The sequence below is a fragment of the Klebsiella sp. CB_Kp196 genome (assembly GCF_040061575.1).
Taxonomy (GTDB): domain Bacteria; phylum Pseudomonadota; class Gammaproteobacteria; order Enterobacterales; family Enterobacteriaceae; genus Klebsiella; species Klebsiella michiganensis.
In genome coordinates this window covers 57,672-115,342 of the sequence record NZ_JBEAFH010000057.1, presented here as the reverse complement: position 1 = coordinate 115,342, position 57,671 = coordinate 57,672, and the positions used below count along the sequence as shown (strand labels likewise).

Below are 57,671 nucleotides of genomic sequence, written 5' to 3'. Positions count from 1 at the left end.
CTGACGCGCGTCGTTCAGCAGTTTTGCCAGACCGTCGCTCAGGTATGGGCGCAGCGCGGTTAAATCGCTGTTGCGGTGCTGTACCTGATAGTCATAAAACTTCTGCGCTACGTCATCCGGGCCGCCTTCGATGCAGGGGCCGCTGCGGGTGCCGTTATCTTTGTACGCAGGCGTGACGGTAGTACAGGCGCTGAGCGCCAGCGCGCAGGGGAGGACTAATGCAAGAACTTTGTAGCGCATGATGATTTCCTTATGAGCTCACTACGTTAGAATATCTTTTCAAGCATAGTGTATCAGATAGGGATTGTGCTTGACCCTTAGAGCTAACGCATTGAACGCTAAAGAAGGAGTTTCATCATGCAATTTTCCACCACTCCGACCCTCGAAGGTCAGCCCATCATTGAATACTGCGGCGTCGTCACGGGGGAAGCGATTCTCGGCGCCAACGTATTCCGCGATTTTTTCGCCAGCATCCGCGATATCGTCGGCGGTCGTTCCGGCGCCTATGAAAAGGAGCTGCGTAAGGCCCGTGAAATTGCGTTTGAAGAGCTGAGCGAGCAGGCGAAGGCGCTGGGCGCCAATGCGGTGGTCGGCATTGATATTGACTACGAAACCGTAGGTAAAGATAGCAGCATGCTGATGGTCAGCGTTAGCGGCACCGCGGTGAAGACCCGCCGATGAGAGCTTGCCGGGCAGGCGTACTGCTGGCGCTGCTGCTGGCGGGCTGCGCCAGCGAAAAAGGTATTATCGATCGCGATGGCTATCAGCTGGATACGCGCCATCCGGCGCAGGCGGCTTATCCGCGCATCAAAGTGCTGGTGATTCACTACACCGCCGATGATTTCGACGTTTCGCTGGCGACGCTGACGGATAACCAGGTGAGCTCTCACTACCTGATCCCGGAGAAACCGCCGCTGCACGGAGGTAAACCGCGGATCTGGCAGCTGGTGCCGGAAGAGGAACTTGCCTGGCATGCGGGCGTCAGCTTCTGGCGCGGCAGCACGCGCATTAACGACACTTCGATTGGCATCGAGCTGGAGAACCGCGGCTGGCAAAAAACGGCGGGGGTGAAAAGCTTTACGCCGTTTAATCCGGCGCAGATTGACGCCCTGATCCCGCTGGCGAAAGATATTATCGCCCGCTACCACATCGCGCCGCAGAACGTGGTCGCCCATGCGGATATCGCGCCGCAGCGTAAAGACGATCCGGGGCCGCTGTTCCCGTGGCGCAGGCTGGCCGAGCAGGGGATTGGCGCATGGCCTGATGCCCGGCGCGTGGCATTTTATCTGCAGGGCCGTCCGTCATACGAGCCGGTAGACGCCGCAGCGCTGCTGGACGTCCTGGCGCGCTACGGCTATCAGGTGACGCCGGAAATGACGCCAGCGCAGCAGAAGCGGGTCATTATGGCTTTCCAGATGCACTTCCGTCCCGCGCGCTGGGACGGGGTTGCCGATGCGCAAACCCTGGCGATAGCCGAAGCGCTGCTGGAAAAGTACGGGCGTGGTTAATAGTACAGCTTGCCGTGGTCCTTCAACCACGCGGCGGTGCGGAGAATCCCTTCATCCATCGTGATGACCGGCTGATAGCCTAGCTCCTGCTGGGCGCGGGAGATATCAAGAGTAAAATCAAAGTTCAGCTTAGAGACGCCGTAGTGGGTAAATGCGGGCTCTTTCGCTGACTTATTGCCAAAGCGCTCCATGCTGCGGGCGATGATATCCAGCATGGGATAGGGAACCGAACGGATGCGGCACTTAATCCCCAGCTCGTCTATGAGTTTCTGCACAATGCTGTGCAGGGTTTGCGGTTCGCCGTTAGTAATGTTGTACGCGCGGGCCGAGGGCAGAAGGTCACTCTGCGGCTGGCTGGCGAGCCACATCGCGTGTACCGCGTTTTCATAGTAGGTCATATCCACCAGCGCGCTGCCGCCGCGCGGCAACAGGACGCTGCCGTAGTGCTGCATCATCTGCGCCAGGCGCGGGATAAACACTTTATCATGCGGGCCAAACAGGCTTTGCGGACGCAGGATTGTAAAACGGGTATTTGGGTTGGCCTGCGCCAGCAGATTGATCACATCTTCGCTTGCCGCCTTGCTGCGGGCGAATTCGTTGGCGAAACGCTGCGGGCGGAAATCCTCCGCAACATCGCGATGATGGTGATAATCAAAATAGAGCGACGGCGAAGAGATATGCACGAAGTTGCGCACGCCCCAGGCAACCGCCCACTCGCCGAGACGCCGGGTCGCGCGCACGTTAGCTAAATCGAAGGCCTGCTGGGTGCCCCACGGCGAGGTAAAGCTGGAACAGTGCCACAGGGTATCGATACCGGCGAGCATCACTTTGGCCTGCGAAGAGACCAGCTCGGTTAAGTCCGCAGGGACGAACTCTGCGCCCATTTTGCTCAGAAGCTTGCCCATCGCTTCGTTGCGCCCGGTCGCTCTGACGCTAATGCCCCTGTTACGCAGATATTCCACCGCGTTGCGGCCCAATCCGCTGGTCGCACCGGTAACCAGTACCTTCATATCGATCCACTGTTTAACAAAAGAATTTCGTGCGCATTTTTCCGTGATTCTGACTACGATGCAATGAGAATCATGAAAGAATTCTGCACCTATACTCTATTTGATGGTGATTTGCTCCGCCAGGTGGGCGATGCGTCGCGCCATACCGCGAAAAATAAACAGATGCGCCGGGATCATCAGCAGCCAGTAGAAAAGCCCCGGCATACCGTGCGGGTGCCACCAGGCGCGCACGTCCAGTTCGCGATGATCGCCTTTATCGCGCAGGGTAAAGCTCAGGCGGCCAAGGCCGGGCGCTTTCATGCCGAATAACAGCGTCAACTGCTTTTCCGGCTCGACGATAATCACCTTCCAGCTGTCCACCGCATCGCCGGTCTGCAGATATTCATTTTCCGGGCGACCTTTTGCCAGCCGGTGACCGACCAGCAGATCCATCACCCCGCGTGTTTTCCACAGAGCGTTGCCGAAGAAATAGCCCTCTTTGCCGCCAATTTGGTTGACTACCTTCCACAGCGCAGCAAGGCTGGCGGAAGTGTTAACGGTACAGCCTGCCTGTTTCGGATAGTAGCCGTACTCGGGCCGCCAGCGGGCGAAGGCCTGCGCATCGTAGCCCCAGTCGCTGGAGTTCACCAGCTGCTCCTCTTCTTTAAGCGTAAGGCGCACCGCTTCATCAAACGCGATAAGCGGTTGAGGAATTAAGGCCCGCAGGGCCCGATCGTCGGCAATCAGATCGTGCTTTAGCCCCTGGATCAGCGCTTTGGCCGTGGTTGGCGGCACTGAGGTAATGACGTTGAGAAACCACACCGAAATCCAGCGGGTCGGGAAAGGGATGGGGATCAGCGGGCGGCGTTTGCCGCTGACCGCCATAAAGCGGATGAACTGCTGCTGATAGCTCAAAATTTCCGGTCCGGCGGCTTCAAACACCCGATGCTCGCGGGCCGGATGGTTTAGCAGCTGCAGCAGATAGTAGAGTAAATTTTCCAGCGCAATCGGCGTGGTGCGCGAGCGCACCCAGCGCGGCGGCGTCAGCACCGGCAGGTTGTAGACCATATCGCGCATCACTTCGAAGGCGGCGGAACCGGCGCCGACGATAATGCCGGCGCGAACTTCCGCTACCGGAACGCCTGATTCGCGCAGCAGATCGCCGGTGATCTGGCGGGCGCGCAGATGATCGGATTGCTCCTGCTTCTCCACCTGTAAGGAACTGAGAAAGATGACTTCGTTCACCGGCGACTTGCGCAGCGCGTCGCGAACGTTGAGGGCGACCCGCCGTTCGTGGCGGATAAAGTCGCCGCCTTCGCCCATCCCGTGCACCAGATAGTAAACGGTATCAGCCTGCGCCAGCAGGGCGGGTAGCGCGTCCGGCTGGTTTAAATCGAGCGAATAGCACTCGACGCCGGGGAGCTGCTGTTTTTTAAGCCTGTCGATCTGGCGTGCCGCCGCCAGCACGGTGAAGCCCTGCTCGCTGAGCCTTTTCACCAGATGCTGGCCGATATAACCGCTGGCGCCAAGCACCAGAATTCGCTGCGACACGCCGGACTCCTTAACGGTTTAAAAATGCCTGCCAGTGGCTAACCACCTCGGTGAGCTGCTGGCGGTTAACGTCAATATGCGTCACCAGGCGCACGATGGGCGAGGCGTTGATCAGCACCCCGCGTTCGCGCAGATACTCGCCCAGCGCGGCGGCGCGCGCTTCACCGACGCGAACAAACAGCATATTGGTATCATGACGCGTCACCTCGGCGCCGGCGGCGCGCAGCTGCTCCGCCATCCACGCGGCGTTGTCGTGATCCTCTTTTAAGCGCGCGACGTTGTTCTGCAGGGCATACAGGCCCGCGGCCGCCAGAATACCGGCCTGACGCATCCCGCCGCCGACCATTTTCCGCCAGCGGATAGCGCGGTGAATGTACTCTTCGCTCCCCACCAGCAGCGAGCCTACCGGCGCGCCGAGTCCTTTAGACAGGCAGATGGTGAAGGAGTCGCAGTAGCGGGCGATCTCGCGCAGCGCGCAGCCGTATTCCACGACGGCGTTAAAAATACGCGCCCCGTCAACGTGCAGTCCCAGGCCGCGCTGGCGCGTAAACTCCCAGGCTTCTTTGAGATATTCACGCGGCAGCACTTTGCCGTTATGGGTGTTTTCCAGCGACAGCAGCCGGGTAGGGGCGAAATGGATATCGTCCGGTTTGATTTTGGCCGCGACTTTATCCAGCGGCAGGGAACCGTCCGCTGCGGCATCGATTGGCTGCGGCTGGATGCTGCCAAGCACCGCCGCGCCGCCGGCTTCGTAGAGATAGTTATGCGCGCCCTGGCCGACGATATACTCTTCGCCGCGCTGGCAGTGGCTGAGCAGGGCGACCAGGTTGGCCTGGGTGCCGCTAGGCAGGAAGATAGCGGCCTCTTTGCCCGCCAGGTCGGCGGCAAAGCGCTGGAGTTCGTTAACGGTCGGGTCATCGCCATACACGTCATCCCCGACCGGGGCGGCCATCATGGCTTCCAGCATGGCGCGGCCCGGACGGGTAACGGTATCGCTGCGTAAATCTATCATGTCATATCCTTATACACTTCATCCTTCGCGCTGCCCCGGCGTGGGCTGCACCCTCAAACCCCGGTCACAGAGTTATCTCTGCGCCCGGGGATTTTCGGCCTTGCCGCCTTGAGGCAACACGAATAATTTTGCGTATGAATTGAAAAGGATATTTTTACCTTAGCCAGTTAGTTTTCGCCAGTTCGATAACTTCGTCGCCGCGGCCGCTGATAATCGCGCGCAGCATATAAAGGCTGAAACCTTTGGCCTGCTCCAGTTTAATTTGCGGCGGCATCGCCAGCTCTTCACTGGCGACGACCACATCCACCAGGACCGGGCCATCGGTAGCGAAAGCGGTTTGCAGCGCTTCATCAACCTCTGACGCGCTTTCAACACGTATGCCCTTGATGCCGCACGCTTCGGCGATGCGGGCAAAGTTGGTGGCGTGAAGTTCAGTGCCGTCTGTCAGATAGCCCCCGGCCTTCATCTCCATCGCCACGAAGCCCAGTACGCTGTTATTGAAGATAACGATCTTCACCGGCAGCTTCATCTGCGCCAGCGAGAGAAAATCCCCCATCAGCATGCTGAAGCCGCCGTCGCCGCACATTGCCACAACCTGACGGTCAGGGGCGGTGGCCTTCGCACCGATGGCCTGCGGCATGGCGTTAGCCATTGACCCATGGTTGAACGATCCGAGCAGGCGACGCTTGCCGTTCATCTGCAAATAGCGCGCGGCCCAGACGGTCGGCGTACCCACGTCGCAGGTAAAGATGGCATCGTCGTCGGCATAGTGGCTGATGCGCTGCGCCAGATACTGCGGATGAATTGTTTTGTCGCTGGGCTTCGCCAGGTCATCAAGCCCCTTGCGCGCGTCGCGATAGTGTTCCAGCGCTTTATCGAGGAACTTACGGTCGGTTTTCTCCTCAAGATGCGGCATCAGCGCGCTGAGGGTCGATTTAATATCGCCGACCAGCGCCATATCCACTTTACTGTGGGCGCCAATACTGCCGGGATTGATATCAATCTGAATGATTTTCGCGTCCGTCGGGTAGAAGGCGCGATAGGGGAACTGGGTGCCGAGCAGCACCAGGGTGTCAGCGTTCATCATGGTGTGGAAGCCGGAGGAGAAGCCAATCAGCCCGGTCATCCCCACATCATAAGGGTTGTCGTATTCTACGTGCTCTTTGCCGCGCAGCGCGTGAACGATAGGCGCTTTGAGCTTCGCGGCGAAGTCTACCAGCTCTTTATGCGCCCCGGCGCAGCCGCTGCCGCACATCAGGGCGATGTTGCTTGAATAGCGCAGCAGCTGGGCCAGCTTTTTCAGCTCTTCTTCCGCCGGCGTCACCTGCGGCAGCGGCGCGTGGTACCAGTGGCTGCTGGCGCTTTCCGGCGCGGCTTTCAGCGCAACGTCGCCGGGAAGCACCACTACCGAGACGCCGCGGTTAATCACTGCTTTGCGCATGGCGATGGCCAGCACCTGCGGGATCTGTTCCGGGGTTGAGACCAGTTCACAGTAGTGACTGCATTCCCGGAACAGCTCCTGCGGATGCGTTTCCTGAAAATAGCCGCTGCCGATTTCGCTGGAAGGAATATGGGCGGCGATGGCCAGAACCGGAACGTGATTGCGGTGGCAGTCGAAAAGGCCGTTAATCAGATGCAGGTTGCCCGGCCCGCAGGAGCCTGCGCAGACCGCCAGTTCGCCGGTAAGCTGCGCTTCCGCCCCGGCGGCGAAGGCGGCCACTTCTTCATGGCGCGTGGGCATCCAGTCGATGGTCCCCATACGGTTCAGGCTGTCGCTTAAGCCGTTGAGCGAATCCCCGGTTACGCCCCAAATACGTTTAACGCCAGCCTGTTCAAGAGTTTTGGCAATGTATGCCGCCACGGTCTGTTTCATGGTTCTCCATCTCCTTTTTGTGATAACGCTTACAAGCTTAGATGAAACTGCCAGTTACGCTCGCTTTCACCTCTCATTTTCCGCTGGTTTTTTTCAGCGAAAACTTCGCATAATCTGAGCTCACATAAAGTGGTAAACAGGAATCATTTCAAATGGTTAAATCGCTGTTAAATGCTGTTAATAAACTGCTATCCCATGACGATTTCGGCAAACTCTTGTTACGACTTGCCGTTGGCGGGCTGATGCTGTTTCACGGGTTGCATAAGCTATTTGATGGCGTAGGGGGAATCAGCAATATGCTGGTAGCAAAAGGATTGCCGGGGTTTATCGCTTATGGGGTTTTAGTGGGCGAGGTGGTAGCGCCTTGCCTGCTGATTCTGGGAGTGCTTACGCGTCCGGCGGCGCTGGTGCTGGCGTTTACGATGGTCGTGGCCTGGCTGATGGTGGGGACGGGCAAAACCTTTGCGCTGGATGCGGTAGGCGCGTGGGCGATTGAGAGCCTGGTCTATTTCTTTGTTGGCGCGCTGGCGATTGCCTTCCTCGGGGCAGGGCGCTATGCCATCGGCGGCAATTCGGCCTGGCGGTAAACATTGCCGGACGGCGTTGCGCCATCCGGCAGCTGAGGGTTAAGCCAGTACCAAATCACCCTGCGGGTGGCAGGAGCAGGCCAGCACGTAGCCTTCAGCGATTTCCGCATCGGTTAACGTCATGGTACTGCTGACGGTATATTCTCCGGAAACCACTTTGGTTTTGCAGCAGCCGCAGACGCCTGCGCGACAGGCGACGGTAACCGGCACCTTATTGCTTTCCAGCGCTTCGAGCAGCGTGGTGCCGACCGGCGCGTAGAACGCTTTCGCCGGCTGCAGTTTGGTGAACTTCAGGCCGCTGGTAGCGGCTTCGGCTACCGGCGTAAAGAACTGCTCTTTAAAGAAACGCGTCGCGCCCAGCGCTTTCACCTCCTGCTCAACCCAATCCATATACGGCGCCGGGCCGCAGGTCATCACGGTACGAGAGGTCAGATCCGGTACGCTTTTCAGCAGATCGGTCGTCAGTCGGCCAGAAACAAAACCGTGGGTGGCATTGTTTTCAGCGACTAAGGTCACCGGATATTCGCGCCATTCGTCGGCAAAAATAACATCTTGCGGTGAACGAACGTTAAAGATCACCTGCACATCGGCCTGCGGGCGGTACTTTGCCAACCAGCGACGCATTGACATGATTGGCGTAACGCCGCAGCCAGCAGCCAGCATCAGGAACTTATCTTCAGCCTTATCTTCACAGGTAAATTCACCCATGGCATCGGACAGCCAGATATAGTCGCCGCGCTTCACGTCGCGGGTCAGCCACTGTGAGCCTGCGCCATCGTCAATCCGACGGATGGTCAGCGTGATGTACTCGCTTACTCCCGGCGTCGATGAAATGGTGTAAGCACGCAGCGTCTCCGCTGAATTACGTACGCTGACCAGTGCATACTGCCCGGCACGGTACGGATAATAGTCGTGGCACAGCAACGAAATTGTCCATACATCCGGCGTTTCCTGATGGATGTGATGAACCTGCATCCGCCATGGGCACTGATGAGTTGGCATTGTCATTCTTTACTCCTTACGCGCTCAGCAGCTGCTTCATGTCTTCTTCAACGGTGGTCACGGAACGCAGACCGAATTTCTCGTTGAGAACGGCCAGCAGGTCCGGCGTGAAGAAGCCCGGCGCCGTCGGGCCGGTGACGATATTTTTCACGCCCAGCGACAGCAGGGTCAGCAGAATAACAATCGCTTTCTGTTCAAACCAGGAGAGCACCAGAGACAGCGGCAGGTCGTTCACGCCACAACCCAGTTTCTCAGCCAGGGTGACCGCCAGGATGATGGCAGAGTAAGCGTCGTTACACTGACCGGCATCGACCAGACGCGGCAGACCTTCGATATCGCCGAATTCGAGTTTGTTGAAACGGTATTTACCGCAGGCCAGGGTCAGGATCAGGCAGTCGTCCGGTACGCTGGTGGCGAAATCGGTGAAGTAGTTACGTTCGCCGCGCGCCCCGTCGCAGCCGCCCACCAGGAAGATATGGCGCAGTTTTTCACGGCTCACCAGGTCGATCAGCGTATCAGCCGCGCCCAGCAGGGTCTGACGACCGAAGCCAACGGTGATCAGGTGCGGGATCTCGCTGTACGGGAAGCCCGCCATCTGCTGCGCCTGGGCGATAACCGGGGCGAAATCTTCGCCTTCCAGATGATTGACGCCTGGCCAGCCGACGATGCTGCGGGTCCAGATACGGTCGTCATAGGCACCGACGGTTGGGTCGATGATGCAGTTAGAGGTCATCACAATCGGGCCAGGGAAGCGGGCAAACTCGACCTGCTGGTTTTGCCAGCCGCTGCCGTAGTTACCAATCAGATGCTTGAATTTACGCAGTTCCGGGTAACCGTGCGCTGGCAGCATTTCACCGTGGGTGTAGACGTTAACCCCGGTACCTTCGGTTTGCTCCAGCAGGTTGTACAGATCTTTCAGGTCATGGCCGGAAATCAGAATGCATTTGCCTTCGGTCGCTTTGACGTTGACCTGAGTCGGGGTGGGGTGACCATATTTGGTGGTCTCGCCAGCGTCCAGAATGCTCATCACTTTGAAGTTCATCTGGCCGATTTCCATCGAGCACTCCAGCAGCGCGTTCATATCGGCAGGCCAGGTACCGAGCCACGCCATGATTTTATGGTACTGGGCGTAGATGTCGTTGTCGTACTGACCCAGAACGTGCGCGTGTTCCATATAAGCCGCAGCGCCTTTCAGGCCGTACAGGCACAGCAGGCGCAGGCCGAGAATGTTCTCGCCGATGGCCGCTTTGTCTTTGTTCGGGGTGAATTCCGCCGCCTGGCGCTGCAGGTCGCCCAGATCGTCGCTCGCCAGCTGCAGATCGGCCATCGGGTTGTTAACCGTCGCGTGGGCATCAATGTTCAGGCACTGGGCTTTCAGCGCTTCACGCAGGGTGATGGCCTCGCGCGCATAGCCAACGATACGCGGGGAATCGAAGTTAACGTTGGTCAGCGTGGAGAAAAAAGCGCGCGGCGCAAAGCTATCGATGTCGTGGTCGATGATGCCGTATTCACGGGCTTTAAGCGCCCAGGCGGAGAGTCCCTGCAGAGAGGCAATCAGCAGATCCTGCAGATCGGACGTTTCGGCCGTTTTCCCGCACATACCCTGCGCGTAAGAGCAGCCGTTCCCTGCCGGGGTACGGATGGTTTGTTCACATTGCACACAAAACATGGTCACACCTTTTTTAAAGTTATATTTAATATACATGTTTAAGATTATGCCCGAGCGCGAGAAGAGAAAAGGTATTTCTGATACAACTTACGGGGAGATTGATTTAGCGCAAAATTGGCGGCAGAAGACTACCGCCAGAGAGGTATTAAGCGGAGAAGAAAGCCATCAATATGGGCACCAGCAGACTGAGAATGAAGCCATGAACGATGGCCGCCGGCACAATCTCCACCCCGCCAGAGCGTTGCAGTACCGGCAGCGTAAAGTCCATTGATGTCGCGCCGCAAAGGCCCAGCGCGGTGGAACGGCTGCGGCGCACCAGTCCGGGGATAAGCATTATCGCCAGCAGCTCGCGGGCAAGATCGTTAAAGAAGGCGGCGCTGCCAATTACCGGGCCATAGGATTCGGTCAGCAGGATCCCGGAGAGCGAATACCAGCCAAACCCGGAAGCCATGGCCAGCCCGGTTTTTAGCGGCAGGTCGAGAATAAAGGCGTTGATGATACCGCCCAGCAGTGAACTGACCATGACCACCACCGCGACAATCATTCCGCGGCGATTCAGTACGATCTGCCGCAGCGTCATGCCATTATTGCGCAGTTGAATACCGATGAGGAACAAAAGGAAGATCAGGGTATATTCGCTGGCCTCGGTGGCGTGTTGTAAAAAGGATATGCCGCTCAGACCAATCATAAAACCAATAAATACCACGCCGCATAGCTGAAGGGATTCCAGAGCCATTGCCAGACGGGAGGGTAATTTTTCCTGACGATGATGATTTTGCCAGGGCATTTTTTGCTCGAGCCACATCAGGGCGGCAATATTGCATAGCAGAATAATAACGACGCTGACCGCCGCATAATGAAGGATCGCCAGGAGGTTGCTGGCCAGATTATCCAGGAAGGCCAGGCTAATACCCATAAAAAAGAGAATAACGTAGACAATCCAGCTCAGAAGTCGCGCGATGAGTTTAAGGGCTGATGGCCGATGAAGAGGAATAAGATAGCCTATAACCAACGGCAGCAGAATGATTAAAAGTCCCGAAAACATGAACGACCTGGTCCTTGCAGAATGAAAATAGCGCCCCTGACACTACCCAAATAGCCGGACTGAGTAAAGTGGTGGAAAAAAAGAAAGGCCCGGCAGCACCGGGCCTCAAGAAAAGTGGGGGAAGTTTAGCTGCGTTTTTCCAGCAGGGTGCGGTAGAGCACGCCGCCGAGAATGCCGCCGATAATCGGCATCACCCAGAATAGCCACAGCTGCTGCAGCGCCCAGCCGCCCTGAAATATCGCTACCGCGGTGCTGCGCGCCGGGTTTACCGACGTGTTGGTGACCGGAATGCTGATCAGGTGGATAAGCGTTAGCGCCAGGCCAATAGCGATAGGAGCGAAGCCGGCAGGTGCGTTTTTATCCGTGGCGCCGTGAATGACCAGCAGGAAGCCGCAGGTCAGGACGATCTCAATCACAATAGCGGAGAGCATGGAGAAACCGCCGGGAGAATGTTCGCCATAGCCGTTCGATGCGAATCCGCTAGCGGCGGCGTCAAAGCCCGCTTTACCGCTGGCGACAACGTACAGAATAGCGGCGGCGATAATACCGCCGACAACCTGGGCGATAATATAACCAATCACGTCCCTGGCCGGGAAACGACCGCCGGCCCATAAACCTAAAGTTACCGCCGGGTTAAAGTGTCCGCCGGAAATATGACCGACGGCATAAGCCATGGTTAATACGGTTAAACCGAAAGCCAGCGCGACGCCGGCAAAACCAATTCCCAGCTCAGGGAATGCCGCAGCCAGAACGGCGCTGCCGCAACCACCAAATACCAGCCAGAATGTACCAAAGCATTCTGCTGCTAATTTTCTAAACATAACCACCTCAATAAAAACGTAAACGCGCACGAGTTTTCGTGCCGGCCTTTATTTTCGCCACAAAGAATGACGACCAGAATAAAGCGACGCTATTCTAGGGACGATCGCCACCTTGGGACCAGTTAAATAAATTGATGTAATTTGATTTAGAACAATGCGCTGGGATTCCTTTTCATGTCGGATTTTTTAAAAGTGTAGAACAAAAACGGTTAAAAAAACGACTTTCAATGATGAATGCGTTTCTCAATTAAGTGAAGTACGGCGCATCACATTCCCCCCTGCAGCCATGAGCGATTCGCAGACGCCCGGAGTGTCATGTTGATGCTCACCTCGCTATACTGCTGATAACTGAAGGAGATAGTCGCCACTGAGCGGAGGGCATATGCATCTTGAGCGCGTAGAAATAGTCGGTTTTCGCGGCATTAACCGATTATCGTTGATGCTGGAACAAAATAACGTGCTGATTGGCGAAAATGCCTGGGGTAAATCCAGCCTGCTGGATGCCCTGACGCTGCTCCTGTCGCCGGAGTTCGACCTCTATCATTTTGTTCGGGAAGATTTTTGGTTTCCGCCCGGCGATATTCAGGGGCGCGAGCATCATCTGCATATCATCCTGACCTTCCGTGAAAATGAACCCGGTCGCCATCGGGTTCGACGCTATCGTCCTCTCAGCAGCTGCTGGGTTCCCTGCGACGATGGCTATCAGCGCGTTTTCTATCGCCTGGAGGGGGAGCTTGCCGATGACGACAGCGTGATGACCCTGCGCAGCTTTATTGATGGTGAAGGGAAAGCGCTGGAGCTTGACGATATTGATGAACTCGCCCGTCACCTGGTACGGCTGATGCCGGTTCTGCGGCTACGCGACGCCCGCTTTATGCGACGGATCCACAACGGCACCGTTCCGCACTCGCCGCAGATCGAAATTACCGCTCGCCAGCTTGATTTCCTCTCTCGCGAACTGGTACATCATCCGCAAAATTTAACCGATGGGCAGATCCGCCAGGGGCTGTCGGCTATGGTGCAGTTGTTGGAGCACTATTTTGCCGAGCAGAGCAGCGCGCAGTCGCGCCATCGTCTGATGCGCCGTCATTCACATGATGAACAGCGCAGCTGGCGCTACCTGGATATTATCAACAGGATGATCGACAAGCCCGGCGGGCGCAGCCATCGGGTGATTTTATTGGGGCTGTTTTCTACTCTGCTGCAGGCGAAAGGCACGGTAAGGCTCGATCGCGATGCGCGGCCGCTATTGCTGATTGAGGATCCGGAAACCCGTCTGCATCCCATTATGCTGTCGGTGGCCTGGCATTTGCTCAATTTACTGCCGCTGCAGCGGGTGACGACAACGAACTCCGGCGAGCTGCTGTCATTAACGCCCGTCGAGCACGTCTGTCGGCTGGTGCGTGAATCTTCACGAGTGTCGGCCTGGCGGCTGGGGCCCGGCGGGATGAATGCGGAAGACAGCCGACGCATCGCGTTTCATATTCGCTTTAACCGCGCTTCATCGCTGTTTGCCCGCTGCTGGCTGCTGGTGGAGGGGGAGACGGAAACCTGGGTTATCAACGAGCTGGCCCGCCAGTGCGGCCATCACTTTGATGCGGAAGGGGTGAAGGTCATTGAGTTTGCCCAGTCGGGTTTGAAGCCGCTGATTAAATTCGCCCGGCGAATGGGTATTGAGTGGCATGTGCTGGTGGATGGCGATGAAGCCGGGAAGAAATACGCCGCCACCGTTCGCAGTTTGTTGAATGACGATAAAATGCTGGAGCGAGACCATCTCACCGCGCTACCGGCGATGGATATGGAGCATTTTATGTACCGTCAGGGCTTCGACGATGTTTATCACCGGGTCGCGCAGCTGCCGATGAATATACCCATGAATATGCGGCGGGTGATCACCAAAGCGATTCATCGCTCGTCTAAGCCCGACCTGGCGATTGAAGTGGCGATGGAGGCCGGACGGCGCGGGGTTGACGCCATTCCGACGCTGTTGAAAAAAATGTTCTCTCGCGTGCTATGGCTGGCGCGCGGACGCGCGGATTAGCGCTGGCCGCTGTTTCTCTCTTTCTGCCGGGCTATCCATCCCGGCAGGTCTTCATCTGCATACCCTCAACTTCAGTTAAACAAAAATGAAGCGCATCTAAAAATGCGCGTTATTCTATTGCCGCATTTAGATAGAATTGTCGCGGGTTCTGCGGGTTAAAACATCAGGAATTGTTATGAAATTAAATGGAAAGCGCAGGAAAGTTTGGTGGCTGCTGGCGATTGTCGTGCTGGCCCTCGCCGTCTGGGGATGGCGAATTCTGAATGCGCCGCTGCCGCAGTATCAGACGCTGGTGGTGCGTAAAGGCGACCTTCAGCAGAGCGTGCTGGCGACCGGTAAGCTCGATGCGTTGAAAAAAGTGGACGTCGGGGCGCAGGTGAGCGGGCAGCTAAAAACGCTGCGCGTCGAGATTGGCGACAAAGTGAAAAAAGACCAGCTGCTGGGGGTTATCGACCCGGAGCAGGCGGAAAACCAGATAAAGGAAGTCGAAGCGACGTTGATGGAGCTACGGGCGCAGCTGAACCAGGCGCGCGCGGAACGTAAGCTATCTGCGGCGACGCTGGCTCGTCAGCAGCAGCTGGCGCAGCGGCAGCTGGTCTCTCGCCAGGACCTCGATACCGCCGCGACCGACTTAGCGGTCAAAGAGGCGCAAATCGGCACGATTGAAGCCCAGGTCAAACGCAATCAGGCGACCCTGGATACGGCCAAAACCAACCTCGACTACACCAAAATTCTGGCGCCGATGTCCGGAGAAGTGACGCAAATCACCACCCTGCAGGGGCAGACGGTGATTGCCGCCCAGCAGGCGCCGAATATTTTGACCCTGGCCGATCTCAGCACCATGCTGGTGAAGGCGCAGGTCTCGGAAGCGGACGTCATTCATCTTAAGCCAGGGCAAAAGGCCTGGTTTACCGTACTGGGCGATCCGCTGACGCGCTATGAAGGAACGCTGAAGGATATTCTCCCGACGCCCGAAAAGGTCAACGACGCTATTTTCTACTACGCCCGTTTTGAAGTGCCGAACCCGCAGGGCATCCTGCGCCTGGAGATGACCGCCCAGGTGCATATTCAGCTCTCAGAAGTGAAAAATGTTATCACCATCCCGCTGAGCGCGCTGGGTGAGGCCATCGGCGATAACCGCTATCACGTGCGTCTGCTGCGTACCGGTGAAGTTAAAGAGCGTGAAATTGTTATCGGCGCGCGTAACGACACCGATGTGGCGGTGGTGAAAGGGCTGGACGAGGGGGATGAAGTCATTATCGGCGAAGGTGCGGCCGGAGCGGCGAAATGACGGCGTTACTGGAACTGCGTGATATTCGCCGCGGCTACCCCTCCGGCGATGGCAACGTTGAGGTGCTGAAAGGCATTACGTTGAACATTGCAGCCGGTGAGATGGTGGCAATCGTCGGCGCGTCCGGCTCCGGGAAATCCACGCTGATGAATATTCTCGGCTGTCTGGACAAACCGACCGGCGGTACCTACCGGGTCGCGGGAACGGACGTGGCTCGCCTCAACGGCGACGAGCTGGCGCGCCTGCGGCGGGAACATTTCGGTTTTATTTTCCAGCGCTATCACCTGTTATCGCATCTCACCGCGGCGCAGAACGTGGAAGTTCCTGCGGTTTATGCCGGCGCTGAGCGCAAAGCGCGCCTGGCTCGGGCCCATGAGCTGCTGGTTCGGCTGGGGCTGGGCGACAGAGCTGAATATCAGCCTTCGCAGCTCTCCGGCGGCCAGCAGCAGCGGGTGAGTATCGCCCGTGCCCTGATGAACGGCGGGGAAGTGATTCTGGCGGATGAGCCAACCGGTGCGCTGGACAGCCGCTCCGGCGAAGAGGTCATGGGGATCCTTCACCAGCTAAAAGCGCAGGGGCATACGGTGATTATCGTCACCCATGACCCGCAGGTGGCGGCCCAGGCGGAGCGGGTGATTGAGATCCACGACGGTGAAATCGTGCGTAATCCGCCCGCGCTGAGTCCGGCGCAAGGCGGCGTACTGCGCCAGCGCACGGCGGCCGAACCGTCGGCGTGGCGTCAGTTCAGCAGCGGCTTTCGCGAAGCGCTGATCATGGCCTGGCGCGCGATGGCGGCGAATAAAATGCGTACGCTGCTGACGATGCTCGGCATTATTATCGGCATCGCATCTGTGGTGTCGATTGTGGTGGTGGGCGATGCCGCGAAGCAGATGGTGCTGGCCGATATCCGCGCCATCGGCACCAATACCATTGATGTATATCCCGGCAAGGATTTCGGCGATGACGATCCCCGCTATCAGCAATCGCTCAAGTACGATGACCTGTTAGCTATTCAGAAACAGCCGTGGGTGAGCTCGGCGACCCCTGCGGTATCAAAAAGCCTGCGCCTGCGGGCGAATAACATCGACGTTGCCGCCAGCGCCGAGGGCGTGGGGGCGCAGTACTTTAACGTCTACGGCATGACCTTTAGCGAAGGCAATACCTTTAACGAGCTTCAGCTAAATAGCCGCGCGCAGGTGGTGGTGCTCGACAGCAACGCGCGCCGACAGCTATTTCCGCATAAAGCGCGGGTCGTCGGCGAAGTGATTCTGGTCGGCAATATGCCCGCGACGGTGATCGGCGTGGCGGATGAAAAACAGTCAATGTTCGGCAGCAGCAAAATTCTGCGCGTCTGGTTGCCCTATACCACGATGGCTGGCCGGGTGATGGGGCAGTCGTGGCTGAATTCCATCACCGTGCGCGTCAATGAAGGCTACGACAGCGCGGTTGCCGAGCAGCAGCTGTTGCGTCTACTGGAACTGCGTCACGGTAAGAAAGATGTTTTCACCTGGAATATGGACAGCATCTTGAAAACGGCGGAACGGACCACACATACATTACAGCTGTTTCTGACGCTGGTGGCGGTGATTGCGCTGGTGGTCGGCGGTATTGGCGTGATGAATATTATGCTGGTCTCAGTCACCGAACGCACGCGGGAGATCGGTATCCGTATGGCGGTCGGGGCGCGGGCCAGCGATGTCTTACAGCAGTTTTTGATCGAGGCGGTGCTGGTTTGCCTGGTTGGCGGGGCGCTGGGCGTCACGCTTTCGCTGCTGATTGCCTTTGTATTACAGCTGTTTTTACCCGGCTGGGAGATCGGTTTTTCACCGTTGGCGCTATTGACCGCGTTTTTATGCTCCACGCTGACCGGGGTGCTGTTTGGCTGGCTACCGGCGCGCAATGCGGCTCGTCTGGACCCCGTCGACGCCCTGGCGCGCGAGTAGCGATAAAAAAATGCCAGTCAGAAGGACTGGCATTTTGCTGGCGGGATGTACACAATGAAGCAAAAGAGTTATGCGGCTGTTTCTGTTTCTTCAGCTTCAACAGGGACAATCACGCTGGCGTGGTTACCTTTTGGCCCCTGGTGAACATCAAACCGAACCGCTTGTCCGGCTTTTAGCGTTCTGTAACCATCCATCTGGATGGTCGAGTAATGGGCGAAAATGTCTTCGCCGCCGCCCTCAGGGCAGATAAAACCGAACCCTTTGGCATTGTTGAACCACTTAACAGTACCCATTTCCATACTTCGACATCCTTCGTAAATCTTATAAGTAAGATGGAATGAACCGGTAGTGGAGTGACGAGTTGTTCATTTGCTCGCCAACTCTCGCCACTACAATTTAGAGAAATCAGGAAATGCGTCAAGCGATTGACGCCAGGGGACGGTGAAAAATGCGTCAAAATTTGAAGCAGTTAACGCTATTGCCGGGGAATGTGACAGACGTCGCGGATGGAAGTAATAGATGATAATTATCTATGATCTATTGTAGATTTGTGATGTGCATAGCCTCTGGTCATCGACAGGCCACCGCCTGTTGGCAACAGCAACCGATGATGAACACTGACGATGAGTAAGAGAGACTGGTTGGACTTCGATCAGCTAATTGAGGACGAAGTTAAAGATGCGCTTAAACCGCCATCTATGTATAAAGTGATATTAGTCAATGATGACTACACTCCAATGGAGTTTGTTATTGACGTGTTACAAAAATTCTTTTCTTATGATGTTGAACGTGCAACGCAACTGATGCTGACGGTTCACTATCAAGGTAAAGCGATTTGCGGGGTGTTTACCGCAGAAGTCGCAGAAACCAAAGTATCGATGGTGAACCAGTATGCGAGGGAGAACGAACATCCGTTGTTGTGTACGCTAGAAAAAGCCTGAATGCAGGCAATAAACTTGGGGGAGGTGCCTATGCTCAATCAAGAACTGGAACTCAGTTTAAACATGGCTTTCGCCAGAGCGCGCGAGCACCGTCATGAGTTCATGACCGTCGAGCACTTGTTGCTGGCGCTGCTTAGCAACCCTTCGGCCCGCGAAGCGCTTGAAGCGTGTTCAGTGGACCTGGTCGCGCTGCGTCAGGAGCTTGAAGCCTTCATCGAACAGACCACACCCGTACTGCCTGCAACGGAAGAAGAGCGCGACACTCAGCCGACGCTGAGCTTCCAGCGCGTGCTGCAACGTGCTGTTTTCCACGTCCAGTCTTCCGGCCGCAGCGAAGTGACCGGCGCCAACGTTCTGGTCGCGATTTTTAGCGAACAGGAATCTCAGGCGGCATACCTGCTGCGTAAACATGAAGTCAGCCGACTTGATGTGGTGAATTTCATCTCTCACGGTACGCGTAAAGACGAGCCGAGCCAGTCTTCCGATAACAGCGGAAGTCAGCCTGGCAGCAGCGAAGAGCAAGCAGGCGGGGAGGATCGTATGGAAAACTTCACCACCAACCTCAACCAGCTTGCCCGCGTAGGCGGTATCGATCCGCTGATCGGCCGCGAGAAAGAGCTGGAACGTGCTATTCAGGTTCTGTGCCGCCGCCGCAAGAACAACCCGCTGCTGGTGGGGGAATCCGGCGTTGGTAAAACCGCTATTGCTGAAGGTCTTGCCTGGCGTATCGTGCAGGGCGACGTGCCGGAAGTGATGGCCGATTGCACTATCTATTCACTGGATATTGGCTCGCTGCTGGCAGGTACCAAATACCGCGGCGACTTTGAAAAACGCTTTAAAGCGCTGCTTAAGCAGCTGGAGCAGGACACCAACAGTATTCTGTTCATCGATGAGATCCACACCATTATCGGTGCGGGGGCGGCTTCCGGCGGGCAGGTCGATGCCGCTAACCTGATTAAACCGCTGCTTTCCAGCGGTAAGATTCGGGTCATTGGCTCGACGACCTATCAGGAGTTCAGCAACATCTTTGAAAAAGATCGTGCCCTGGCGCGGCGTTTCCAGAAAATTGATATCACCGAACCTTCCGTGGAAGAGACGGTGCAGATTATTAACGGCCTGAAGCCGAAGTATGAAGCGCACCACGACGTCCGTTACACCGCGAAAGCGGTACGTGCGGCGGTAGAGCTGGCGGTGAAGTACATTAACGATCGTCATCTGCCGGATAAGGCGATTGACGTGATTGATGAAGCCGGGGCGCGTGCGCGCTTGATGCCGGTGAGCAAACGTAAGAAAACGGTTAACGTGGCGGATATTGAGTCCGTGGTGGCGCGGATTGCGCGTATACCTGAGAAGAGCGTTTCCCGCAGCGATCGCGATACGCTGAAAAACCTCGGCGATCGCCTGAAAATGCTGGTCTTCGGCCAGGATAAGGCGATTGAGGCCTTAACCGAAGCGATCAAGATGGCGCGCGCCGGGCTTGGCCATGAGCACAAACCCGTCGGCTCTTTCCTGTTCGCTGGGCCTACCGGGGTCGGTAAAACCGAGGTTACCGTACAGCTGGCGAAGTCGCTGGGCATTGAGCTGCTGCGTTTTGATATGTCCGAATATATGGAACGTCATACCGTCAGCCGCTTAATCGGTGCGCCTCCGGGCTACGTCGGTTTCGATCAGGGCGGGCTGCTGACCGATGCGGTTATTAAGCATCCGCACGCGGTGCTGCTGCTGGATGAAATTGAAAAAGCGCATCCGGATGTCTTTAACCTGCTGCTGCAGGTGATGGATAACGGGACGCTGACCGACAACAACGGCCGCAAAGCGGATTTCCGCAACGTGGTGCTGGTGATGACCACCAACGCCGGGGTGCGCGAAACCGAGCGTAAATCCATTGGCCTCATCCATCAGGACAACAGTCCGGATGCAATGGATGAGATCAAAAAGATCTTTACGCCGGAGTTCCGTAACCGTCTCGACAACATTATCTGGTTCGATCATCTGTCTACGACGGTTATCCATCAGGTGGTGGATAAATTTATCGTCGAGCTGCAGGTTCAGCTGGATCAGAAAGGCGTCTCTTTGGAAGTCAGCCAGGAAGCCCGCGATTGGCTGGCCGAGAAAGGCTACGACCGGGCCATGGGCGCGCGTCCGATGGCGCGGGTGATTCAGGACAACCTGAAAAAACCGCTGGCCAACGAGCTGCTGTTTGGCTCACTGGTTGACGGCGGACAGGTGACCGTTGAACTGGATAAAGAGAAAAATGCGCTGACCTACGACTTCCAGAGTGCGCAGAAGCACAAACCGGAAGCGGCGCATTAAGTTTCGGTACTCAGTGACAAAACCGGCCTCAGGGCCGGTTTTTTTATCTGCGCGCTTTAAGTTGTAAATGACGCAGAAATGAAAAGACCGGGAATTATCCCGGCCTTCAGCATCTGGCGCGCTAAGCGCGAAAACGATCAGCGACTACGGAAGACAATGCGGCCTTTGCTCAGGTCGTACGGGGTCAGCTCAACAGTCACTTTGTCGCCCGTCAGAATGCGGATGTAGTTTTTACGCATTTTACCGGAAATATGCGCAGTTACCACGTGACCGTTTTCCAGTTCTACGCGGAACATAGTGTTAGGCAGCGTATCAAGTACGGTGCCCTGCATTTCAATATTGTCTTCTTTGGCCATCTAGTCCTCTGGGGTATCACTACCGTAGTTTTGAACCGGCAAGATAATGCCGAAGTTCAGCAAGTATGTAAAGTTTTACGTCAAATCGCCGAAGTAGTTTTGGCGCATTACCCGTAATTCACGCGGATAAACCGGGTGACAGGCGCAAACGTAAAGGGGGAGTGACAGAACAATGGGTGTTATCTGACTCTTATTATTCCCAAACGGCGGCGGGGCAACGGGCAGAAGCTACTCTACCGCGCAATTATAACATCCCAACAAAAAATGTGCTGAAAACATTTATGCTTCTCCTGCAAATAGCACCCTTGGTACCCAGAATCGCTCCGGCAGACGATACGTCCGCAGCACGGAAAGATAGTCGAGGTAATCGCGGCGGGGAATTTCCACTGCGCCCAGCGACGCCGTATGCTTATTCAGCACCTGACAATCGATTAATTTTCCGCCATCCTGCGAAAATATCTGGCTAAAGACCAGCAGCGCGGTTTTAGAGGCGTTTTCGGCACGGCTGAACATCGACTCTCCGCAAAACAGCGCGCCCTGCGCGACGCCGTACATCCCGCCGACTAATTCCTTTCCCTGCCATACTTCAACAGAATGAGCATGTCCCAGCTCATGCAGCTGGTGGTACGCCTGAACGATCCCCGGCGTTATCCATGTTCCCTCATCGCGGTGGTCGGCGCAGCCCTCGATAACCTGACCAAAGGCGTGATTCAGCGTGACGCGATAAGGCGAGCGCTGATGGAAACGCTTCATGCTGCGGCTGAGATGAAATTTCTCTGGCCACAGTACCGCTCGCGGATCGGGGGACCACCACAAAATAGGGTCGCCGGGCGAAAACCACGGAAAAATACCGCGCTGATAGGCCATCAGTAAACGCGCCGGGCTAAGATCGCCGCCCAGCGCTAACAGGCCATTAGGTTCGCGTAAAGCGCCTTCCGGGGAGGGGAAGGCGATGGAATGATGAGAGAGCTGAACCAGCCGCATTTTTACCTCAACGCATCAGGCAATGATTCAATAGTAGCCTACAGGCGCTGCTTAAACTGGTAGTAACGCCCCTGTTCAGCCAGCAGTTCTGCGTGACTACCTTGCTCAATAATCTTCCCGTTGTCCATGACTATTATCTGATTAAAACGCGCCAGTCCGCGCAGACGATGGGTTACCATTAACACGGTTTTTTCACGCATCACTTCCGCCAGTAAATCAAGGATTTGACTTTCGGTCGTCGCATCGAGGCCTTCAGTAGGTTCATCAAGCAGCATGACCGGCGCATCGTGAAGCAGGGCGCGGGCGATAGCCAGCCTGCGCAGCTCGCCGCCGGAAAGCTGACGGCCGCCTTCACCCAGCCAGCTATTCAGACCGCTATCTTCCAGTAATTTCGCTAAGCCGACGCGTTCAAGCGTTTGGGCAAGTCGGGCATCGCTGGCTCCGGGAGAAGCCAGCAGCAGGTTGTCGCGCAGCGTAGCGCTGAACAGATGTACGCGCTGCGGCACGACGCTCATCGCCCGGCGCAGCGTCGCCTCATTAAACTGCCCCAGCAACTGATTGTTGAGTAAGATTTCCCCTTCAGCCGGATCCCAGGCGCGGGTCAGCAGCTGCAGCAGGGTCGATTTACCGCAGCCTGTTCGTCCGAGGATGGCGATATGCTCTCCGGCCTCGATCTGCAATGACACTTTCTCCAGCGCGGGGGAGGGCTGCTGCGGATAGCTGAAGGTGACCTGATGTAAGCGTAACGAGACGCGATCCAGCGTCTGGCCTTCGCCCTGAGGGAAGGCCACTTCCGGCTCTTGCTCGGTAATTTGCGTGATGCGCTTTGCGGAGGCGATCACCTGCCCTAAATGCTGAAATGCGCCGGTTACCGGCGCCAGCGCTTCAAACGCCGCCAGCGCGCAGAAGACAAACAGCGCAATCAGCGCCCCTGGCTGAGTATCGCCGCCAACGCCCGCGGAGGCGAGCCACAGCATAGCGATAACCGCAATTCCGCCAATCAGCAGCATCAGCGCCTGAGAGAGCGCGGTGAGCTCAGCCTGGCGACGCTGCGCATCCAGCCAGCGCGCTTCCGTTTTTTCCATTTGCTGCCGGTAGCGGTCGCTGGCGTTGAACAGCATGAGTTCCGCCTGTCCCTGGAGCCATGAGGTCAGATGCTGGCGATATTGCCCGCGAAGCCGGGTTATGCTTTCACCTGCGGGTTTACCTGCGCGATAGAACAGCGGCGGCATCACCAGCAGGGTGAGCAGCATAATACCACCGAGGGTCAGGGCCAGAGTGACGTCCAGCACGCTCAACCCTACGGTGACGACCAGGATCACCACCAGCGCGCCTACCAGCGGTGATATGACGCGCAAATAGAGATGATCCAGGGTATCGACATCTGCAACCACCCGGTTAAGCAGCTCGCCCTGACGAAAACGCGCCAGCCCGGCGGGGGAGAGCGGCAGCAGCTTACTGAAGGTAAAGACCCGCAGGTGCTGCAGAACGCGGAAGGTGGCGTCATGGCTGACCAGACGCTCAAAGTAGCGGCCCGCGGTGCGAATAATCGCCGCGCCGCGCACGCCCGCGGCTGGCAGCATATAGTTAAAGCTGTAGATGCCCGCCACGCCAACGACGGCTGATGCCGACAGGAACCAGCCGGATAGCGTTAATAAGCCAATGCTGGCCAGCAGCGTCACGATCGCCAGCACGATACCGAGCAGCAACAGCCATTTGTGTCGTTTGTACAGCGCCAGGTAAGGCCATAATGCGCGCATTTAAATCTCCTCCTGACGATGAGCGAGCAGGGTCGCGAAGGGGCCGCCAGCGGCCGCCAGCTGCGAATAGCTGCCTTGCTCAACAATTCGACCATCCTGCATAACCCAGATCGCATCCCAGTTCGCCAGTCCTTCCAACTGATGGGTAACCATTAACGTGGTTTGCTGCGTTGATGCATTGGTCAGCGCCTGCATCACGCGCTGTTCGCTATGCGCGTCAAGGCTGGCGGCAGGCTCATCAAGCAGCAGCAGACGACAGGGCACCAGCAGCGCTCGTGCGACGGCGACGCGCTGAGCCTGCCCGACCGACAGCCGGCCGGCCTGATCGCCAACAGGCGTATTAATACCCTGCGGCAGAAGAGAGACGAACTCGCTAACCCAGGCTTTATCCAGCGCAAGCTGCAGCTGCGCTTCGGTGGCTTCAGGGCAGGAGAGCAGGACGTTTTCGCGCAGCGTCGCCGCGGGCAGCTGTGGATTTTGCCCGACCCAGCTCAGGAGACGACGCCAGCGGTCGGCATCCAGACTCTTTAACTCGACGCCATTGACCTTGAGCGAGCCGTCATAGGGAAGAAAACCCGTTAACGTATTCAGTAGCGAGCTTTTGCCCGAGCCGCTTTGCCCAACCAGCACCACGCGTTCACCGGCGCGCAGGGAAAAATTCAGCGGCCCGGCCAGCACTTTCCCTTCGGGAGACTTAATCAGCAGGTCGCGAGCTTCAAGGCTTACCGTTTCATCATCTTTTAATGCCTTTTCCCCACGCTCTGCCTGCGCCAGCGGCGCTTCCATAAAGGTCTTCAGGCTATCGGCGGCGCCAATCGCCTGCGCTTTCGCATGATAAAAGGTGCCTAAATCGCGCAGTGGCTGGAAAAACTCAGGAGCCAGAATCAGGGCGAGGAAACCGGACATCAACGTCACCCCGGCGCCGTAATGGCCAAAGTTGAGCTCTCCCAGATAGGAAAAACCAAAGTAAACGGCGACCAGCGCAATCGATAGCGAGGTGAAAAACTCCAGGACACCGGAGGAGAGAAACGCCAGGCGCAGCACTTCCATTGTCCGCTGGCGGAAATCCTGCGAGGCCTCGCGTATGTTGTCCGTCTCCGCTTCGCCGCGATGAAAAATACGCAGCGTTTCCATACCGCGCAGGCGATCGAGAAAATGGCCGCTTAAACGCGCCAGAGCGAGAAAGTTGCGGCGGTTGGCATCAGCCGCGCCCATTCCCACCAGCGCCATAAACAGCGGAATAAGCGGTGCGGTACCCAGCAGAATCAGCGCCGCGGCCCAGTTGATGGGGAAAATCGTAATAACAATCAGCAACGGTACAGAGGCGGCCAGCGTCATCTGCGGCAAATAGCGAGCATAGTAGTCATGCATGTCGTCGATCTGCTCAAGGATCAGCGTGGCCCAGCTACCCGCAGGTTTGCCCTGTATCCACGCCGGTCCCGCCTGCTGTAAACGATCCAGAACCTGACGGCGGATCTCAAGGCGGATATGTTGACCGGCCTGAAAACCCACTCTTTCACGCAGCCAGACCACCCAGGCGCGCAGCACAAAGACCAGCACCAGTAGCGTAAAGGGCAGCAGCAGCGCCGTCGCGGGGATATTTTCCATAATCATGCGATGGAGGATCCTCGCCAGGAACCAGGCCTGGGCGACGATCAACAGGCCGCTAACGACGCCCAATACGCGGGAAATCATCAACCAGCGACGGGAGATAATGCTTTGATCTTTTAACCAACGGGTTAACTCTTGTTGACGGGTTTTATTCATTGCGCGCTTAGCAGGTGTAGTTATGAGTTTTTTGGGCACGGCAATGTTACAACGAGGCAAAAATAAAGGCGACTTTTCGTCGCCTTCTTTACCTTTGTTACTGACTTGTAAAGATTATTTGCAAGCGTCGGCTAAACCATCCAGATAGCGCTCCGCGTCCAGCGCCGCCATGCAGCCGGTACCCGCAGAAGTAATCGCCTGACGGTAGATATGATCCATCACGTCGCCGGCGGCGAAGACGCCCGGGATGCTGGTCTGGGTAGCGTTGCCGTGGATGCCGGACTGGACTTTAATGTAGCCGTTTTCCAGCTCCAGCTGACCGGCGAAAATTGCCGTGTTCGGGCTGTGGCCGATAGCCACGAACAGCCCCGCAACTTCGAGGGATTCAACGTTATCCGCATTCTGGGTATCGCGCAGACGCAAGCCGCTTACGCCCATCTGGTCGCCGGTCACTTCTTCCAGCGTACGGTGGGTGTGCAGCACGATATTGCCGCTCTCCACTTTGTCCATCAGGCGTTTGATAAGGATTTTTTCCGCGCGGAAGCCGTCACGACGGTGGATCAAATGCACTTCGGAAGCGATGTTAGACAGGTACAGCGCCTCTTCGACGGCCGTATTGCCGCCGCCGATGACGGCAACCTTCTGGTTACGATAGAAGAAACCGTCGCAGGTCGCGCAGGCAGACACGCCGCGGCCCTTAAACGCTTCTTCCGAGGGAAGACCCAGATAGCGTGCTGAAGCGCCGGTGGCAATAATCAGGGCATCGCAGGTGTATTCGCCGCTGTCGCCGACCAGACGGAACGGACGGTTTTGCAGGTCGACGCTGTTGATATGATCGAAAATAATTTCGGTTTCAAATTTGGTGGCATGTTCATGCATGCGCTCCATCAGCAGCGGTCCGGTCAGATCGTTAGGATCGCCTGGCCAGTTTTCCACTTCCGTGGTGGTGGTCAGCTGACCGCCTTTTTCCATTCCGGTAATCAGTACCGGCTGCAGATTTGCGCGCGCTGCGTAGACCGCAGCGGTGTATCCCGCAGGTCCAGAACCAAGAATAAGCAGTTTACTGTGTTTGGCCGTGCCCATGAGATCCTCATAATTTATTGGCATACATGAGCTGGATTGTAGGGAATTTGTGGACGTAAAAAAAGAGCGCGGCGGTTTTGTTAACGATATGTGCAATAGAAGCTGCCGATTAATCGGCGATTTAACGAACGAAGAATATAACTAATTCTACTGTTAGCGAGACAATTATAAGAGGAAAACATGAGAATCAACCGGGGAGGATTATGAATATCTGGCATCTTGTACTAAAAATCGATGTTTTGCTTTGACAATCCCCTGTGCTTTTGCGAAAACATTCATGGAAGAAGAAAAGCAGTGTTTCGCGTGTGGCGAATTTTCATGCACGCAAATGCCATTTTTATCCGGGTTAGCGAAATCTACGCATGGTGTGGACAGACGCCATGCGTGATGTCGGTGACTGCCGTCAGGCAACGGGCTTCTCACGTACCCCTGGGTTACCCAACGTCGTACGGGTGATAACAGGATGGACTCTGGCAGTGAAGGCTCAGAGTCGGAACAGGAGTAGGGAAGGAATACAGAGAGACAATAATAATGGTAGATAGCAAGAAGCGCCCTGGCAAAGATCTCGACCGCATTGATCGTAATATTTTGAATGAATTGCAAAAAGACGGGCGTATTTCCAACGTCGAGCTTTCTAAACGGGTGGGACTTTCTCCGACGCCTTGTCTTGAGCGCGTGCGTCGACTGGAAAGACAGGGTTTTATTCAGGGCTATACAGCGCTGCTCAACCCGCACTATCTGGATGCATCACTTCTGGTATTTGTTGAGATTACTCTGAATCGTGGCGCGCCGGATGTGTTTGAGCAATTTAACTCCGCTGTGCAAAAACTTGAAGAAATTCAAGAGTGTCATCTGGTTTCCGGGGATTTTGACTACCTGTTGAAAACCCGCGTACCGGATATGTCAGCGTATCGTAAATTACTGGGCGAGACCTTGCTGCGCCTGCCGGGCGTAAATGACACCCGTACCTATGTGGTAATGGAAGAAGTCAAGCAGAGTAATCGTCTGGTAATCAAGACGCGCTAACACGGAACAGGTGCAAAATCGATGTAGTTTGATTACACTCCTGTTAATCCATACAGCAACAGTGCCGGGGAGACCCGGCACTGTTGTCCGTTTTAGCCGAAGGCAGGAAACAGCCTGATACCTGGAGAGCCTTTCTTGAGCCAGGAATACACTGAAGACAAAGAAGTCAAATTCACAAAGCTGAGTAGCGGACGCCGGCTCCTTGAGGCGTTACTCATTCTTTGCTCCCTTTTTGCCATCTGGTTGATGGCGGCCTTACTCAGCTTTAATCCCTCGGATCCTAGCTGGTCGCAAACGGCGTGGCATGAGCCTATTCACAACATAGGCGGGACGCCGGGAGCCTGGCTTGCCGATACGCTATTTTTTATTTTTGGCGTAATGGCCTATACCATTCCGGTCATCATTATCGGCGGCTGCTGGTTTGCCTGGCGTCATCAAGAAAACGACGAGTACATCGACTATTTCGCCGTCTCGCTGCGTTTAATTGGCGCGCTGGCGCTGATCCTCACTTCCTGCGGTCTGGCGGCAATCAACGCTGATGATATCTGGTATTTCGCCTCCGGCGGCGTGATCGGCAGTCTGTTGAGCACCACCCTGCAACCGCTGCTGCACAGCAGCGGCGGCACAATCGCGCTGCTCTGCATCTGGGCGGCAGGACTGACGCTATTTACCGGCTGGTCCTGGGTTAGCATTGCTGAAAAACTCGGCGGTGCGATTCTTTCTATTCTCACGTTTGCCAGCAACCGTACCCGTCGTGACGATACCTGGGTTGATGAAGGGGAATATGAAGATGATGAAGAAGAATATGAAGATGATGAACCCGCGAAGCCGCAGGGTTCTCGACGCGCGCGAATTTTACGCAGCGCCTTAGCTCGCCGCCAGCGTCTGGCTGAGAAGTTCTCTAATCCGATGGGGCGTAAGACCGATGCGGCGCTGTTCTCGGGTAAACGGATGGATGACGCCGAAGACGAGGTTCAGTACAGCGCCGGCGGTGCGCCTGTTGCCGCTGACGATGTCCTTTTTTCTGGCTCCAGCGCAGCGCGTCCGGCAAATGCTGATGATGTTCTGTTCTCCGGCGTCAGTGCGGCACGTCCCGGCGATTTTGACCCCTACGATCCTCTGTTAAACGGTCATAGCATTGCCGATCCGGTGGCTTTGGCCGCGCAGGATACCGCTGCGCCGCAGGCATGGTCTGAACCGCTGCCAGGGTATGAGGCTCAGCCGGTCTATCATCCGGAACAGGCCCCGGTACAGCAGCCAGCGTATCAGCCTGAACCGGCTTACCAGCCGCAGCATGCTTACCAGCCGGAACAGGCCCCGGTACAGCAGCCAGCGTATCAGCCAGAACCGGCTTACCAGCCGCAGCATGCTTACCAGCCGGAACCGGCTTACCAGCCGCAGCATGCGTACCAGCCGGAACAGGCCCCGGTACAGCAGCCAGCATATCAGCCGGAACCGGCTTACCCGCCGCAGCATGCGTACCAGCCGGAACAGGCGCCGGTACAGCAGCCAGCGTATCAGCCGGAACCGGCTTACCAGCCGCAGCATGCGTACCAGCCGGAACAGGCCCCGGTACAGCAGCCTGAGCCTTACGCCGCCTCCGTTGAGCCTGAGCCTCCGCAAGAGGAGGTGAAGCCTCAGCGTCCGCCGATGTACTACTTCGAAGAAGTGGAAGAGAAACGCGCGCGTGAACGCGAGCAGCTTGCCGCATGGTATCAGCCGATTCCGGAGCCGGTCAGTCCGGTTGCGACAAAACCGATCTCGCCTCCGCCTGCTCCGGCGGCTGATGTTGCCGCGGTGAGCGCGCTGGCGTCTGGCGTCCATCAGGCCACCGGGGCGGCCTCCGTCGCATCTGCCGCATCCAGCGCCGCGCCGCTGTTTAGCCCGGTGTCGGGCGGCCCGCGTGCGCAGGTAAAAGAGGGCATAGGCCCGAAATTGCCGCGTCCAAACCGCGTTCGCGTGCCCACGCGCCGTGAGCTGGCTTCCTATGGCATTAAGTTGCCTTCGCAGCGGTTGGCTGAAGAACGTGCGCGTCAGGCAGAGCATCAGCACTATGATGACGATGCGCTGACGGACGAGGAAGTTGCAGAGCTTGAGCAGGGTGAGCTGGCGCGTCAGTTCGCGGCTGCGCAAAATCAGCGCTATGGCGATAGCTACGCTGCGGAAGAGGCTGATGTAGACGAGGATTCTGCCGCTGAAGCCGAACTTGCCCGTCAGTTTGCCGCTTCCCAGCAGCAGCGCTACGCCAGCGAGCAGCCGCCGGGATCGCATCCGTTCTCTGCGGCGGATTATGAATTCTCGCCAATGAAAACGTTAGTTGATGATACGCCGAGCGAGCCTGTCTTCACGCCGTTGCCGGAAGTACAGCAGCCTGCCCCGCAGAATCAGCAGCCGGCCCAGCATTCGCAGCCCGTACAGCAGCCGATGCCGCACCAGCAGATGCCTCAGCCGCCGCAACATGCGCAGCAGCAGTCTTATCAACCCGCGCCGCAGCAGCCGGTTCACCATCAGCCGATGCCGCAGCAGGCTCCTGGCAGCTATCCGCAGCAGCAGGCTCCGCAGCAGCCGATCCCGCAGCCGCAGGAAAGTCTCATTCACCCGCTGTTGATGCGCAATGGCGACAGTCGCCCGTTACAGAAGCCGACAACGCTGCTGCCCTCGCTTGACCTGCTCACGCCGCCACCGGCTGAAGTTGAGCCGATCGATACCTTTGCGCTTGAGCAAATGGCGCGTCTGGTTGAAGCTCGTCTGGCCGATTTCCGCATTAAAGCCGATGTGGTGAACTACTCACCTGGCCCGGTTATTACCCGCTTTGAGCTTAACCTGGCGCCGGGCGTGAAAGCGGCGCGCATTTCCAACCTGTCGCGCGATCTGGCCCGTTCTCTGTCCACTGCGGCGGTTCGCGTGGTGGAAGTGATTCCGGGTAAACCCTACGTTGGCCTGGAGCTGCCTAACAAAAAGCGCCAGACCGTTTACCTGCGCGAAGTGCTGGATAATGCGAAATTCCGCGATAATCCTTCACCGCTCACGGTGGTCCTCGGGAAAGACATTGCGGGCGAACCTGTCACTGCCGATCTGGCGAAGATGCCGCACCTGCTGGTAGCGGGTACCACCGGTTCCGGTAAATCCGTTGGGGTCAACGCCATGATCCTCAGCATGCTCTATAAAGCGCAGCCGGAAGACGTGAAATTCATCATGATTGACCCGAAAATGCTCGAGCTGTCGGTCTATGAGGGAATACCGCATCTGTTAACGGAAGTCGTGACGGATATGAAAGACGCGGCCAATGCTTTGCGCTGGAGCGTCAACGAGATGGAGCGCCGGTATAAACTCATGTCTGCGCTGGGCGTACGTAATCTCGCGGGTTATAACGAGAAGATTGCTGAAGCCGCACGTATGGGACGGCCCATTCCGGATCCTTACTGGAAGCCTGGCGACAGTATGGATGCGACGCATCCGGTACTGAAAAAAGAGCCTTACATCGTGGTGCTGGTCGACGAGTTTGCCGACCTGATGATGACCGTCGGCAAGAAAGTGGAAGAGCTGATTGCGCGCCTGGCGCAGAAAGCGCGCGCCGCGGGGATCCACCTGGTGCTGGCGACCCAGCGACCGTCGGTTGACGTTATCACCGGCCTGATTAAAGCCAACATCCCGACGCGTATCGCCTTTACCGTATCGAGTAAAATTGACTCACGTACTATCCTTGACCAGGGCGGTGCGGAATCACTGCTGGGAATGGGCGATATGCTCTACTCCGCGCCTAACTCGACGATCCCTGTGCGCGTCCACGGCGCTTTTGTACGCGACGAGGAAGTTCACGCCGTCGTTCAGGACTGGAAGGCGCGCGGGCGTCCGCAGTATGTCGATGGCATTACCTCCGATAGCGAAAGCGAAGGCGGCGGCGGTGGCTACGAGGGCGGTGAAGAGCTCGATCCGCTGTTCGATCAGGCCGTCAACTTTGTGACGGAAAAACGCAAAGCCTCCATATCTGGGGTACAGCGTCAGTTCCGCATTGGCTATAACCGCGCCGCGCGTATCATTGAGCAAATGGAAGCTCAGGGGATCGTGAGCGAGCAGGGGCATAACGGTAACCGTGAAGTGCTGGCGCCGCCGCCTTTTGAGTAACCGCAAAGTTGGGTAAATAAGTGAAAATCAGCCTGTTCTGCTGTTTTACGGCCGTTGGCCGTTCTACATTAGCAGCAGACCAGGCTCCCGCGTCGGGAGTGACGCACATTAAGGAATAACAATGAAAAAACTCGCAATCACCTGTGCATTACTGTCCAGTTTTGTCGTCAGTCAGGTATGGGCGGATGCCGCCAGCGATTTAAAAAGCCGCCTTGATAAAGTGAGCAGCTTCCACTCCAGCTTTACGCAGAAAGTGACGGACGGCAGTGGTAATGCCGTGCAGGACGGGCAGGGGGACCTGTGGGTCAAGCGGCCTAATCTGTTCAACTGGCATATGACCCAGCCGGATGAAAGCGTGCTGGTTTCCGACGGCAAAACGCTGTGGTTTTACAACCCGTTTGTTGAGCAGGCTACCGCTACCTGGCTGAAAGATGCGACCAGCAACACGCCGTTTATGCTGATTGCCCGCAATCAGGCCAGCGACTGGCAGAACTACAACATTAAGCAGAACGGTGACGATTTTGTTCTGACGCCGAAAAACGGCAGCGGTAATCTGAAGCAGTTCACCATCAACGTGGGTCGCGACGGTACGATTCATCAGTTTAGCGCCGTGGAACAGGACGATCAACGCAGCAGCTATCAGCTGAAATCGCAACAAAATGGTGCCGTGGATGCATCTAAGTTCACCTTTACGCCGCCGCAAGGGGTTACGGTGGACGATCAACGTAAATAGAGGCGAACGTGAGCAACCTGTCGCTCGATTTTTCCGATAACGCGTTTCAACCTCTGGCCGCCCGTATGCGGCCAGAAAATTTAGCGCAGTACATTGGCCAGCAGCACCTGCTGGCGCCGGGTAAACCCTTACCGAGGGCGATTGAAGCCGGGCATCTTCACTCGATGATTCTCTGGGGGCCGCCCGGGACAGGAAAAACCACCCTGGCCGAAGTGATTGCGCGCTACGCCAGCGCCGACGTTGAACGTATTTCAGCTGTGACCTCCGGGGTGAAAGAGATCCGCGAGGCCATTGAACGCGCGCGCCAAAACCGCAACGCGGGTCGCCGCACGATCCTGTTTGTCGACGAAGTGCACCGTTTCAATAAAAGCCAGCAGGACGCCTTTCTGCCGCATATTGAAGACGGGACCATCACCTTTATCGGCGCGACGACGGAAAATCCCTCCTTTGAACTCAATTCCGCGCTGTTATCCCGCGCGCGCGTTTATCTGCTGAAGTCGCTGACCAGCGACGACATCGAGCAGGTGCTCAACCAGGCGATGAGCGACAAAACGCGCGGCTACGGCGGGCAAAATATCGTCCTGCCGGACGAGACGCGCAAGGCCATCGCCGACCTTGTCAACGGCGATGCGCGCCGGGCGCTGAATACGCTGGAAATGATGGCCGATATGGCCGAAGCCGACGCCTCCGGCAATCGCGTGCTGAAAGTTGAGCTGCTGACTGAAATTGCCGGTGAGCGCAGCGCGCGTTTCGACAACAAAGGCGATCGCTTTTACGATTTAATCTCCGCGCTGCACAAATCGGTTCGCGGCAGCGCCCCGGACGCCGCCCTCTACTGGTACGCGCGGATTATTACCGCCGGCGGCGATCCGCTCTACGTTGCCCGCCGCTGCCTGGCGATTGCCTCGGAAGATGTCGGCAACGCCGATCCGCGCGCGATGCAGGTTGCGATCTCCGCCTGGGACTGCTTTACCCGTGTCGGACCGGCGGAAGGCGAACGGGCGATTGCTCAGGCCATTGTCTATCTTGCCTGTGCGCCCAAAAGCAACGCGGTTTACACCGCGTTTAAAGCGGCAATGGCCGACGCCCGCGAACGTCCCGATTACGACGTCCCGGTTCATTTGCGCAATGCCCCAACGAAGCTGATGAAAGAGATGGGCTACGGGCAAGAGTATCGCTATGCTCACGATGAACCGAATGCTTATGCCGCCGGGGAGCAGTACTTCCCGCAGGAAATGGCGCAAACGCGCTATTATAAGCCGACAAACCGGGGGCTGGAGGGCAAAATAGGCGAAAAGCTCGCCTGGTTAACCGAACAGGATCAAAATAGCCCGATAAAACGCTACCGATAATTGAGGCGTTGCGGTAAGGTTGTCACACTATTTCCGTGGTCGCGCTCTGCGGCCATTTTTCTTTTATTAATTCGATAAGCACAGGATAAGCATGCTCGATCCCAATCTGCTGCGTACCGAGCCAGACGCAGTCGCAGAAAAACTGGCACGCCGGGGCTTTAAGCTGGATGTAGATAAACTTCGCGCTCTGGAAGAGCGTCGTAAAGTTCTGCAGGTTCAAACTGAAAACCTGCAGGCGGAGCGCAACTCCCGATCGAAATCCATTGGCCAGGCGAAAGCGCGCGGGGAAGATATTGAGCCATTACGCCTGGAAGTGAACAAACTCGGCGAGCAGCTTGATGCCGCTAAGACCGAGCTGGACGCGCTGCTGGCGGAGATCCGCGATATCGCGCTGGCTATCCCTAATATCCCGCACGACGACGTTCCGGCCGGGCGCGACGAAAACGACAACGTTGAAGTCAGCCGCTGGGGAACCCCGCGCGAGTTCGATTTTGACGTTCGCGATCACGTCACGCTGGGCGAAATGCACGGAGGGCTGGATTTTGCCGCCGCCGTGAAGCTGACCGGTTCTCGCTTTGTGGTCATGAAGGGCCAGCTGGCACGCCTGCACCGCGCGCTGGCGCAGTTTATGCTGGATCTGCATACCGAACAGCACGGCTACAGCGAAAACTACGTCCCGTATCTGGTTAACCAGGACACGTTGTACGGTACCGGTCAGCTGCCGAAATTCGCCGGCGACCTGTTCCATACCCGTCCGCTGGAAGAAGAAGCCGACAGCAGCAACTACGCGCTGATCCCGACGGCGGAAGTTCCGCTGACCAACCTGGTTCGCGATGAAATCATTGATGAAGACGATCTGCCGATCAAAATGACCGCGCATACGCCGTGCTTCCGCTCTGAAGCCGGATCTTACGGCCGCGATACCCGCGGTCTGATCCGTATGCACCAGTTCGACAAAGTCGAGATGGTGCAGATTGTACGTCCGGAAGATTCCATGGCGGCGCTGGAAGAGATGACCGGCCACGCCGAGAAAGTGCTGCAGCTGCTGGGTCTGCCGTATCGTAAAGTGGCTCTGTGCACGGGCGATATGGGTTTCAGCGCATGCAAAACCTACGATCTGGAAGTGTGGGTGCCGGCGCAGAATACCTATCGTGAGATCTCTTCCTGCTCCAATGTCTGGGATTTTCAGGCGCGTCGCATGCAGGCACGCTGCCGCAGCAAATCTGACAAGAAAACTCGCCTCGTACACACGCTGAACGGTTCTGGCCTGGCGGTTGGACGTACGCTGGTCGCGGTGATGGAAAACTATCAGCAGGCGGATGGTCGCATCGAGATCCCGGAAGTTCTGCGCCCGTATATGCGCGGCCTTGAATTTATCGGTTGATTTTTCAACGCTCTTCTCAAAAGCGCCTGCGGGCGCTTTTTTTTACCCCCTTCTTGATACCGGGCAATAATCGCCTTCGCGATTACGAAGATACTCCCTTTGGATTAAACAGGATAAAAAACTAATAAAGGTTAATTTCGTTGTATATGTAACTATATAACGGCATTAAGTTAATTGTGAGCAACCAAAGCGAGTATCTATGAAAACCAAAACCTCCGATGCTTTACTGGCTGCTGAGGTGAGCCGGCGTGGTTTAATGAAAACCACGGCGATTGGCGGGCTGGCGATGGCCAGCAGCGCTTTTACCTTACCCTTCACGCGCATTGCCCAAGCCGCAGACAACCTCAACCCCGCCAGCGAAACGGTCACCTGGAGCGCCTGTACGGTGAACTGCGGCAGCCGCTGCCCGCTGCGGATGCATGTGGTGGGTGGTGAGATAAAATATGTTGAAACGGACAATACCGGCGACGATAGCTACGACGGTCTGCATCAGGTTCGCGCCTGTCTGCGCGGCCGCTCGATGCGTCGACGCGTCTACAACCCGGACCGCCTGAAATATCCGATGAAGCGCGTGGGCAAACGCGGCGAGGGCAAATTCGAGCAAATCAGCTGGGAAGAAGCGTTCGATACTATCGCCAGCAATATGCAGCGTCTGATAAAAGAGTACGGTAATGAGTCCATCTATCTGAACTACGGAACGGGAACCCTCGGCGGAACCTTGACTCGCTCATGGCCACCGGGGAAAACCCTGATTGCCCGCCTGATGAACTGCTGCGGCGGCTATCTCAACCATTATGGCGACTACTCCACCGCGCAAATTGCCGCGGGACTGAACTACACCTACGGCGGCTGGGCCGATGGCAATAGCCCGTCGGATATCGAAAACAGCAAGCTGGTGGTGCTGTTTGGCAATAACCCCGGGGAAACCCGCATGAGCGGCGGCGGAGTGACCTACTACCTGGAACAGGCGCGGGAGAAATCCAACGCCAGGCTGATTATTATCGATCCACGCTATACCGACACCGGCGCCGGACGCGAAGACGAGTGGATCCCTATCCGCCCGGGAACCGATGCCGCGCTGGTCTCCGCGCTGGCGTGGGTGATGATTAACGAGAACCTCGTTGACCAGCCTTTCCTCGACAAGTACTGCGTAGGCTATGACGAGAAAACGCTGCCGGAAGGGGCGCCGGCCAATGGCCACTATAAGGCCTATATTCTCGGTCAGGGCAAAGACGGTATCGCGAAGACCCCTGAGTGGGCGTCGACGATTACCGGCATTCCCCAGGCGCGTATCGTGCAGCTGGCGCGCGAAATCGCCAGCGCTAAACCTGCCTATATTTCTCAGGGCTGGGGCCCACAGCGACATGCCAACGGTGAGCTGGTTTCCCGCGCGATTTCCATGCTGGCAATCTTAACCGGCAACGTCGGGATTAACGGCGGCAATACCGGCGCGCGTGAAGGTTCTTACTCCCTGCCTTTTGAACGTATGCCGACGCTGGATAATCCGGTGGAAACCAGTATTTCCATGTTTATGTGGACCGATGCGATTGAGCGCGGGACGGAAATGACCGCACTGCGCGACGGCGTGCGCGGCAAAGATAAGCTCGACGTGCCTATTAAAATGGTCTGGAACTATGCCGGTAACTGCCTGGTCAACCAGCATTCAGAGATTAACCGTACCCATGACATCCTTCAGGATGACAAGAAGTGCGAGATGATTGTGGTCATTGATTGCCATATGACCTCCTCGGCGAAATATGCCGATATTCTGCTGCCGGACTGTACGGCTTCGGAGCAGATGGATTTTGCCCTCGATGCCTCCTGCGGCAACATGTCATACGTGATTTTTGCCGATCGGGCCATCAAGCCGCGTTTTGAATGCAAAACCATCTATGAGATGACCACGGAGCTGGCGAAGCGCATGGGCGTTGAGCAACGTTTCACCGAAGGCCGCACTCAGGAAGAGTGGCTGCGTCACCTCTATGAGCAATCCCGTAAAGCGATCCCGGCGCTGCTGCCGTTTGATGAATTCCGCAAGCAGGGAATCTTCAAACAGCGCGATCCGGAAGGCCACCACGTTGCCTATAAAGCTTTCCGCGAAGATCCCGCCGCCAGTCCGCTCACGACGCCGTCAGGGAAAATTGAAATCTACTCTGCGCAGCTGGCGGAAATTGCCGCGACCTGGGAGCTGAAAGAAGAGGATGTTATCGACCCGCTGCCGATATACAGCCCTGGGTTTGAAAACTATGACGATCCGCTGGCGAAAAAGTATCCGCTGCAGCTGACCGGTTTTCACTATAAAGCCCGCACGCACTCCACCTACGGCAACGTTGACGTACTGAAAGCCGCCTGCCGTCAGGAGATGTGGATCAACCCGCTTGATGCACAGAAGCGCGGTATCGCCAATGGCGATCGGATCCGCATTTTTAACGATCGCGGTGAAGTGCATATCGAGGCCAAAGTGACCCCGCGCATGATACCGGGCGTGGTCGCGCTGGGTGAGGGGGCCTGGTATAACCCGGACGCAGGCCGCGTGGATCAGGCTGGCTGCATTAACGTGCTGACCACCCAACGCCCGTCGCCGCTGGCGAAAGGCAATCCATCGCATAGCAACCTCGTCCAGGTTGAAAAGCTGTAAGGAGTAACCGATGACAACTCAATATGGATTTTTTATTGATTCCGCCCGTTGCACCGGTTGCAAAACCTGCGAACTGGCTTGTAAAGACTATAAAAACCTCACGCCGGAAGTGAGCTTCCGTCGTATCTACGAATACGCCGGCGGCGACTGGCAGGAGGATAACGGCGTCTGGCAGCAAAACGTCTTTGCCTATTACCTCTCTATTGCCTGCAACCATTGTGAGGATCCGGCCTGCACCAAAGTTTGCCCGAGCGGGGCGATGCATAAACGTGAAGATGGCTTTGTCGTTGTCGATGAAGATGTCTGTATCGGCTGTCGCTATTGCCATATGGCCTGCCCGTACGGCGCGCCGCAGTACAATGCGACAAAAGGTCATATGACCAAATGCGACGGCTGCCACGAGCGCGTCGCCGACGGCAAAAAGCCGATTTGCGTGGAATCTTGCCCGCTGCGCGCGTTAGATTTCGGCCCGATTGAAGAGCTGCGCCAAAAACACGGCCAGCTGGCCGCCGTTGCGCCGCTGCCTTCGGCCCACTTCACTAAACCGAGTATCGTGATTAAACCTAACGCCAACAGCCGACCGTGTGGAGATACCACCGGCTACCTGGCCAACCCGAAGGAGGTGTGAGATGGGGAGTGGATGGCATGAATGGCCGCTGATTGTTTTCACGGTCTTTGGTCAGTGCGTGGTGGGCGGCTTTATTGTGCTGGCTCTGGCGCTAATGAAAGGCGACTTATCGCGTGAACAGCAACAGCGCGTCGTGTGGAGCATGTTTGGCCTGTGGGTGCTGATGGGCGTGGGCTTTATTGCCTCAACCCTGCATCTTGGGTCGCCCATGCGCGCGTTTAACTCGCTTAATCGCGTAGGCGCCTCGTCGCTCAGTAACGAAATCGCCAGCGGGGCGCTTTTCTTCGCCGTTGGCGGCATTGGCTGGCTGCTGGCGGTGGTCAATAAGCTACCGGCGGGGCTGCGTCATCTCTGGCTGGTCATTACCATGGTGCTGGGGATTATCTTCGTCTGGATGATGGTCCGCGTCTATAACACTATTGATACGGTACCCACCTGGTATACGGTCTGGACGCCGCTTAGCTTCTTCCTGACGATGTTTATCGGCGGTCCGCTGCTGGGATATCTGCTGCTGCGCGTTGCCGATGTCAACGGCTGGGCGATGCGCCTGCTGCCAGCGGTGACCCTGCTGGCGCTGGTGATTAGCGCCATCGTGGTGCTGATGCAAGGCAGCGAGCTGGCGACAATCCATAGCTCTATTCAGCAGGCCTCGGCGCTGGTGCCAGCCTACGGCTCGCTGATGGCGTGGCGCCTGGTTGCGCTGGCGTTGGCGCTGGTCTGCTGGATTGCCCCCCAGCTCAAAGGCTACCAGCCTGCGCTGCCGATGCTGGGGCTGGCTTTTGTGCTGGTGCTGATCGGCGAGACGATCGGCCGCGGCGTCTTCTACGGCCTGCATATGACCGTTGGAATGGCAATCGCCAGCTAATCGCCCTTTATCGCGCCAGAAACCCTTATTCTGGCGCGATAAAAAGTGCGGTCGATTCATGAAATATTTCTACCGATATTCCCACCGCTATTTTCCAATAAATTAATAAAAACAATGGAATAATATAAATAGCTATTCTGTTGTCGATCCGCTGGATAAAAAACTTCTATCGTTCCCCCGCAAACCGCGTCACGCCTGATTTCAGGCGGATTGACAATGTTTGCAGCAGTGGCATGATGCGCACGAAATCTGAACTCCATCACGGTTTATATCCATGACCATCTACACCCGGCCAGTGCAAATGCTGCTCTGTGGCCTGCTTTTGTTGACCCTGGCGATAGCGGTTTTAAATACGCTCGTCCCGCTTTGGCTCGCCCATGAAAATATGCCGACCTGGCAGGTCGGGATGGTGGGCTCGTCCTATTTTACCGGTAATCTGGTGGGAACATTGCTTGCCGGATGGGTAATTAAGCGTCTGGGCTTTAACCGCAGCTATTACCTGGCATCGGTTATTTTTGCCGTGGGCTGCGTGGGTCTTGGTATTACGCTGGGTTTCTGGAGCTGGTTCAGCTGGCGCTTTATCGCCGGCGTCGGCTGCGCGATGATTTGGGTGGTGGTGGAGAGCGCGCTGGTCTGTAGCGGCACTTCGCGGAGCCGGGGTCGCCTGCTGGCGGCGTATATGATGATTTATTACGTCGGCACGGTGCTGGGCCAGTTAATGGTCAGCAAGCTGCCGACGGATCTGATGAGCGTTCTGCCGTGGGTGACGGCGCTGGCGCTGGCGGCCATTCTGCCGCTGCTGTTTGCTCGCGTGGCGACTCAGGCCGATGAGCCGCACGAACCGGCGCGTATCTGGCCAATGTTAAGGCTGCGTCAGGCCCGTCATGGCGTCAACGGCTGCATTATTTCCGGCATTGTGCTCGGTTCGCTGTATGGCCTGATGCCGCTGTGGCTCAACCACCAGGGCGTTAGCGATTCCGGCATCGGCTTCTGGATGGCGGTGATGGTGAGCGCGGGTATCGTGGGGCAGTGGCCGATTGGCCGGCTCGCCGATCGCTACGGCCGTCTGCTGGTCCTGCGCGTTCAGGTGTTTGTGGTGATTCTCGGCTGTCTGGCGATGTTAAGCCAGGCCGCAATGGCGCCCGCGCTGTTCGTGCTGGGCGCTTCCGGCTTTACGCTCTATCCGGTGGCTATGGCCTGGGCCTGCGAAAAAGTTGAGCGTCATCAGCTGGTGGCGATGAACCAGGCGCTGTTAATGAGCTATACCGTGGGCAGCCTGCTTGGGCCGACGCTGACCGCCATGCTGATGCAGAACTTCTCTGACAATCTGTTGTTTATCATGATTGCCAGCGTGTCATTCATCTACCTGCTGACGCTGCTGCGCAAAGCGGGGCACCATCCTACGCCGGTGGCGCACGCCTGATTTTTCAGAACATAGCCAGGGCACGACCCTGGCTATAGATTAATGCGACGCAAGAAGCGCAATAAACTGTGCCCGGTTTTGCACCGTGCTGTATCGCTGAAGTCTCTCCCCCTCATCCAGCCAGCAGACTAACCGCTGGATGGTCTGGATATGCTGTTCACTATCGGCCGCCGCCAGTACGACTATCAACCGAATGCCGGGATGCTCCGGAAAATCAACGGCCTCGCTACAGCAAAGCAGCGAAAGCGCGCTGTTTCTGCTCAGCACGCCGGCTTCCGGACGCGCGTGCGGTAGCGCAAACGCCGGGCTCAATATATACCAGGGGCCATCCTGCTCCGTGGCGCTGATAATAGCCCTGGCATAGCCCCCGGTGATTTTTCCCTGCTCCTCAAGCGGGCGGCAGGCGAGATGAACGGCGCTGCGCCAGCTCAGGCAGTCGCTGGTGAACTGACAGGCGGAAAATAGCCTCTCTTCCATAAACGTTCCCTTTATGGGCGAGCCGACCGCCAACTGACCGGCTCGCCTGGTGGTTAGCGTAGCGCGTTAAACAGCGCGTCTCCCGAGATGCCATATTTCGCTTTTAGCTGCCTGCTATTTCCCGACTCGGTAAATGTGTCCTGCGTTCCCAGACGCGTAAGGCGCGCCGGATGTGCCTTTTGCGCCAGGGTTTCCGCGATCAGGCCGCCGAGGCCGCCGTTGACGGTGTGATTTTCAAGCGTAGCGATAAGCGGGCAGCCTTCGACCAGCCGATAAAACGCCTGCTGGTTGAAGGGTTTGACGGTTGCAACGTGAATAAGCTTGCCCTTTTTGCCGCTGGCGAGCAGCTTTTCATAGCCGTCGGTAGCCTGTTCCAGTACCGTTCCTTCAAACAGAATCGCAAAATCCGTGCCGCTGTCGGCGATGGCGGCGATATCGCTGACCCGGGGAACTACGCTTTTGTCGCGAACCGGCATCGGCTCGCGCGCCACGCGAATATAAACGGGTCCCTTTATTTTTGCCGCCTGCTCGAAGGCCTCGGCGATTTCTTCCGCATCTGCCGGGGTCAGGACGGTTAATCCCGGAAGGACGCGGGTCAGCGCTAAATCCTCCAGCGCATGGTGCGAAGCGCCGTCCGGGCCATCATCCATACCGGGGTGGCTACCGACGAGTTTAATATTGGCTTTGGCATAGCAGGCCTGCCGCAGCTGGGTCCAGGCGGTGCCGGTGACGAACATCGCAAAGTTAACATAGAAGGGCATAAAGCCTTCCAGCGCCTGGCCGACCGCGAAGCTCATGGCGGAACCTTCCGCAATGCCCATTTCGAAAAAGGCCTCAGGATAGACGGCCTGAAACTGGTCGGTACGGGTAGAGCTGGCTAAATCGCTGTCGATAACAACAACGGGATAGCCCTTTTCTTTTAGCGCAATCAGGGCATGCCCGATCTCATCACGGGGTGCTTTCATCACTGTAACTCCTCCATCGCCTGCTGAAATTGTTCTTTGCTCGGGGTTTTTGAGTGCCAGTCGCCGTTGTTTTCCATATAGCTGACGCCGGAACCTTTGGTGGTGCGCGCCACGATGGCGACAGGTTTACCTTTCAGGTGACGGGATAGCATCAGGGTATCGGCAACCTGATGCATATCATTGCCGTTGTGCAGTTCCAGTACATGCCAGCCAAAGCTGCGGATTTTGTCCGCCAGCGGCTCGAGATTAATGACGTCATTGACCGGATCGTGGGAAGAGAAGCCGTTGTAATCGATGATGGCGACCAGATTATCCATTTTCATATGCCCGGCCTGCTGTAAGGTTTCCCAGATTTGGCCTTCATGCATTTCGCCATCGCCAACGATGGCAAATACCCGGTGCGGATCGTTGCGCCGCTTTTTGGCGACCGCCATACCAAAAGCAATCGACAGCCCCTGGCCAAGCAGTCCGGTTGTCGCATCGACTTCCGGCAGCGACTTAATGCTCGGGTGCCCCTGCAGGCGCGAGTTGATCTGTCGGAACGTATTGAACTCGCTGCGCTCGATCTTGCCTTGTTGATACAGCATGGCGTACTGCGCGGCGACGGCGTGGCCTTTACTCATCACCACGCGCGAGCGGGGGGAGGCGGCCAGATCGACTTCCTGGTAATAGAGCCAGGTAAGCACGTCGATTATCGACAGCGCCCCGCCCGGATGGCCAATTCCGGACTCGTAAATCATGGTGACGATCTCGCGGCGGGCGGCAAGCGCGTGGGATTTCAGTTCATCAATGTTCATGTTCATTCCTTCTTAGGGCAGCATTTTACCGATGTAGTACACGACCAGACCCAGAGCGACGAAGTCGGTTTCCGGGAAGCTGGTGCCTGAAAGACCGACGGATTCCATAATCGGGTAAATCAGCGCCGGGCCGATGCCGATCAGGATCCCGGTGATAAAGCTTCCGGCAATCGCGCCTTTCCAGCCGCCGGAGGCATTACCAAATACCGCTGCGGTCGCGCCAATAAAGAAGTAGGGAATGGCTACCGGGATAATCACGGTTTGGCCAAGGATCGCCAGAAAGCCCATCACCACCAGCCCGCCGACAAACGAAGAGATAAACCCCAGCACCGTGGCGGTCGGGGCGTAGGGGAAGACCACCGGGCAGTCGAGCGCGGGTTTGGCGTTAGGAATAAACTTCTCCGAGATACCGAGGAAGGCCGGAACAATTTCTGACAGCAGCAGGCGTACGCCGGTAATGATGATGTACAGCGAAGCGGTAAAGGTCAGCGACTGAAAGAGCGGATAAACCAGCCAGTGCATCCCGCCTGCCGCTGCGGTGACCGCGGCTTTTCCGGCAGCGAGCGCGGCGATGTAGTAGAAGATGCTCACAGAGATCGACACCGAGACGATGTAATCTTTAAAGATCCCCAGCCAGCCGGGAAGATTCAGCTTTTCGGTGGATTGTTTCGGATCGCCGACCTTTGCGCCAATCCAGCCGGAGGCGGCGTAGGCCAAGGTGACGTAGTGCCCCATCGCTATCTCATCATTACCGGTAATTTTTCGCATCCACGGCTGCGCAATGGCCGGATAGAGGCAGGCGGCGAGACCCAGCAGCACGGAGCCGACAATGATGGTCGTCATGTCGCTGTAGCCCAGCGCCTTCAGCGTTACGGTAAGCAGCGCGGAGAGATAAAGATTATGTTGCCCGGTAAGAAAGATGTATTTAAACGGCGTCACGCGGGCAAAAAACAGGTTCCAGCCAAAACCAATCACCATGATCAGCGACACGCACATGGCGAATTTGGTTTGCGCCAGTCCGGTTAGCGCTTCTGCCAGCGGCATGACGCCCTTCAGGCCAAATCCATCGCTGAACAAGGTCTGAAAGTTACCCAGGGAAGTGACTGCCAGACCGGCGCCGCCGGCAAAAACCAGAAAGCCGACGATGGTTTTGAAGGTGCCGGAAAGGACTTTTTCAATCGGCTTACGTTGGATTAACAGGCCGATTAATGCAATAAAGCCAACTAAAAGTGGGGTTACGCCCAGAATGTCGAATACAATAAATCTGAGGAAATCCATATTGCCTCCGGGAGAGGTTAGTTGCTTTGAACGATATCGGTGAGCGCAGACTCCATCTCTTCACTGTTCATCAGGTCGGTGATGCCGACCGCTCTGAATCCGGCGGCTTCGACTTCGTCGGTGAGATCGCGCATAGTGATGACAAAATCAATATCTCGCCAGGTGCGTAACCCTGAGAGGACGTCATGCTCCAGCTCGATATTCCAGCCGTGCTTGTCGATGATTTTTTGTGCTTTGATTTTGAGCATTAAGGAGCTGCCCATACCGGTACGACAGACTATGAGACCTTTCATTCGATGTTCTCCTGTTTGTAAAAATAATTATTTTTATTTATTTGTGTGAGATAATAATTATTATCTTTGCGGCAGGACGAAAGATGTGACTGTGTTTGCATTTTGAGCAAATAAGGCAAAACATGAGCCAGATAGACAATAACTTGTTGATAAGCATAAGAAACGGAGCTTCAGGGCTAAGCCCGATACTGGAGAAAGTTGGCCGTTTTATTACGGAAAATCCTGACTTTGTGATGCGTCACACGATTTCAGAACTGGCCGACTCCATTGATACCAGTGAGGGGAGTATCACCCGTTTTTGTCGGGCCTTTGGTTTTAAAGGTTTCTCGGATTTCAGAACCGCGCTGGCGATGGAGCAGGGCGCCGCGCGCTCGGAAGACCACGGTACCAACGAGAGCGAAGAGATTGCGCCGGTGCTGGCGAGCATTCGCGACAGTAATGCCATTGTCGATAACCAGGAGCTGAAAGCCGCGGCCGACTGGCTTAACACCCTGAACAGCATTGCTATCTATGCCGTGGGCACGGCGGTGCCGGTGGCGTTGTTCCTGCAGATGAATTTAATCAATATGGGTAAGGCGGCCAGCTTTATCGATCGCTCCTATCCGGCGGCGATGCCGCTGCTTTCGGATAACCAGAAAACCGGCATTATTGTGGTGCATAGCGAACAGGCGTCGGCGGATATGATGCAGGCCCTGTCGCTGGCAAAGCAGCAGGGCGTTAAAATTTTATCGCTGACCCGCGGGACGTTTGCGCCGCTGGCCCGTTTATCTGACTGGAATCTTCAGGCGGCGGTGGCTTTACAGGGGGAAGGGGAGTCGGGGTTTGCGGAAATCGCCGGCGCAATGATGGTGGCCGACCGGATCCTCAGCGCGCTGGAAGAGCAGGATGAACGCTATGCGGAATACCGAAAAGCGCATCAGAAGCGCATTTTCTCGATTGAGAGCGTGGCGAATAAGCTGTCGGAATATTTTATGTCCTGACGCTGATTTTGTTGGGGAAACACCCGGTAGCGCAATCTCTACCGGGCGGGGATTTTAGTACATCACTTTATGACCGTACTGTTCCAGAATGCCCTTCACGCGTTCCATGGTCTCTTTCTTGGGCGGATGGACGCCGTCCAGCTTGTACTCTTCGCCCATGGCTACCCATTTGTGCTTGCCCAGCTCGTGGTACGGCAGCAGTTCGATTTTCTCGACGTTGCCCATGTCACGAGTAAACTCGCCCAGGCGATGCGCTGAATCATCATCGTCGGACCAGCCCGGAACCACAACGTAGCGGATCCAGACGTTGATGTTTTTGTTTGACAGGTAACGGGCAAACTCCAGCGTCCGATGGTTAGAGACGCCTACCAGATTCTGGTGAATTTCATCATTCATTTGCTTGAGGTCGAGCATCACCAGATCGGTGACTTCCAGCAGTTCATCAATAACCGGGTCGTAGCGGCGCACAAAGCCGTTGGTATCGAGACAGGTATGAATACCTTCTCTCTTACAGGCTCGGAACCAGTCGCGAACAAATTCGGCCTGCAGGATAGCCTCGCCGCCGGATGCCGTCACGCCGCCGCCGGAAGCGTTCATAAAGTGGCGATAGGTCACCACCTCTTTCATCAGCTCTTCAACGGTAATCTCTTTGCCGCCGTGGGTATCCCAGGTATCGCGGTTGTGGCAATAGAGGCAGCGCATCAGGCAGCCCTGGAAGAAGGTGATAAAGCGGATCCCCGGGCCATCGACGGTGCCACAGGATTCAAAGGAGTGAATGCGACCAATTGTTGACATTGCGGTGATATCTCCGAATTTGGCCCATCCGGGGCCTATGTAGATGCACAGCTCAAAGGCTATGTCGAGTCTGTTTTGGCTGTTATCCATAAAGTATAGACAGCAGACAAAAGAGACTGGGGCAGGATGATATTGCTAAAAAGGCCCCACTTGCGTGGAGCCTTTATTGTACGCTTTTTACTGTACGATTTCAGTCAATACCATTACATGGTCTGAGTGAAGGTACGAGTAATAACGTCCTGCTGCTGCTCTTTCGTCAGGGAGTTAAAACGTACTGCGTAGCCGGATACGCGGATGGTCAGCTGCGGATATTTTTCCGGGTTTTCCATCGCGTCGAGCAGCATTTCGCGGTTCATAACGTTGACGTTCAGATGCTGACCGCCTTCGATGGACGCTTCGTGGTGGAAGTAACCATCCATCAGGCCGGCGAGGTTAGTTTTACGAACTTCGTCGTCTTTACCCAGCGCGTTCGGCACGATAGAGAAGGTGTAAGAAATACCATCTTTCGCGTAAGCAAACGGCAGTTTTGCAACGGAGGTCAGAGAGGCAACAGCACCTTTCTGGTCACGGCCGTGCATCGGGTTAGCACCTGGTCCGAACGGAGCGCCAGCGCGACGACCGTCAGGGGTGTTACCGGTTTTCTTACCATACACAACGTTAGAGGTGATGGTCAGAACGGACTGAGTCGGGATAGCGTTGCGGTAGGTGTGCAGTTTCTGAATTTTCTTCATGAAACGTTCAACCAGGTCAACGGCCATATCATCGACGCGAGAGTCGTTGTTACCAAACTGCGGGTATTCGCCTTCGATTTCGAAGTCGACAGCCAGACCGTTTTCGTCACGAATCGGTTTAACTTTCGCATATTTGATTGCAGACAGGGAGTCAGCCGCAACGGACAGACCTGCGATACCACATGCCATGGTGCGGATAACATCACGGTCGTGCAGCGCCATCAGGGAAGCTTCGTAGCTGTACTTGTCGTGCATGTAGTGGATGATGTTCAGCGCAGTGACGTACTGTTTAGCCAGCCAGTCCATGAAGTGATCCATGCGGTCCATCACTTCGTCGAAGTTCAGAACGTCGCCTTTGATCGGTTCAGATTTAGGACCAACCTGCATTTTCAGTTTTTCATCAACGCCGCCGTTGATTGCGTACAGCATGGTTTTCGCCAGGTTAGCACGCGCGCCGAAGAACTGCATTTGCTTACCAACAACCATCGGGCTTACGCAGCAAGCGATAGCGTAGTCATCGTTGTTGAAGTCAGGACGCATCAGGTCATCGTTCTCGTACTGCAGAGAAGAGGTATCGATGGACACTTTCGCGGCGTATTTTTTGAAGCTCAGCGGCAGTTTTTCAGACCACAGAATGGTGATGTTCGGCTCCGGAGACGGCCCCATGGTGTACAGGGTGTTCAGGAAACGGAAGCTGTTTTTGGTGACCAGAGTACGGCCGTCAACGCCCATACCGCCGATAGATTCGGTTGCCCAAATCGGGTCGCCAGAGAACAGTTCATCATATTCAGGGGTACGCAGGAAACGAACCATACGCAGTTTCATGACCAGGTGGTCAATCATTTCCTGTGCGTCTTGCTCGGTGATTTTACCGGCTTTCAGGTCACGTTCGATGAAGATGTCCAGGAAGCTGGAGGTACGACCGAAGGACATTGCCGCGCCGTTCTGAGATTTAACGGCAGCCAGGTAGCCGAAGTAGGTCCACTGGATAGCTTCCTGAGCGGTGGTTGCCGGACCAGAGATATCGCAGCCGTATTTTGCCGCCATTTCTTTGATCTGACCCAGCGCACGGTGCTGTTCAGAGATTTCTTCGCGCAGACGAATAGTTCCTTCCAGATCTTCGCCGTTTTCCAGTTTCTCTTGCAGAGAGACGAACTGAGCGTATTTGTCTTTCATCAGGAAGTCGATACCGTACAGCGCAACGCGACGGTAGTCACCGATGATACGACCACGGCCATAGGCATCCGGCAGACCGGTCAGAACGCCAGATTTACGGCAGTTCAGGATGTCTTTGGTGTAAACGTCAAACACGCCCTGGTTGTGAGTTTTGCGGTATTCAGTGAAGATTTTCTTCAGCATCGGGTCCAGCTCGCGATTGTACGCTTTGCAGGAACCTTCTACCATTTTGATGCCGCCGAACGGGATAATCGCGCGTTTCAGCGGAGCTTCAGTCTGCAGACCAACGATTTTCTCGAGACCTTTCTCGATGTAGCCAGCGTCATGAGAAGTGATGGTGGATGCAAGGGAAGTATCAAAATCAACAGGCGCGTGAGTGCGGTTTTCCTGTTTAACGCCTTCCATTACGGTGTCCCACAGCTTGGTGGTCGCGTCAGTTGCGCCAGCCAGGAAGGACTCGTCACCTTCGTACGGGGTATAGTTTTTCTGGATGAAGTCGCGGACGTTGACTTCGTTCTGCCAGTCACCTTTCGCAAAACCTTCCCAGGCTGTGGCTAACTTTTCATTAAGCTCGGACATGTAACACCTACCTTCTTAAGTGGATTTTTTATTTACTGCCTGAAACAACCCTTAGTGATGGTCGTCGCCACGCAGGTAAATGACCCAGTATGTCAACCCAACCAGCAGACCACCGCCGATGATGTTCCCGATAGTTACCGGAATCAGGTTATCAGTGATGAAGTTCATGACGGTCAGGTGAGAGAAACTTTCCGGAGTTGAACCGACAGCGGTCCAGAATTCCGGGCTTGCAAAGTCGCGGATAACGATACCCAGCGGGATCATAAACATGTTCGCGATACTATGCTCAAACCCGCTGGCAACAAACATTGCCACCGGTAAAACCATAATCATGGCTTTATCCATCAGGCTGCGGCCGGAGTAGCTCATCCATACCGCAAGGCAGACCATCAGGTTTGCCAGGATACCCAGGCACACGGCTTCAACAAAAGTATGGTGCATTTTGTGGTCGGCGGTTTGCAGAACGTTAAGTCCCCATTGACCGTTGGCAGTCATATATTCGCCTGAAAGCCACATCAGCAATACAAAGAGTAAGCAACCAATCAGGTTACCAACATAGACGTTGAGCCAGTTTTTCGCCAGTTGACCCCATGTGATTCTTCCGCTGGCTTTCGCGACAACGATAAGAACGGTTGAGGTAAACAGGTCGGCACCGCAAATAACGCAGAGAATCAAACCTAGTGAGAAGCAGATGCCTCCAATCAGTTTGGCAACCCCGAATGGCATCCCGGCCGTGCCGGTTGTCGCGGTAATATAGAAAACAAAAGCGATAGAGATGAAGACACCTGCGGTGATCGCCAGATAAAACGTCTTTATCGGATGTTTTGTCGCTTTATAGACACCCGCTTCTTCGGCGACTTTCGCCATGGCAGCAGGGAGTAAAAGATCAAAAGGGTTGTCAGCTTTCACACTAACTCTCTCTTTATGTAAGTTGGCGGTGAGATACTAACAAAGCATTATAGAAGGGAATTTGATGTAGATCATATCCTACCGGAACTATAGGCCTTTTGAGTGTGTGGATTTGCCTTAATGTTGGTTTAAATTGTTGTTTTTTAATAAAAAAATAAATTTTAAAATTTACAAATAATGTTGATTATTTTCATTTTACCCCCGTTTTTCGGTTAATTAAAATGGGGTATTTTTATTAAAATTAACAATATTTGCGGTGGGATTTTATTATTTCTCACCACTAATTAACTTTATGGCTACAATCGGGCTTTGGGGTTGCGGAAAACATAAAAATGGGGGCCTTCGCCGGCCCCCATCATAGGGTTATTCAGGCAGTAAAGCGCGCTTATTTACCCCAGAATGCTGCTTTTGCGCGCTGCAGCTTTTCGTAGGCTTTCAGCAGCGACTGATGAGCCGGGAACGCGAGCAGGTCGCTGTCTACTGCCTGCAGGCCGTAGAACGGCGCTTCTCCGCTCAGCGCGGCGCTGGCGGCTTCTACGGCATCGGCGCCGTACATGCGTACAAAAGCGTTCAGATACTGCAGCGGCTGGCGCTCCTCTTCCTGGCTCAGCAGCAGCAGGGTTTGCAGGCAGCGGTAGTAATTAGCGCGCTCGGCGCTAAAGATTGAAGCGTTGAACTCCATGGTCCACTCGGTCCAGATTAGCGCCTGCTCGAGATCGCCGCCCGCCAGCGCGAGCATGGCTTTCAGCTCGCCAATGCGCAGCGTATACCAGCCGTTGTCTTTGCCGGTCGCCAGACCCAGCAGTTCGCGCACGCGGGTGAAGTCATCAAGGCCTTCATCATCCATTTGTTCGATAAGCGCCAGATAATCTTCTTTTTCCCACTCGCTTTCCGGCAGGGAAAGAATCGTTTCCCGCAGAGGCGCGCCCATGCTGTTATTTGCCAGCCAGAGGTCTTCCGCCGGATAAATATCAGACATGCCCGGGACAATGATTCGGCAGGCGTAGACGCTCAGGTGTTCGTAATCGGCGATGTAAACTTCTTTATCTTCTTGTTTAAAGATAGCCATCAGGGTGGCGAACTCTTCCTCCGTGGTTCCGGAGAAGCTCCAGTCCACGAACGGGTAGTCGGCATCCTGCTTAAACATATCCCAGGAGATCAGGCCGCTGGAATCGATAAAGTGCGTTTCAAGGTTCGCATGTTCGGCAACTTCTTCATCGTCGAAGGTGGGCGGCGTGAAGACGTCGAGATCTTTCAGGCTGCGGCCCTGGAGCAGTTCGGTAACGGTACGTTCCAGCGCCACGCCGAAATCGGGATGCGCGCCGAAAGAGGCGAAACAGGTGCCGTTAGCTGGGTTAAACAGCACGACGCAGATAACCGGATATTTGCCGCCGAGCGAACCGTCATAAGCGAAAATCGGGAAACCTTCGGCCTCCAGCTTATTGATCGATTCAACTACGCCCGGATAGCGCGCCATCACCTCCGCCGGGATCTCCGGCAGACTGATGCTTTCGGCGATAATGCGGTTTTTAATATGCCGTTCGAACACTTCTGAGAGGCCCTGAACGCGGGCTTCGTTGCGGGTGTTGCCCGCGGACATCCCGTTAGAAACGTACAGGTTGCCGACAATATTCATCGGAATATAGACCGTTTCACCATCAGACTGGCGGGTGAACGGCAGGCCGCAGACGCCGCGATCGTCATTCCCTGACTGCAGATCGACCAGCATGCTGGCGGTTAACTGATCGTCAGGATCGTAGAACGCGCGCAGGCGGGTATCCAGCAGGCCTTCCGGTACTTCGTCATCGTCGGTTAACGGGAACCATTTTTCATTCGGATAGTGAACGAAGGGACCGTTGGCGATAGTCTCGCCCAGCCAGAAGTCGGCAAAGAAATAGTTGGTCGAGAGGCGCTCAAAGTACTCTCCGAGCGCGGAGGCGAGCGCGGCTTTTTTGGTGGCGCCTTTGCCGTTGGTGAAGCACAGGGCGCACTCTTTATCGCGGATATGCACTGACCAGACGTGCGGAACCGGGTTGAGCCATGAGGCCTCTTCAATATCGAATCCGAGGTCGTGCAACTTCTGCTGGAAGCGAGCGATGGAATCTTCCAGGGCGGCATCTTTGCCGGGAATAAATGTTTGAGTCATGGCAGTCACTTTTATCGTACGTAAAGCGCGCAATGATACGGGTTTTAGATGACGGGTGCTATCTCCATCGTCTGGCTATGCTTATGTCACTCAATAACTGTTCAGGCGTTAATCATGAAGACATTTGACTGGCATCGTATGGCACTGGATAAAGTGCCCGTGGAATTTCTGGCCGAGGTGGCATTACGGAGCCTCTACACCTTCGTACTGGTATTTATTTTTCTCAAGATAACCGGGCGGCGGGGCGTTCGTCAGATGTCACTGTTCGAAGTGCTCATCATTTTGACCCTCGGTTCGGCCGCGGGCGATGTCGCATTCTATGATGACGTTCCGATGCTGCCGGTACTGGCGGTTTTTATCACTCTGGCCCTGCTGTACCGATTGATTATGTGGCTGATGGGGCATAGCGAAAAACTGGAGGATCTGCTGGAGGGTAAGCCGATTATTGTTGTGGAAAACGGCGAGCTGGCCTGGGAGAAACTGCAGGCGGAAAACATGACCGAATTTGAGTTTTTTATGGAGCTGCGAATCAGCGGGGTTGAGCAACTGGGGCAGGTGCGGCTGGCTATTCTGGAAACCAACGGGCAGATCAGCCTCTATTTCTATGAGGATGACGATGTTAAAGCCGGACTCTCCATTCTTCCTTCCCGCTTTACCGATCGTTTTACCACGATACCCCGGGACGACGAGTATGCCTGCGTTCGCTGTAGCGCAATCCTTACGCTACGAGCCGGGGATAAACAATTATGCCCTCGCTGCGCAAATGCAGAATGGTCGAAGGTCAGCCGGGCAAAAAGAGTCACCTGACAGCAATTATGTCGGTTTTATGACGTCAAGCTGGCAGATTCTTTTGTGTGAGCGAGGCCGCATTTCCCCGACGCTCAGTTTTAGCCATTGCGGTGCGTGTCACTGAATGATAAAACCGATAGCCACAGGAATAACTTATGCCCGCGACGGTTCGCGGGTAAATAACATAGCAAGTGGTGAGGGGAAATGGCTCAGGTCTATAACTTCAGTTCAGGCCCGGCAATGCTGCCGGCGGAAGTACTCAAACTGGCACAAAAGGAACTGTGCGACTGGAACGGTTTGGGGACGTCGGTGATGGAAATCAGCCACCGTGGTAAAGAGTTCATTAAGGTGGCTGAAGAAGCGGAACAGGATTTTCGCTCCCTGCTCAATATTCCTTCCAACTATAAAGTTTTATTCTGCCACGGCGGCGGTCGCGGACAGTTTGCCGGTATCCCGCTGAACCTGCTTGGCGATAAAACCGTTGCCGACTACGTTGATGCCGGCTACTGGGCGGCCAGCGCGGTAAAAGAAGCGCATAAATACTGCACGCCGAACGTGATCGACGCCAAAATCACCGTTGACGGCCTGCGCGCGGTTAAGCCGATGAGCGAATGGCAGCTGACCCCTGGCGCGGCCTACCTGCACTACTGCCCGAACGAAACCATTGACGGTATTGCCATTGAAGAAGCGCCAAACTTTGGCGACGATGTGGTCGTCACGGCGGATTTGTCATCGACGATTTTATCCCGTGAAATTGACGTCAGCCGCTATGGCGTGATCTACGCGGGCGCGCAGAAAAACATCGGTCCCGCAGGTCTGACGCTGATTATTGTGCGCGAAGATCTGCTGGGTAAAGCCAGCGTAGCCTGCCCATCGATTCTTGATTACTCCATCCTGTCCGCCAATGACTCCATGTTTAACACGCCGCCGACGTTTGCCTGGTACCTGTCAGGTCTGGTGTTTAAATGGCTGAAAGAGCAGGGCGGCGTTGCCGCTATGGATAAAATCAACCAGCAGAAAGCCGACCTGCTGTATAGCACCATCGATAACAGCGGTTTCTATCGCAACGATGTCGCTGCGGCGAACCGCTCGCGCATGAACGTGCCGTTCCAACTGGCGGACAGCGCGCTTGATAAACTGTTCCTCGAAGAGTCCTTTGCCGCAGGTCTGCATGCGCTGAAGGGCCACCGCGTCGTGGGCGGCATGCGCGCTTCCATTTATAACGCCATGCCGCTGGCGGGGGTGAAGGCGCTGACCGATTTTATGCAGGACTTCGAACGCCGTCACGGTTAATCGCCGCCGCGTTTTTTCATCCCCGCAGCCGGTCTGCGGGGTTTTTATTCTGTTTGTTTGAGAGTTGAGTTTAATGGAATCCCTGACGTTACAACCCATCGCACGCGTAGATGGCACGATTAACCTGCCCGGGTCCAAGAGTGTCTCTAACCGTGCCTTGCTGCTGGCGGCTTTGGCCCGCGGCACGACGGTGCTGACCAACCTGCTGGATAGCGACGATGTACGCCACATGCTGAATGCTCTGAGCGCGCTGGGAGTTCATTACACCCTGTCTTCCGATCGTACCCGCTGTGAAGTCACCGGCAACGGCGGCCCTCTGCAGGCGGCTGAAGCATTAGAACTGTTCCTCGGTAATGCCGGAACGGCGATGCGTCCGCTGGCGGCGGCGTTATGTTTAGGCCGTAACGATATTGTGCTGACCGGCGAGCCGCGAATGAAAGAGCGGCCGATTGGCCACCTGGTTGACGCGCTGCGTCAGGGCGGGGCCCAGATTGATTACCTGGAGCAGGAAAACTACCCGCCGCTGCGCCTGCGCGGCGGTTTCAGCGGCGGCCAGGTTGAAGTGGACGGCAGCGTTTCCAGCCAGTTTCTGACCGCGCTCCTGATGACCGCCCCACTGGCGCCTCAGGATACCGTCATCGCGATTAAAGGCGATCTGGTTTCCAAACCTTATATTGATATTACGCTGCACCTGATGAAAACCTTTGGCGTTGAGGTTGAAAATCAGTCTTACCAGCGTTTTATCGTACGCGGCAATCAACACTACCGCTCGCCGGGCGACTACCTGGTTGAAGGCGATGCCTCCTCGGCATCCTACTTCCTCGCCGCCGGCGCAATTAAGGGCGGAACGGTGAAAGTCACCGGTATTGGCCGCAACAGCGTCCAGGGCGATATCCGTTTTGCCGATGTGCTGGAAAAAATGGGCGCAACCGTCACCTGGGGCGATGACTTCATTGCCTGCACCCATGGTGAACTGAACGCCATCGATATGGATATGAATCATATTCCGGATGCGGCGATGACCATCGCCACGGCGGCCCTGTTCGCGAAGGGCACCACGACGCTGCGCAACATCTATAACTGGCGTGTCAAAGAGACCGATCGCCTGTTTGCGATGGCCACGGAGCTGCGTAAAGTGGGGGCAGAGGTGGAAGAGGGGGAGGATTACATCCGCATTACTCCGCCCGCGAAGCTCCAGTTTGCTGAGATCGGCACCTATAACGACCACCGTATGGCAATGTGCTTCTCGCTGGTGGCGCTTTCCGATACGCCGGTCACCATCCTTGACCCGAAGTGTACGGCGAAAACGTTCCCGGACTACTTTGAGCAGCTGGCGCGAATCAGTACGCTGGCCTGAATAACGCGCGTTTAAGGTAAAAACGCCGGCCATCGTGTCGGCGTTTTTTTATGCCCGCGAGTTAAATCGGCAAGCCCTGGCGCAGTACATTCGCGCTGGCATCGCCGCAGATTAACGGTAAAACGGCATCATCTTCCGGGCTGTTGCTCTGTCAGCCCGCTATAATTGCACAATTCTTCCACAGGAGATTTCCTGTTATCCGTAATTTACAAGCAATGCTCACTTTCCGTTGAAGAGATGCGTATAATGCGCGGCGTTTATATATTGATGCGCCTTGCTGAAGGAGAAAAAGATGACGGCAACAGTTCCGGTAATCACCATTGATGGGCCTGGCGGTGCGGGCAAAGGCACCTTATGCAAGGCAATGGCAGAAACGCTGGGCTGGCATCTGCTCGACTCTGGGGCGATTTATCGCGTGCTTGCTCTTGCTGCGCTACATCATCATGTGGATGTTGAATCCGAAGAGGCGCTGGTGCCACTGGCTGCGCACCTGGATGTTCGTTTTGTCTCCACTAACGGTAGCCTGGAAGTGGTGCTGGAGGGGGAGGACGTTAGCGCTGAGATTCGCACTCAGGATGTTGCCAACACGGCCTCTAAAGTGGCGGCTTTTCCCCGCGTGCGTGAAGCGTTGCTGCGCCGCCAGCGGGCCTTTCGCGAATTGCCAGGCCTGATCGCCGACGGACGCGATATGGGCACCGTCGTATTCCCTGATGCGCAGGTGAAAATTTTCCTTGACGCCTCCGCGGAGGAACGTGCTCATCGCCGCATGCTTCAGTTGCAGGAGAAGGGCTTTAGTGTTAACTTTGATCGCCTTTTATCCGAGATAAAAGAGCGCGACGATCGCGATCGCAATCGTACAGTCGCGCCGCTGATCCCGGCTGCCGATGCTTTAGTTCTTGATTCAACAGAACTAAACATTGAGCAAGTGATTGAAAAAGCGCTACACTATGCGCGCGAAAAACTGGCTTCCGCTTAATCGTCTTATCGATAAAGCACAACAGCCTCCGAATTATAGCAGTACCCCCGCAGCAATGGAGTGTTAGCGGGTATGTTAAACAACCCCATCCGGCATGGAGCCAGGTGGACGTTAAATATGAAACCTGAAGATTAAACATGACTGAATCTTTTGCTCAACTATTTGAAGAATCCTTAAAAACAATCGAAACCCGTCCGGGTTCCATCGTTCGTGGTGTTGTTGTTGCTATCGACAAAGACGTAGTACTGGTTGACGCCGGTCTGAAATCTGAGTCTGCCATTCCGGCAGAGCAGTTCAAAAACGCCCAGGGCGAGCTGGAAATCCAGGTTGGTGACGAAGTTGACGTTGCTCTGGATGCAGTAGAAGACGGCTTCGGTGAAACCCTGCTGTCCCGTGAGAAAGCTAAACGTCACGAAGCTTGGATCACGCTGGAAAAAGCTTACGAAGACGCTGAAACTGTAGTCGGTATTATCAACGGCAAAGTTAAAGGTGGCTTCACTGTTGAGCTGAATGGTATTCGTGCGTTCCTGCCGGGCTCCCTGGTAGACGTTCGTCCGGTGCGCGATACGCTGCACCTGGAAGGCAAAGAGCTTGAATTCAAAGTCATCAAGCTGGACCAGAAACGTAACAACGTTGTTGTTTCTCGTCGTGCCGTTATCGAATCCGAAAACAGCGCAGAGCGCGATCAGCTGCTGGAAAACCTGCAGGAAGGCATGGAAGTTAAAGGTATCGTTAAGAACCTCACTGACTACGGTGCATTCGTTGATCTGGGCGGCGTTGACGGCCTGCTGCACATTACCGATATGGCATGGAAACGCGTTAAGCATCCGAGCGAAATCGTAAACGTTGGCGACGAAATCACTGTTAAAGTGCTGAAGTTCGACCGCGAACGTACTCGTGTATCTCTTGGCCTGAAACAGCTGGGCGAAGATCCGTGGGTAGCTATCGCTAAGCGTTATCCGGAAGGTACCAAACTGACCGGTCGCGTGACCAACCTGACCGACTACGGCTGCTTCGTTGAAATCGAAGAAGGCGTTGAAGGCCTGGTTCACGTTTCCGAAATGGACTGGACCAACAAAAACATCCACCCGTCCAAAGTTGTTAACGTTGGCGATGTAGTGGAAGTTATGGTTCTGGATATCGACGAAGAACGTCGCCGTATCTCCCTGGGCCTGAAGCAGTGCAAAAACAACCCATGGCAGCAGTTCGCGGAAACCCACAACAAGGGCGACCGTGTTGAAGGTAAAATCAAGTCTATCACTGACTTCGGTATCTTCATCGGCTTGGACGGCGGCATCGATGGCCTGGTTCACCTGTCTGACATCTCCTGGAACGTTGCAGGCGAAGAAGCAGTTCGTGAATACAAAAAAGGCGACGAAATCGCAGCAGTTGTTCTGCAGGTTGACGCAGAGCGCGAGCG

At 55.9% G+C, this 57,671-nt stretch carries 47 protein-coding genes (2 of these 47 cut by a window edge); 23 read left to right on the top strand and 24 right to left on the bottom strand.

Annotation, left to right across the window (positions count from 1 at the left end; all coding sequences use genetic code 11):
- A protein-coding gene (locus tag ABLU87_RS21020; RefSeq protein WP_004849391.1) for a lipoprotein crosses the window boundary here: on the bottom strand, positions 1-240 show its 5' portion. It extends 276 nt beyond the left edge of the window; the window shows 240 of its 516 coding nt (coding positions 1-240); it begins with the start codon at positions 238-240; the stop codon falls past the left edge of the window.
- A 117-nt stretch (positions 241-357) separates the two neighbouring features.
- Here ABLU87_RS21020 and ABLU87_RS21015 point away from each other — a divergent pair, with 117 nt between their 5' ends.
- Together ABLU87_RS21015 and ABLU87_RS21010 are read left to right on the top strand one after the other, a co-directional pair.
- Positions 358-681, top strand: a complete 324-nt coding sequence (locus ABLU87_RS21015; RefSeq protein WP_004100606.1) for a heavy metal-binding domain-containing protein — start codon at positions 358-360, stop codon at positions 679-681.
- Complete coding sequence (locus ABLU87_RS21010; RefSeq protein ID WP_014837943.1) at positions 678-1,508, top strand: N-acetylmuramoyl-L-alanine amidase; 831 nt, start codon at positions 678-680, stop codon at positions 1,506-1,508. Before ABLU87_RS21015 ends, ABLU87_RS21010 begins: the two co-directional genes overlap by 4 nt.
- Here ABLU87_RS21010 and ABLU87_RS21005 read toward each other — a convergent pair.
- From ABLU87_RS21005 to poxB, 4 genes are all read right to left on the bottom strand, one after another.
- Positions 1,505-2,518, bottom strand: coding sequence for an NAD(P)-dependent oxidoreductase (locus ABLU87_RS21005; protein WP_122117665.1), 1,014 nt, complete (start codon positions 2,516-2,518; stop codon positions 1,505-1,507). The two genes, ABLU87_RS21010 and ABLU87_RS21005, sit on opposite strands and share 4 nt — an antisense overlap.
- 96 nt (positions 2,519-2,614) lie before the next feature.
- Complete coding sequence (locus tag ABLU87_RS21000; RefSeq protein WP_025108288.1) at positions 2,615-4,048, bottom strand: DUF2867 domain-containing protein; 1,434 nt, start codon at positions 4,046-4,048, stop codon at positions 2,615-2,617.
- A 10-nt stretch (positions 4,049-4,058) separates the two neighbouring features.
- Positions 4,059-5,060, bottom strand: coding sequence for a low-specificity L-threonine aldolase (gene ltaE, locus ABLU87_RS20995; protein ID WP_025108289.1), 1,002 nt, complete (start codon positions 5,058-5,060; stop codon positions 4,059-4,061).
- Between the two features lie 154 nt (positions 5,061-5,214).
- Positions 5,215-6,933, bottom strand: a complete 1,719-nt coding sequence (gene poxB, locus ABLU87_RS20990) for a ubiquinone-dependent pyruvate dehydrogenase (RefSeq protein WP_025108290.1) — start codon at positions 6,931-6,933, stop codon at positions 5,215-5,217.
- Between the two features lie 152 nt (positions 6,934-7,085).
- On the opposite strand from poxB, the gene ABLU87_RS20985 reads away from it, so the two are divergent.
- Positions 7,086-7,520 (top strand): DoxX family protein, encoded by a 435-nt coding sequence (locus ABLU87_RS20985; RefSeq protein ID WP_014228613.1) that lies wholly within the window; start codon positions 7,086-7,088, stop codon positions 7,518-7,520.
- 39 nt (positions 7,521-7,559) lie between these two features.
- On the opposite strand, the gene hcr is transcribed toward ABLU87_RS20985, so the two are convergent.
- The 4 genes from hcr to aqpZ form a co-directional block, all read right to left on the bottom strand.
- Positions 7,560-8,528, bottom strand: coding sequence for an NADH oxidoreductase (hcr, locus tag ABLU87_RS20980; protein ID WP_014228614.1), 969 nt, complete (start codon positions 8,526-8,528; stop codon positions 7,560-7,562).
- Between the two features lie 10 nt (positions 8,529-8,538).
- Positions 8,539-10,191 (bottom strand): hydroxylamine reductase, encoded by a 1,653-nt coding sequence (gene hcp / locus ABLU87_RS20975; RefSeq protein WP_025108293.1) that lies wholly within the window; start codon positions 10,189-10,191, stop codon positions 8,539-8,541.
- Positions 10,192-10,336: 145 nt separating this feature from the next.
- Positions 10,337-11,236: a lysine exporter LysO family protein gene (locus ABLU87_RS20970; protein ID WP_014837946.1), complete on the bottom strand. Its 900-nt coding sequence runs from the start codon at positions 11,234-11,236 to the stop codon at positions 10,337-10,339.
- Positions 11,237-11,361: 125 nt separating this feature from the next.
- Complete coding sequence (gene aqpZ, locus ABLU87_RS20965) at positions 11,362-12,057, bottom strand: aquaporin Z (protein ID WP_004849414.1); 696 nt, start codon at positions 12,055-12,057, stop codon at positions 11,362-11,364.
- 382 nt (positions 12,058-12,439) lie between these two features.
- On the opposite strand from aqpZ, the gene ABLU87_RS20960 reads away from it, so the two are divergent.
- From ABLU87_RS20960 to macB, 3 genes are all read left to right on the top strand, one after another.
- Entirely contained in the window at positions 12,440-14,098 is a 1,659-nt protein-coding gene (locus ABLU87_RS20960; RefSeq protein ID WP_032748892.1) for an ATP-dependent endonuclease, read from the top strand.
- A gap of 175 nt (positions 14,099-14,273) precedes the next feature.
- Positions 14,274-15,389: a macrolide transporter subunit MacA gene (macA, locus tag ABLU87_RS20955; RefSeq protein WP_014228619.1), complete on the top strand. Its 1,116-nt coding sequence runs from the start codon at positions 14,274-14,276 to the stop codon at positions 15,387-15,389.
- The gene (macB, locus tag ABLU87_RS20950; protein ID WP_064404652.1) at positions 15,386-17,332 is read left to right on the top strand and encodes a macrolide ABC transporter ATP-binding protein/permease MacB; all 1,947 of its coding nucleotides are present in this window, start codon (positions 15,386-15,388) and stop codon (positions 17,330-17,332) included. Before macA ends, macB begins: the two co-directional genes overlap by 4 nt.
- Positions 17,333-17,400: 68 nt before the next feature.
- On the opposite strand, the gene cspD is transcribed toward macB, so the two are convergent.
- Complete coding sequence (gene cspD / locus ABLU87_RS20945; protein ID WP_004100627.1) at positions 17,401-17,631, bottom strand: cold shock-like protein CspD; 231 nt, start codon at positions 17,629-17,631, stop codon at positions 17,401-17,403.
- A gap of 324 nt (positions 17,632-17,955) precedes the next feature.
- Between cspD and clpS the strand changes: the two genes are divergently transcribed.
- Together clpS and clpA are read left to right on the top strand one after the other, a co-directional pair.
- A complete protein-coding gene (gene clpS / locus ABLU87_RS20940) occupies positions 17,956-18,273 on the top strand; it encodes an ATP-dependent Clp protease adapter ClpS (protein WP_004100628.1) in 318 nt (105 codons plus the stop codon).
- A gap of 30 nt (positions 18,274-18,303) precedes the next feature.
- Positions 18,304-20,586 carry an ATP-dependent Clp protease ATP-binding subunit ClpA gene (gene clpA / locus ABLU87_RS20935; protein WP_004849425.1) on the top strand — a complete coding sequence of 761 codons (2,283 nt, stop codon included), beginning with the start codon at positions 18,304-18,306 and terminating at the stop codon, positions 20,584-20,586.
- 137 nt (positions 20,587-20,723) lie between these two features.
- Here clpA and infA read toward each other — a convergent pair whose 3' ends face one another.
- The 5 genes from infA to trxB all read right to left on the bottom strand — a co-directional run bounded on the left by infA (position 20,724) and on the right by trxB (position 26,536).
- Positions 20,724-20,942 carry a translation initiation factor IF-1 gene (gene infA, locus ABLU87_RS20930; protein ID WP_002211347.1) on the bottom strand — a complete coding sequence of 73 codons (219 nt, stop codon included), beginning with the start codon at positions 20,940-20,942 and terminating at the stop codon, positions 20,724-20,726.
- A gap of 279 nt (positions 20,943-21,221) precedes the next feature.
- Complete coding sequence (aat, locus tag ABLU87_RS20925; RefSeq protein ID WP_009653303.1) at positions 21,222-21,926, bottom strand: leucyl/phenylalanyl-tRNA--protein transferase; 705 nt, start codon at positions 21,924-21,926, stop codon at positions 21,222-21,224.
- Between the two features lie 38 nt (positions 21,927-21,964).
- On the bottom strand, positions 21,965-23,686 hold the full coding sequence (cydC, locus tag ABLU87_RS20920; RefSeq protein ID WP_025108297.1) for a cysteine/glutathione ABC transporter ATP-binding protein/permease CydC: 1,722 nt from the start codon (positions 23,684-23,686) through the stop codon (positions 21,965-21,967).
- Complete coding sequence (cydD, locus tag ABLU87_RS20915; RefSeq protein WP_014228628.1) at positions 23,687-25,453, bottom strand: cysteine/glutathione ABC transporter permease/ATP-binding protein CydD; 1,767 nt, start codon at positions 25,451-25,453, stop codon at positions 23,687-23,689.
- A 114-nt stretch (positions 25,454-25,567) separates the two neighbouring features.
- Entirely contained in the window at positions 25,568-26,536 is a 969-nt protein-coding gene (trxB, locus tag ABLU87_RS20910; protein ID WP_004849433.1) for a thioredoxin-disulfide reductase, read from the bottom strand.
- 531 nt (positions 26,537-27,067) lie between these two features.
- Between trxB and lrp the strand changes: the two genes are divergently transcribed.
- The 9 genes from lrp to ABLU87_RS20865 all read left to right on the top strand — a co-directional run bounded on the left by lrp (position 27,068) and on the right by ABLU87_RS20865 (position 40,710).
- Positions 27,068-27,562 carry a leucine-responsive transcriptional regulator Lrp gene (gene lrp, locus ABLU87_RS20905; protein ID WP_002439523.1) on the top strand — a complete coding sequence of 165 codons (495 nt, stop codon included), beginning with the start codon at positions 27,068-27,070 and terminating at the stop codon, positions 27,560-27,562.
- 135 nt (positions 27,563-27,697) lie between these two features.
- Positions 27,698-31,687: a DNA translocase FtsK gene (gene ftsK / locus ABLU87_RS20900; protein WP_122117480.1), complete on the top strand. Its 3,990-nt coding sequence runs from the start codon at positions 27,698-27,700 to the stop codon at positions 31,685-31,687.
- 121 nt (positions 31,688-31,808) lie between these two features.
- Positions 31,809-32,420 (top strand): outer membrane lipoprotein chaperone LolA, encoded by a 612-nt coding sequence (lolA, locus tag ABLU87_RS20895; protein WP_004130911.1) that lies wholly within the window; start codon positions 31,809-31,811, stop codon positions 32,418-32,420.
- Between the two features lie 8 nt (positions 32,421-32,428).
- Positions 32,429-33,772, top strand: coding sequence for a replication-associated recombination protein RarA (gene rarA / locus ABLU87_RS20890; protein WP_004849446.1), 1,344 nt, complete (start codon positions 32,429-32,431; stop codon positions 33,770-33,772).
- 91 nt (positions 33,773-33,863) lie between these two features.
- A complete protein-coding gene (gene serS / locus ABLU87_RS20885; protein ID WP_009653254.1) occupies positions 33,864-35,156 on the top strand; it encodes a serine--tRNA ligase in 1,293 nt (430 codons plus the stop codon).
- A gap of 199 nt (positions 35,157-35,355) precedes the next feature.
- Positions 35,356-37,794 carry a dimethylsulfoxide reductase subunit A gene (gene dmsA / locus ABLU87_RS20880; RefSeq protein ID WP_025107513.1) on the top strand — a complete coding sequence of 813 codons (2,439 nt, stop codon included), beginning with the start codon at positions 35,356-35,358 and terminating at the stop codon, positions 37,792-37,794.
- Between the two features lie 10 nt (positions 37,795-37,804).
- A complete protein-coding gene (locus ABLU87_RS20875) occupies positions 37,805-38,422 on the top strand; it encodes a DMSO/selenate family reductase complex B subunit (protein ID WP_009653301.1) in 618 nt (205 codons plus the stop codon).
- Between the two features lies 1 nt (position 38,423).
- Positions 38,424-39,287: a dimethyl sulfoxide reductase anchor subunit family protein gene (locus tag ABLU87_RS20870; RefSeq protein WP_025107512.1), complete on the top strand. Its 864-nt coding sequence runs from the start codon at positions 38,424-38,426 to the stop codon at positions 39,285-39,287.
- Between the two features lie 274 nt (positions 39,288-39,561).
- Positions 39,562-40,710, top strand: coding sequence for an MFS transporter (locus ABLU87_RS20865; protein ID WP_009653261.1), 1,149 nt, complete (start codon positions 39,562-39,564; stop codon positions 40,708-40,710).
- A 39-nt stretch (positions 40,711-40,749) separates the two neighbouring features.
- Here ABLU87_RS20865 and ABLU87_RS20860 read toward each other — a convergent pair whose 3' ends face one another.
- The 5 genes from ABLU87_RS20860 to ABLU87_RS20840 are packed head-to-tail and all read right to left on the bottom strand — an operon-like array spanning position 40,750 to position 44,520.
- Positions 40,750-41,187 (bottom strand): PTS sugar transporter subunit IIA, encoded by a 438-nt coding sequence (locus ABLU87_RS20860; protein ID WP_025107511.1) that lies wholly within the window; start codon positions 41,185-41,187, stop codon positions 40,750-40,752.
- 53 nt (positions 41,188-41,240) lie between these two features.
- Positions 41,241-42,152 carry a transketolase C-terminal domain-containing protein gene (locus ABLU87_RS20855; RefSeq protein WP_025107510.1) on the bottom strand — a complete coding sequence of 304 codons (912 nt, stop codon included), beginning with the start codon at positions 42,150-42,152 and terminating at the stop codon, positions 41,241-41,243.
- Positions 42,152-42,949 (bottom strand): transketolase, encoded by a 798-nt coding sequence (locus tag ABLU87_RS20850; protein WP_064358368.1) that lies wholly within the window; start codon positions 42,947-42,949, stop codon positions 42,152-42,154. Before ABLU87_RS20850 ends, ABLU87_RS20855 begins: the two co-directional genes overlap by 1 nt.
- 12 nt (positions 42,950-42,961) lie before the next feature.
- Positions 42,962-44,227, bottom strand: a complete 1,266-nt coding sequence (locus tag ABLU87_RS20845; RefSeq protein ID WP_014228634.1) for a PTS ascorbate transporter subunit IIC — start codon at positions 44,225-44,227, stop codon at positions 42,962-42,964.
- A 17-nt stretch (positions 44,228-44,244) separates the two neighbouring features.
- Positions 44,245-44,520: a PTS sugar transporter subunit IIB gene (locus tag ABLU87_RS20840; protein WP_014228635.1), complete on the bottom strand. Its 276-nt coding sequence runs from the start codon at positions 44,518-44,520 to the stop codon at positions 44,245-44,247.
- A 122-nt stretch (positions 44,521-44,642) separates the two neighbouring features.
- Here ABLU87_RS20840 and ABLU87_RS20835 point away from each other — a divergent pair, with 122 nt between their 5' ends.
- The gene (locus ABLU87_RS20835; protein ID WP_025107508.1) at positions 44,643-45,500 is read left to right on the top strand and encodes a MurR/RpiR family transcriptional regulator; all 858 of its coding nucleotides are present in this window, start codon (positions 44,643-44,645) and stop codon (positions 45,498-45,500) included.
- A 54-nt stretch (positions 45,501-45,554) separates the two neighbouring features.
- Here ABLU87_RS20835 and pflA read toward each other — a convergent pair whose 3' ends face one another.
- From pflA to ycaO, 4 genes are all read right to left on the bottom strand, one after another.
- Entirely contained in the window at positions 45,555-46,295 is a 741-nt protein-coding gene (pflA, locus tag ABLU87_RS20830) for a pyruvate formate lyase 1-activating protein (protein ID WP_122117349.1), read from the bottom strand.
- Positions 46,296-46,498: 203 nt separating this feature from the next.
- Positions 46,499-48,781 carry a formate C-acetyltransferase gene (gene pflB / locus ABLU87_RS20825; RefSeq protein ID WP_014228637.1) on the bottom strand — a complete coding sequence of 761 codons (2,283 nt, stop codon included), beginning with the start codon at positions 48,779-48,781 and terminating at the stop codon, positions 46,499-46,501.
- Between the two features lie 51 nt (positions 48,782-48,832).
- On the bottom strand, positions 48,833-49,690 hold the full coding sequence (gene focA / locus ABLU87_RS20820) for a formate transporter FocA (protein ID WP_004849465.1): 858 nt from the start codon (positions 49,688-49,690) through the stop codon (positions 48,833-48,835).
- Between the two features lie 385 nt (positions 49,691-50,075).
- Positions 50,076-51,836, bottom strand: a complete 1,761-nt coding sequence (gene ycaO / locus ABLU87_RS20815) for a 30S ribosomal protein S12 methylthiotransferase accessory factor YcaO (protein WP_014228638.1) — start codon at positions 51,834-51,836, stop codon at positions 50,076-50,078.
- Positions 51,837-51,950: 114 nt separating this feature from the next.
- Here ycaO and ABLU87_RS20810 point away from each other — a divergent pair, with 114 nt between their 5' ends.
- The 5 genes from ABLU87_RS20810 to rpsA form a co-directional block, all read left to right on the top strand.
- Positions 51,951-52,643, top strand: coding sequence for a DUF421 domain-containing protein (locus ABLU87_RS20810; RefSeq protein ID WP_014228639.1), 693 nt, complete (start codon positions 51,951-51,953; stop codon positions 52,641-52,643).
- Between the two features lie 186 nt (positions 52,644-52,829).
- Entirely contained in the window at positions 52,830-53,918 is a 1,089-nt protein-coding gene (serC, locus tag ABLU87_RS20805; RefSeq protein WP_004849472.1) for a 3-phosphoserine/phosphohydroxythreonine transaminase, read from the top strand.
- A gap of 73 nt (positions 53,919-53,991) precedes the next feature.
- A complete protein-coding gene (gene aroA / locus ABLU87_RS20800; RefSeq protein WP_004849473.1) occupies positions 53,992-55,275 on the top strand; it encodes a 3-phosphoshikimate 1-carboxyvinyltransferase in 1,284 nt (427 codons plus the stop codon).
- A gap of 292 nt (positions 55,276-55,567) precedes the next feature.
- Complete coding sequence (gene cmk, locus ABLU87_RS20795; RefSeq protein ID WP_004849475.1) at positions 55,568-56,251, top strand: (d)CMP kinase; 684 nt, start codon at positions 55,568-55,570, stop codon at positions 56,249-56,251.
- Positions 56,252-56,388: 137 nt separating this feature from the next.
- Positions 56,389-57,671: the 5' portion of a 30S ribosomal protein S1 gene (rpsA, locus tag ABLU87_RS20790; protein WP_004100702.1), read on the top strand. Its footprint extends 391 nt past the window's final position; 1,283 of the gene's 1,674 nt are visible here — the first part of the coding sequence; the start codon lies at positions 56,389-56,391; its stop codon lies off the right edge, out of view.

What these genes read in the sequence shown, in the direction of transcription:
- ABLU87_RS21015 (WP_004100606.1), top strand. Translation starts at nt 358, where the DNA reads ATGCAATTTTCCACCACTCCGACCCTCGAAGGTCAGCCCATCATTGAA.
- ABLU87_RS21010 (WP_014837943.1), top strand. Translation starts at nt 678, where the DNA reads ATGAGAGCTTGCCGGGCAGGCGTACTGCTGGCGCTGCTGCTGGCGGGC.
- ABLU87_RS21005 (WP_122117665.1), bottom strand. Translation starts at nt 2,518, where the DNA reads ATGAAGGTACTGGTTACCGGTGCGACCAGCGGATTGGGCCGCAACGCG.
- ltaE (WP_025108289.1), bottom strand. Translation starts at nt 5,060, where the DNA reads ATGATAGATTTACGCAGCGATACCGTTACCCGTCCGGGCCGCGCCATG.
- poxB (WP_025108290.1), bottom strand. Translation starts at nt 6,933, where the DNA reads ATGAAACAGACCGTGGCGGCATACATTGCCAAAACTCTTGAACAGGCT.
- ABLU87_RS20985 (WP_014228613.1), top strand. Translation starts at nt 7,086, where the DNA reads ATGGTTAAATCGCTGTTAAATGCTGTTAATAAACTGCTATCCCATGAC.
- hcr (WP_014228614.1), bottom strand. Translation starts at nt 8,528, where the DNA reads ATGACAATGCCAACTCATCAGTGCCCATGGCGGATGCAGGTTCATCAC.
- hcp (WP_025108293.1), bottom strand. Translation starts at nt 10,191, where the DNA reads ATGTTTTGTGTGCAATGTGAACAAACCATCCGTACCCCGGCAGGGAAC.
- ABLU87_RS20970 (WP_014837946.1), bottom strand. Translation starts at nt 11,236, where the DNA reads ATGTTTTCGGGACTTTTAATCATTCTGCTGCCGTTGGTTATAGGCTAT.
- aqpZ (WP_004849414.1), bottom strand. Translation starts at nt 12,057, where the DNA reads ATGTTTAGAAAATTAGCAGCAGAATGCTTTGGTACATTCTGGCTGGTA.
- ABLU87_RS20960 (WP_032748892.1), top strand. Translation starts at nt 12,440, where the DNA reads ATGCATCTTGAGCGCGTAGAAATAGTCGGTTTTCGCGGCATTAACCGA.
- macA (WP_014228619.1), top strand. Translation starts at nt 14,274, where the DNA reads ATGAAATTAAATGGAAAGCGCAGGAAAGTTTGGTGGCTGCTGGCGATT.
- macB (WP_064404652.1), top strand. Translation starts at nt 15,386, where the DNA reads ATGACGGCGTTACTGGAACTGCGTGATATTCGCCGCGGCTACCCCTCC.
- cspD (WP_004100627.1), bottom strand. Translation starts at nt 17,631, where the DNA reads ATGGAAATGGGTACTGTTAAGTGGTTCAACAATGCCAAAGGGTTCGGT.
- clpS (WP_004100628.1), top strand. Translation starts at nt 17,956, where the DNA reads ATGAGTAAGAGAGACTGGTTGGACTTCGATCAGCTAATTGAGGACGAA.
- clpA (WP_004849425.1), top strand. Translation starts at nt 18,304, where the DNA reads ATGCTCAATCAAGAACTGGAACTCAGTTTAAACATGGCTTTCGCCAGA.
- infA (WP_002211347.1), bottom strand. Translation starts at nt 20,942, where the DNA reads ATGGCCAAAGAAGACAATATTGAAATGCAGGGCACCGTACTTGATACG.
- aat (WP_009653303.1), bottom strand. Translation starts at nt 21,926, where the DNA reads ATGCGGCTGGTTCAGCTCTCTCATCATTCCATCGCCTTCCCCTCCCCG.
- cydC (WP_025108297.1), bottom strand. Translation starts at nt 23,686, where the DNA reads ATGCGCGCATTATGGCCTTACCTGGCGCTGTACAAACGACACAAATGG.
- cydD (WP_014228628.1), bottom strand. Translation starts at nt 25,453, where the DNA reads ATGAATAAAACCCGTCAACAAGAGTTAACCCGTTGGTTAAAAGATCAA.
- trxB (WP_004849433.1), bottom strand. Translation starts at nt 26,536, where the DNA reads ATGGGCACGGCCAAACACAGTAAACTGCTTATTCTTGGTTCTGGACCT.
- lrp (WP_002439523.1), top strand. Translation starts at nt 27,068, where the DNA reads ATGGTAGATAGCAAGAAGCGCCCTGGCAAAGATCTCGACCGCATTGAT.
- lolA (WP_004130911.1), top strand. Translation starts at nt 31,809, where the DNA reads ATGAAAAAACTCGCAATCACCTGTGCATTACTGTCCAGTTTTGTCGTC.
- serS (WP_009653254.1), top strand. Translation starts at nt 33,864, where the DNA reads ATGCTCGATCCCAATCTGCTGCGTACCGAGCCAGACGCAGTCGCAGAA.
- dmsA (WP_025107513.1), top strand. Translation starts at nt 35,356, where the DNA reads ATGAAAACCAAAACCTCCGATGCTTTACTGGCTGCTGAGGTGAGCCGG.
- ABLU87_RS20875 (WP_009653301.1), top strand. Translation starts at nt 37,805, where the DNA reads ATGACAACTCAATATGGATTTTTTATTGATTCCGCCCGTTGCACCGGT.
- ABLU87_RS20870 (WP_025107512.1), top strand. Translation starts at nt 38,424, where the DNA reads ATGGGGAGTGGATGGCATGAATGGCCGCTGATTGTTTTCACGGTCTTT.
- ABLU87_RS20865 (WP_009653261.1), top strand. Translation starts at nt 39,562, where the DNA reads ATGACCATCTACACCCGGCCAGTGCAAATGCTGCTCTGTGGCCTGCTT.
- ABLU87_RS20860 (WP_025107511.1), bottom strand. Translation starts at nt 41,187, where the DNA reads ATGGAAGAGAGGCTATTTTCCGCCTGTCAGTTCACCAGCGACTGCCTG.
- ABLU87_RS20855 (WP_025107510.1), bottom strand. Translation starts at nt 42,152, where the DNA reads ATGAAAGCACCCCGTGATGAGATCGGGCATGCCCTGATTGCGCTAAAA.
- ABLU87_RS20850 (WP_064358368.1), bottom strand. Translation starts at nt 42,949, where the DNA reads ATGAACATTGATGAACTGAAATCCCACGCGCTTGCCGCCCGCCGCGAG.
- ABLU87_RS20845 (WP_014228634.1), bottom strand. Translation starts at nt 44,227, where the DNA reads ATGGATTTCCTCAGATTTATTGTATTCGACATTCTGGGCGTAACCCCA.
- ABLU87_RS20840 (WP_014228635.1), bottom strand. Translation starts at nt 44,520, where the DNA reads ATGAAAGGTCTCATAGTCTGTCGTACCGGTATGGGCAGCTCCTTAATG.
- ABLU87_RS20835 (WP_025107508.1), top strand. Translation starts at nt 44,643, where the DNA reads ATGAGCCAGATAGACAATAACTTGTTGATAAGCATAAGAAACGGAGCT.
- pflA (WP_122117349.1), bottom strand. Translation starts at nt 46,295, where the DNA reads ATGTCAACAATTGGTCGCATTCACTCCTTTGAATCCTGTGGCACCGTC.
- pflB (WP_014228637.1), bottom strand. Translation starts at nt 48,781, where the DNA reads ATGTCCGAGCTTAATGAAAAGTTAGCCACAGCCTGGGAAGGTTTTGCG.
- ycaO (WP_014228638.1), bottom strand. Translation starts at nt 51,836, where the DNA reads ATGACTCAAACATTTATTCCCGGCAAAGATGCCGCCCTGGAAGATTCC.
- ABLU87_RS20810 (WP_014228639.1), top strand. Translation starts at nt 51,951, where the DNA reads ATGAAGACATTTGACTGGCATCGTATGGCACTGGATAAAGTGCCCGTG.
- serC (WP_004849472.1), top strand. Translation starts at nt 52,830, where the DNA reads ATGGCTCAGGTCTATAACTTCAGTTCAGGCCCGGCAATGCTGCCGGCG.
- aroA (WP_004849473.1), top strand. Translation starts at nt 53,992, where the DNA reads ATGGAATCCCTGACGTTACAACCCATCGCACGCGTAGATGGCACGATT.
- cmk (WP_004849475.1), top strand. Translation starts at nt 55,568, where the DNA reads ATGACGGCAACAGTTCCGGTAATCACCATTGATGGGCCTGGCGGTGCG.